Here is a 57,671-nt window from a genome sequence, read left to right as displayed (position 1 = left end):
GTTCGCAGTTTCAGTTGCAAACAAAACACCTGAAAATCCTTTAAGTGTACCTTCTAGTTCTGTATAATCTGTGTCAAGATTCTCTAGAGCTTTCTTGATAAAAGTGTTTTTGTAAACACGATATTCAATGCCCTTCTCAAAACACATTCTTCTGAAAGCGTTTACCTGAGCAACATTGAAACCTGATGCATCTGTGATATAGAAATGCGGAGTTTCTTTAAACTTCTCGGTAAGACTTTCGATTATTGATTTTTTTTCCTCTCTAGTCATAATTAAATACCTTGAATACTCCCCTTATCAATTGCAATACCAGGAGACATTGTGCTAGATAAATGTATACTCTTAAAGTAAGTACCTTTAGAAGAAGCAGGCTTCAACTTAGAGATAGTATTGATAAGTTCTTGTGCGTTTTCAAGAATCTTTTCAGGATCGAAAGACACTTTACCTACACTTGCATGTACGATACCGAATTTATCTACTTTAAAGTCGATTTTACCTCCTTTAACTTCTTTTACTGCCTTACCTACTTCTAGGGTAACAGTACCAGATTTTGGATTAGGCATCAAGCCCCTTGGACCCAATACTCTACCTAATCTACCTACTTTAGCCATTACGTTGGGCATAGTGATGATGACATCAATGTCAGTCCATCCACCCTCGATCTTGGCAATATAGTCATCTAAGCCAACATAGTCAGCTCCAGCTTCCTTAGCTTCTTCTTCTTTGTCAGGAGTACAAAGTACAAGTACTTTTACGTCTTTTCCTGTTCCGTGAGGCAAAGCCACCACACCTCTTACCATCTGATCAGCTTTTCTAGGGTCAACACCCAATCGGATATCAACATCTACAGAAGCGTCAAATTTAGTATTGGTGATTTCTTTGACAATCGAAGAAGCCTCAGTAAGGGAGTACTGCTGGCTTGGGTCGTACTTAGAAAGAGCTTCTTTTTGCTTTTTTGTTAACTTAGCCATTGTTTTATATTTATTCCTCCCAAGGAGCTTTTCCTGAAACTGTGATTCCCATACTTCTTGCCGTACCTGCAACCATTTTCATTGCAGATTCTACCTTAAAGGCATTCAAGTCAGGCATTTTCACCTCAGCAATTTCTTTAACTTGATCCCAGGTAACAGAGCCAACTTTCTTTCTGTTTGGTTCTGGTGAACCACCTTTTAATTTCGCCGCCTCTAACAACATATTTGCTGCTGGAGGAGTTTTTACTACGAAATCAAAAGACTTGTCCGAATAAATCGTAACAAGGACAGGGACAACTTGACCCATTTTGTCCTGAGTTCTAGCATTGAACTGCTTACAGAACTCCATGATGTTCAAACCCTTTGAACCAAGGGCCGGACCAACCGGAGGAGATGGATTTGCCTGGCCACCTTTAACCTGTAATTTCAGATAACCAGTAATTTCCTTAGCCATTTCCTAGTCTTGTTTTTCTACTTGCATAAAGTTTAATTCGACAGGCGTGTTCCGACCGAAAATCTTAACCATAACATTAAGTTTTTTCTTGTCTTCAAACACCTCTTCTATTGTTCCCGAGAAACCACTGAAAGGACCGTCCATTACTTTAACGCTCTCTCCAACTATATATGGCGTATCCAATTTCTCAGCAAATTCATCAATCCCTTCAACCCTACCTAAGATACGGTTGACTTCAGATTGTCGTAATGGTTCAGGAGTTTTGGAAGCTCCTCCTGCATTTGCTCCAAGAAACCCGATAACACCCGGGATACTCGTAATTACGTGATTGGCTTCACCATGGGACAAATCCGCATTAACCAAAACATAGCCAGGAAAGAAGTTTCTTTCTCTGACTCTCTTTTTGCCATTGCGCATTTCATATACTTTTTCAGAAGGTATCAAAACCTCAGGAATAAAATCCTCCAGCTTTTGACGAGCAATTTCATTGTCCAAATAGGATTTGGCCTTTTTTTCTTGCCCAGCCACCACTCTGAGTACATACCATTTATGTTCTGCCATCAGTAATTTTTGATTCTATTAGAATAAATCATAAAACCATTTCATGACGTTCTCGAAGCTCAGGTTAATCAAGCCAATAACTACAGCAAATATTAAAGAGGCAACAAGAACCAACACAGCGTTGCTTTGCAACGAAGAATACTTAGGCCATGTAACCTTATTCTTCATTTCGTCTATCGACTCTACAACAAAGTTTTTTACATTCATGGTTTACAATTTTAATTGCACGGGCAGAGAGATTCGAACTCCCATCAACGGTTTTGGAGACCGCTATTCTGCCATTGAACTATGCCCGTGTGTTTATTTACCTTCCAAAAGGAATGCAAAAGTAGGTATTATTCTATAAAGAAACAAATGCGACTCTGAAAATTTCAGAATCGCATTTGAATTTATATCTTGATATTAATATTAGTCAAGAATTTCAGTTACCTGTCCGGCACCTACAGTTCTACCACCTTCACGGATAGCGAAACGTAGACCTTTCTCAAGTGCAATTGGGTTGATCAAAGTAACCTCCATTGTAACGTTATCACCTGGCATAACCATTTCAACGTTTTCAGGAAGTTTGATCTCTCCAGTTACGTCAGTTGTTCTTAAGTAGAACTGAGGACGATACTTGTTAAAGAATGGAGTGTGACGTCCACCTTCTTCTTTTGAAAGAACGTAAACTTCAGCATTGAAGTGAGCGTGAGGGGTTACAGATCCAGGCTTACAGATAATCATACCTCTCTTGATCTGAGACTTTTCAATACCTCTTAGCAATAGACCAACGTTATCACCAGCTTCACCTCTATCCAAAATCTTACGGAACATCTCAACACCAGTAACGGTAGACTTAAGACCTTCAGCACCCATACCGATGATATCTACAGGGTCACCAGAGTTAATTACACCTCTTTCAATTCTACCAGTAGCTACAGTACCACGACCAGTGATCGAGAATACGTCTTCTACAGGCATCAAGAAATCTTTGTCAACAAGACGCTCAGGAAGTGGAATATAGCTATCAACTGCATCCATCAACTCCATTACTTTCTCTTCCCACTGAGGCTCACCATTAAGTGCACCAAGAGCAGAACCAGAAATAACTGGAATATTGTCTCCGTCGAAGTCATAGAAAGAAAGCAATTCTCTTACTTCCATATCTACAAGCTCAAGAAGCTCAGCATCATCTACTAAGTCAACTTTATTCAAAAATACTACTAGAGCTGGTACACCTACCTGACGAGCAAGAAGGATGTGCTCTCTAGTCTGAGGCATTGGTCCGTCAGTGGCAGCAACTACTAGAATAGCACCGTCCATCTGCGCAGCACCAGTCACCATGTTTTTCACGTAATCGGCGTGACCAGGACAATCTACGTGAGCGTAGTGTCTTGACTCAGTTTGATACTCTACGTGAGAAGTGTTAATGGTGATACCTCTTTCTTTCTCTTCTGGAGCGTTATCGATAGATGAGAAATCTCTTAATTCAGAAAGACCCTTTCTGGCCAATACAGTAGTAATGGCAGCTGTCAAGGTAGTCTTACCATGATCGACGTGACCAATAGTACCGATATTTACGTGCGGTTTGGAACGGTCAAAGGTTGCTTTTGCCATGCGTGAAAATCCTCTGTTTAGTTAATGATATGAATTAGTTAAATTTTTCTAATGTCACTGAGCCAACGACGGGATTTGAACCCGTGACCTCTTCCTTACCAAGGAAGCACTCTACCCCTGAGCTACGTCGGCTGATAACATTTATTATCTATGCCATAAATAGCATAGAGCGGGAGACGAGGCTCGAACCCGCGACCTGCAGCTTGGAAGGCTGCCGCTCTACCAACTGAGCTACTCCCGCTTATTACTCTAATGCTTTTATCTACGCTATCAAACACTTTAAAAGTGCTCTTTGTAATCCTTTCAGTAATAACTGATTGGACCGAATATACATACCAAAATCTTTCTAAAGAATATCAACTCTTGACAATAATTTCAATCGTCGTGTTCCTTTTTGAAGAACTTTTGCTGTATAGTTCCCACAAATTTAGTAAAAACTGTGGAAATATAAAGTGTGGGGGAAACAGGATTCGAACCTGTGAAGACATAAGTCAACGGATTTACAGTCCGTCCCAGTTGGCCGCTTTGGTATTCCCCCTTTTCAATATTTCAAATCCTTAAGACCTTTTCTGAACTCTTTTGTTCTTTTTTGTTTGTCTTAACGGATGGCAAAATTATACCCTTTTCTGAAACATTCAAAATATTGAACAAAAATTACACAAGTTTTTTACACCTTTTTTACTAAGCTTTTCTTTATCAGCAGATTAATTTTCATCTCGGTATGGAGCTAAAAAGTAATCTTCAGCACTTTTAACCTCAGGGTCCCTCTCTTCGGTATAAATCCGCATCACGATTTCCTTGACCCCTTCGTCATCAATGAAACCAAATAAGGCCTGAAATGCAGCCAATCTCATATAGGCATCTTTGTGATTGCTCGCTATTTTTCTGAGATTATCAATGGCCTTTCCACTGCCCTCTTCAGGTAGCTTGGTAAAATAATCCCCATAATACCCGATAAGGTAGTATAGATCCTGACCAGATGTTTTTTCAAATTGCTGATGCAACCACCCCCCCTTACCTGGGATCATCTCACTTGTATAAAAATCAACCAATGGGACAATTGTTCTGATACTCCCCTCTTCCTCGAATAAATAAGCCACTTCTTTCTTATCCAAGTGGGCATCCTCAAGCTCCAGAAAAGCCGATAATGCAGCACCAGTAACATAATAGGAAGAATCTTCCATCCAAAGCAGGTAATTTGTTTCCATATTTGGGGCTTTGTTCTCCGAAAGTGTCTCAATTGCCGAGGCTTTGACACTGTTACTAGAATCATTTGTTGCTAAATCCACTAACTCTTTCAACAAATCTTCAGAAGTGAAATAATCACTAAAACTTCTCATTGTCACTTCCCTTATCGGCCAAAAAGCATCATCTAACCCTCTTTTGATAATAAAGTCAATTTCCTCTTCAGACATCTCCCTCGCTGCTAAGCTGTCAAGTGCTTCATACCTTGAAACCCCTGATTTGGAAAGCTCAAACTGCCTTAACCATTCATTCTTTGTCCTTTTTGTTTTCAATTCAGCCAATGTCTTTTTGAATTCATCAAACATGACCAAATCAACAGGGCTTCCATTCTCTAAAGCAAATTGTTGCGAAACCTGGTTAAGCTCGAATCTTTTACTGAACCTTTTATCACCACTATACCAGCTTACTTCAAATGGAATCCTATACAAAGGCGTTGAAGTCAGATCCTGAATTTGTTTTACACTTAAAAGGATATTTTCTGGCTGGCTGAAATCCCACTCCACTTCCAACTTAGGGTGCCCTGAAGCAAGGAACCATTGATCAAAAAACCAGTTTAAATCTCTTCCGCTAACTTCTTCGAGTGCCAATCTAAGGTCATGCACTTCCACTGACTTAAACGCATGCTCCCTTAAATATAAATTCAACCCTTGAAAAAATGCTTTATCCCCCAAGTAATCCCTAAGCATATGTAAGACCCTTCCTCCTTTTGCATAAGAATGACTATCAAACATATCCTCATCATTCTCATACTCAAAACGAATCAAGTCTACCTGTTTTTCCCCTGCTTCATAAAAGTAAGTTTCCATCTCTCCGATATGATGAAGATCAGCAGCATCTCTTCCTTCAAAATATTCATACCAAAGGTATTCCCCATAATTGGCAAAGGACTCATTGAGCGGTAAGTTTGACCAAGACTCCGTTGTCACATAGTCTCCAAACCAATGATGAAAAAGCTCATGGGCGATGATCCCATCATATTCGCTGTCAATGGCTTCCCGTACATTCATATTAAGCTCTTCCATAAAGATGGATACCGTCGTATTCTCCATGGCCCCTGACACAAAATCTCTTACCACGACCTGATCATACTTTTTCCAAGGATAAGAAACACCTAATAATTCCGAGTAAAACGCAATCATTTCCGGGGCCCTTTTGAAAACCTTCTTTGCTCCTTCAGCATATTGGCTTTCAACATAATACCCTAGCGACAAGTCTCCAGCTTGATCTTCTATTTTTACAAAATCACCAGCAGCAAAGGCCACCAAATAAGGCGCGATAGCTTGACTCATCTCCCAATGATCTGTCCGAGTTCCATCTTGGTTATGCAATTGATCTATTAACTCCCCATTACTAACGGTGGTAAAAGCCTCAGGCACTGTTAACTTGAGATCATGTGTAGCCCGTTCATTGGGCACATCAATGGTCGGAAACCATTTGGAATTATGATTGGTCTCACCTTGCGTCCAAATCTGGGTTGGCTTCATCTCAGAGCTATCTGGATTTATAAAATACAGCCCTTGGTTATCTGTAATGGCCACACTACCTTCACCACTATTCCTGCTAGGGTGAGCAGTGTACTTTATCCCTATTTTAACCGTATCTTCCATACTGTATTCCTTAGGCAAGTAGATTAGCAATTTTTCGCTATTATAACTGATCCCCAATGGTTTTTCATTCCCCTCTTCTACCAATTTTACTTCGTGGATATCAAAATCCTTAGCATCTAGAGCCAATTGGTTTTGATTATAGAAATAGGGCTTGAGTAATAACTTTGCGTCTCCAAAAACCAATTTTCTCTGAAAGTCAAAGCTGATATCCAAGCTCGAATGAAGCAAATCAAATTTCCTTTCTGGGCTTGGACGATAAGCGACTATCTCCTGTTGCTTTTTTTCGGCAATAGAAACCTCTTTGATTATAAACTTTTCAATTTTCACAGAATCCTGAAAAAAATCCGGTGACTGAATGGTACTTTTCTGTGATTGACATGCGAAAAACACCAAAGCCCCTATCATCAGGGCAAAAGAGAATTTAATATTCATAAAGGCCTATTAAAGATTAATTGTATATTTATTGCTAAAATAAATCAAATGTACTCAGTTACCATAAACGAAGATAACTTTAGTATTGAGTCGGATGGAGAGCGCTTTTTGATCAACGGAAATCCTATTGAATGGGATTTGAGCCAGATAGATGATCGACATTTCCATATTATCCGAAACAATAAATCTTACAATATTGAGCTTGTACACTTGGACAAAGTGAAAAAACTATTAACCCTGAAGCTTAACAATAAAGAAGCTCAAGTCTTGGTAAAAGACAAATTTGACCTACTCCTCGAAAAACTTGGCATGAACGGCCAAGCAAACTCCCAAATAACTGCTATCCATGCCCCTATGCCCGGATTGATTCTTGAAATCAAAATCCAAGAAGGGGAAGTTGTAAAGAAAGATCAGCCATTATTGATCTTGGAAGCCATGAAAATGGAGAATATCATCAAGTCTCCAGGAGAAGGAGAAATAAAAAAAATCCTAGTAACTAATGGGGATAGTGTTGAAAAAAATCAAGTTTTGATACAATTTTAGAAACTTAGATTTAATTTTCTTGTCTCAAGAATCTATATTTGTCGAGTTTATCTATTCTATAAAAATATCAAATACAACACGCTGCTAATCGATCGCAAATTATGAAGTACAAAAGAATTCTGCTAAAACTCAGTGGTGAAGCTTTAATGGGAGCAAATGGCTACGGAATTGACTCCAACAAATTGAAGCAATACACCCAGGAGATCAAAAAAGTAAAAGACCTGGGGGTTGAAATCGCCATTGTTATAGGAGGCGGAAATATTTTCAGAGGTGTTCAGGGTGAGAAAGTAGGAATAGACCGTGTGCAGGGTGATTATATGGGAATGCTGGCCACTTTAATCAATGCGATGGCTTTGCAGAGCTCTTTGGAGCAAAACGGGATGTATACCAGATTGATGTCCGGTATAAAAATCGAAAGTGTTTGTGAGCCGTTTATCAGAAGAAGAGCCATCCGACACCTAGAGAAAGGTCGTATTGTGATTTTCGGCGCTGGTATTGGCAACCCTTACTTCACAACAGACTCTACTGCCAGCTTGAGAGCCATTGAAATAGAATCTGAAGTTGTACTCAAAGGAACCCGCGTAGATGGCGTTTACACAGCTGATCCTGAAAAAGATGCCACTGCTGAAAGATATACGAATATTTCCTTTCAGGAAGTGTACGAGAAAAACCTCAATGTCATGGATATGACAGCATTTACGCTTTGTCAGGAAAATAACCTTCCTATCATTGTTTTTGACATGAACAAGGCAGGAAATTTGTACGACTTGATTAAAGGCGAAGAAGTTGGTACTTTAATTACATCTAAATAAGCGATATTAAAAATGGAAGAGATACAGTTAGAACTCGATGAAGCCAAAGAACTTATGCAGAAGTCTGTGGACCACACAGCAGCAGAGTTACTAAAAATCAGAGCGGGTAAAGCCATGCCAAACTTATTGGATGGTATAATGGTCAGCTACTATGGTGCTCCAACACCAATCCAGCAAGTAGCTTCCATCACTACTCCAGATGCCAGAACCCTTAGCATCAAACCTTGGGAAAAAAACCTGATAGGTGAAATCGAAAAAGCTATCATCAACTCTGACTTGGGACTTGCTCCTCAAAACAACGGCGAAATCGTGATTTTGACCATCCCCCCTCTTACCGAGGAAAGAAGAAAATCATTGGTAAAACAAGTCAAAAATGATTGTGAAAACGGTAAGATAAGTGTTAGAAACGTCAGAAAAGAAACCAATGACGCTCTAAAAAAACTTCAGAAAGATGGTGCTCCAGAAGATGAGATCAAAAGAGCTGAAGATGCTGTCCAAAAACTTACTGATCAGTTTTCCAGCAAAATTGATGCACTCTTCGAGAAAAAAGAAGCAGAAATCATGAAAGTCTAATGCTTTCCAAACAAAACCATAAAATAGGCCTGGAAATTTTCAGGCCTATTTACTTTTTAGCCTAAATCAGTCATCCATACTTATATTGATAAAGGTGGCTATGCCGAGACGCACACCGCCTCTCAAGTACTCCCCACCTTCAAAGCCTGCCCCCATTTCGACCCTGAATACCCTGAACAGGTTATCCAAGGAATAGCCTACTTCCCAATAGTGCGGCGAATATTCGGTTTTTAAATAATTAAAAAACACATTTTCCCTAATTCCTGAAAATCTCAACATGGGCAATTGAGTGAACAAAAATTTGCGAAACTGGTAATGCACTATCCCACTGATATAGTTTCCCCTAGTACTGTATTGATAGTAATCCAAAAAGCGATAATTATTGACCGTCCCCATATTGGAGAATATGGTCCGGTTCCCACCAAAGTGTTTAAAGTCCATAAAGTACACTTGACCATCATTAAGGAAAGCACCAGCCTTTATATTAAAGTCCAGTTTCCCACTGACCCCAAATTGAAAATCATGTTTGATTCCCAATTCTAGCTGGTCAAAATCAGCGGCATTTCCCATAAGTCCCGCGTTGGGAATACCTTTCCTATATAAAAAGCTGATCAAAGGAGCCCCTCCATATAAAGGATACTTCTTTCCATTTCTCACGTAATATTTTAACCCTGGACGCCAATTTACGCTCACGTCTGCTATCAATGCTTCATTTGACTCAAAAGAGGATGCCAGAGCTTCTTCATTGTTGGGGATATTTGAAGTGTAAGTTCTTTCCGGCTTGTTATAAAAACTGTAGTTGGACTGATTCTGCAACACCCCTCTATCCTCGTAAGAGAGAGACAAGCTGTAGGTAAATGCATCATGAGGAATATGAGAAAGGTAAATCTTTACGAACTTTTGATTAAAAAGCTTCATATAGTTTTGCCTAAAAAACAATGAATAAAGCGCATTGACCTGTTCACTAATGGGGTTTGAAGCATTGTATTGGTAGATATAATTTCCTCCAGAAATCCCATAAGTAAGCTTGGTTCTGTCCCTACTCCAGGATTTGCTAAAATCAACCATTCCGTAAAGTTTATTGCTGGAAAAGCCATACCGGATTTCAGGTTTTATCCTCCATGAATTTTCTTGCCCACTAATACTGTCTTTGCTTACTTTCCTATAAAAACCGGAAAACCCAAGCTTGAATCCTTCAACTGTGTTGAAAGATATTTTTGTCCAGTTCGTCGAAAACCCAGCAGATCTGCCATTTCCAAAATGATAACGTCCTCCACCAATAATGTCTAAAGGATTAAATTTTCTTTTCGCTTTGTTCGCTATCGAGTCCACGTCACTTTTCTTCGCCGCTTCCACTACAGCAAGACTATCATCTCTTTCATATCCCAAGATTTCCTTTTCAGTAAGTTTAACTGGCCTGATACTATCCCAATAACTTTGATTTCGCTCCTTAGCCAGAGAATCAACACTATAATTTCTCATCGCTACAACTTCCGCATCTTTTCTTTCCTTCAAACTCTCCTTCTCATATTCATTGATCATTTTCCTAAAATCCTTTCTGGACATCTGTTCAGCATCTGCAATTTGCTTCACTGCTGATTCCTTATGGTCAAAACCAGTTATTTGCTCCGGAATATCATCAACCTTTTCATCAAGAATCTCTGTTTCCACAACCAAATCTGGATTTAGTTTGATCTGATAATCACGGGTAGAAGCCAAATATTTATAATTCCCCTCAAAACCAAAAAACTTCCCTCCAAAGGTATAAATATGGGTAAGTGGCATCCAGACATTTTCTTCAACTGGAGCATATTGTTGCGTGACCCCCACATCAAATCCCATGATAGAAGTCTTTAGCTTTAGGCTATGAATGGCCCACAAATCTTCAATAATATATATATGCCCTTCAAAAACCTGTTCTCCCCTTGACCGGGGTGTGACCCTAATTTTATTGATCAAAACTCCATTTTCAAAAAAAGTCCCTTCATGCTTGAACCTATAATAAGCAAAAGCAGATTTAGAAAGCGGAGAAATTACCTCATTGACCTTGTCCGCATAAAAACTAGCTCCAATATAAGGTGCTGGAGAAGTTTGGTTGTTCTCACCATTTGTCCTGATACTGATGACGCGTTCATTGATTTCATTGGGTTGTTTGAATGTAATTTCTGAGACTGATTCAGACGTGTATGCCTCATTCAGCGCTATTCCTTCTTCTTTCAACTTTTTCTTCAAGAAGAAAGGGGCATCAGTCAATTCACCGGTACCCTTTATATAAACCCTCATGCTGTACTCCTCTACCTGAAGTCGATGAAATTTAGCCTTTGAAATCGCTTTGCGCATTACAGTGAGAGCTGGATCTTCTGCACCTCCCTTGATCTCTACTTCCTCTAATGCATACATTTGGGGTTCAAGCTCTATTTTCAACTCTACCCAACCTGAATTGATCTGAACCGTTTTCTGAACCGACTTATAACCTAGGTGTTGTACTATAATATCATAATACCCCGATGCAAGAGGGTATTCAAAATCACCATCTTGATTGGTTGGTATCCCATCATTGATGTTTCGAATAAACACTGAAGCATAGGCAAGAGGATCACCGTCTCTGGATAGAACCCTGCCCCTTATACCTTGAGCTTCGATCAATCCCACAGACATAAAAAAGTGGAAGAAAACTAAAATAATTACTCTAAGTAAATCTTTGGACATGGCTTGATTATTAAACAATTACATCGGTAAAATAGCCATTTCTCTTCAATTCACTCTATCCTTTGACAAGCTTTAACATTCAACTGGTTAGATGGTAAGAACAAAATACATCGCAAAAAAGACATAAAAAAAGCTTCCTAAGAAGCGACAGAAACAAAGAACGGACAGCCATTAGCTGCCAATTCTTTCCATTTATTTAAACCTTACGCATTAAATATAAGCCCCTCTTTTCCCAAATCAAAATTATGCTGTTAGTATTTCCAATTCTAACAACCACCTTATTATACTCATTAATGAAATCGGAAATGATGTTAAACGTATTTTTAACACAAAAAAAAATTTTATTTTAAAAATTGAATATAAAACACATTACAAACCAATAAAAATCGAAAAACGTTAATAACAAGTTAAAAAAAATAATAAACAACCATAAATTCAAAATTTTATTCTTTAAAAACTAAATTTACAGTCAATTTCTGAAAGGATTTTAATAAAATTTAACCTTCAACCGATTCCGATTTCTCTTTTTTCAATATACCAGATTGATATTATAATTTATTTAATCAAAAAGCTTGATTAATTTAAAATATAATAACTAAAAAAACGGAACACATAAAATATAATATTGGATTTCTCAATTCAAACAAGCATTTTTATTATACAGTTAATAATTAACAATTTACATAACCCAATTTAACAAAACCCACATGAAAAAAACTCTACAAAAGTTGAGAGTTCTTTTGCTATGCGCTTTGTTTTTATTTTCAATGCAAACGATAGCACAGGGACAAAGTAGGGAAGTGACAGGTAATGTCATCTCTGCTGAAGATAGCCAACCTTTGCCAGGTGTTTCAGTCCTAGTTCAAGGGACTACTAGAGGAACAGTAACAGACCTGGACGGAAACTTCAAAATCACCCTTAATCAAGGAGAAGATGTTCTAATTTTCTCGTTCATCGGTTTTGAAAGTCAAAATGTGCTTGTTGGAAACCAAACTAATCTTTCTGTCACACTAAATTCAGACGTACAATCACTGGGAGAAGTGGTCGTAGTAGGCTACGGTGAGCAAAAGAAAGAAACAGTAACAGGTGCAGTAGCTTCCGTAAAAGGCTCCGAGCTGGCCAAGTCACCCGCTACTAACATTTCAAACTCCATTGCAGGAAGAATGCCTGGTGTAGTAGCCGTAAACAGAAGCGGTGAGCCTGGTTATGACGGTTCAGGTATTAGAATCCGTGGTTCAAATACCTTGGGTAATAATGACGCACTCATCGTTATTGATGGTATTCCTGCAAGAGCGGGTGGTTTTGAGCGACTTAATCCTAATGATATCGAAAGCATCTCTGTCTTGAAAGATGCTTCCGCTGCCATTTATGGTTCCAGGGCTGCAAACGGTGTTATCCTAGTTACCACCAAAAGAGGTAAAAGTGGTAAGCCAGAATTATCCTACCAATTCAACCAAGGCTGGGCGCAACCTACCGTATTGCCTGACATGGCAGATGCTGCGCAATACACAGAAATGCTTAATGACCTGAGTGTTTATGAACTTCCTGTAAATGAATGGCAAGCGGCAAATGATGCCTATAAAAGTACTGGGGTTTATACAAGACCAAATGGTCAGGAAAGAGCAGCTCCTTTTACTCCTGAGGACATCGCTGCTTACAGGGCTGGAAACGACCCGTGGAACTACCCAAACACAGACTGGTATGGAGAAACACTAAAGACATGGTCTCCTCAAGTAAGACATAACCTCCAACTTAATGGTGGTAGTGAAAATGTTAGATATTTGGCTTCTTTGGGCTACCAAAATCAGGATGCCTATTATAAAAACGCAGCCACAGGGTACAAGCAATATGATCTAAGAATCAACTTAGATGCCAAAATCAATGATTATATCAGCGTAAAATTAGGTGTCCTAGGTCGTGAAGAATATCGTTTTTTCCCTACAAGAAGTGCTGGTGCCATATTCCGTATGCAAGTTCGTGGTAAGCCTCACCAACCAGCTTATTGGCCGAATGGTCTTCCAGGGCCTGATATTGAAAACGGTGAAAACCCAGTAGTGATTACTACGAACGCTACAGGCTACGACAGAGACAAAAGGGATTATTTCCAATCCAATGGTGAAATAACCATTAAAATCCCTGGTGTGGAAGGGCTTAAGTTTGTTGGAACAGCTGCTGTGGATAAACTTTCTAGAGATCAAAAAAGATGGGAAATTCCTTGGACACTTTATGAAAGAGGCAATGGATTTGAAGATGATGGGGTGACCCCTGTATTGGTACCCAGTCAAAGAGGGCCTGCTGAACCACGATTGAGCCAAACTCACTATAACCAGTTAAATATATTATTGGGGGGCGTATTCACTTATGAAAGGACTTTCAATGAAGCCCACACTTTAACTGTTTTGGCAGGAACAAACCGTGAAACAGAAGAAGGAGACAATTTCAATGCCTTTAGAAGATACTTCATTTCTCCTGCCATAGACCAAATGTTTGCTGGTGGTGACTTGGAAAAAGACAATGGTGGAGGGGCCTATGAAAGAGCAAGATTGAATTATTTTGGACGTGTAGCTTATAACTACAAAGAGAAGTACCTAGCAGAGTTCCTTTGGAGATATGATGCTTCATACATCTTCCCTGAAAATACTCGTTACGGTTTCTTCCCTGGCATTATGTTAGGTTGGGTAGCTTCTGAAGAGGACTTCTTTAAAAGCGCACTTCCTGGTTTGGAATTTTTCAAAATCAGAGGTAGCTGGGGACAAATGGGTAACGACCAAATCTACTTTGATGGAGCCCTGCAAGAATACCAATTCCTTTCCACCTATGGATTTAGCAGTTACATCATAGACGGTACTGAGACCAAAACTTTGTTCGAAACCAGAGTACCAAATACAACCATTACCTGGGAGATTGCCAACAATTCAAATATCGGTATTGAAGGACAAATGCTTGACGGTAAAATTTTCTTCGAAATGGATTATTTCTACAACAAGCGTACCAATATCCTTTGGAGAAAAAATGCATCAGTTCCACAAAGCACCGGACTATCACTTCCCGCTGAAAACATAGGTGAAGTGGCCAACTCAGGCTTTGACTTCTTGTTAGGATACCGAGGAAGAGCTGGAGAGTTCAGCTATAGCGCCAGTGTAAACGGCGGATATGCTAAAAACAAGATACTTTTCTGGGATGAAGCCCCTGGAGCGCCAGAGTGGCAAAAATCAACAGGCAAGCCGATGAACACTTTCCTAGTGTACCAATATGATGGTGTGTTCCCCGACCAAGCTTCTATTGACGCTGAAACTTTGGATTATACAGCTATCACCAATGAATTACGCCCAGGAGACATGAAGTATGTCGATTATAATAATGATGGGGCGATTACTCCTGATGACAGGGTTAGAATGGACCAAAATGACATTCCTATGTTCCAAGGAGGTCTTAACCTAACCGCTCAGTATAAAAACTTTGATCTTTCCATTTTGTTCCAGGGTGCATTTGGGGCCCGTCAATATATCAGTGCTGGTGAGTCAGGCAATATCGGTAACTACTTCTTGGATATTTATGAAAATAGATGGACAGTGGATAACCCTAGCTCCGAGCATCCAAGAATTGCCAATAGAAGTGACCAGTACTATTCCAATGGAAACACCTATTGGTTTAGACAAACTGATTATATCCGTTTGAAAAACTTTGAAATAGGTTATACACTGCCGAGGGAAGTCGGAGAAAAAGTAGGCATTAGCAATCTAAGAATATTTGCAAATGGTTTGAACCTGTTTAACATCATGAACAAGTCGGGAATATTAGACCCAGAGTCCAACAGTTCAACCGGTCAGTATTATCCTCAAGCAAGAGTAATCAATACAGGCCTTTCACTCACCTTCTAATTATTTAACCTACAAGAAAGATGATGAATAAACTTAAAAATATAACTTACCTGGTCTTGGTCGGATTATCTGTTTGGACGATGACCAGTTGTAATGACGATTTTGTCAACACAGATCCGCTAGGCGAAGTATCAGAAGGTGCTGTTTGGTCTGATGCTGCACTCGCAGAAGCTGCGGTTACAGATATCTACGCCGGGTTAGGCAATGGTGGATTTGATGAACAAATGTTAGCCTCACTTACAGATGAAGCCATATTTACCCACCCTGGAAGGGGGATTACGACCATCACTGAAGCCAGATCGAACCCTGCAGACATCGGTTGGGTAAATGGTACACTTTCCTGGGGGAACATGTACAGTCGGATTCGTGCTTGTAATGTAGCCATTCAGAACCTGACGGAACCTCAATTCTCCAATGACAACGGCATTGTGGATAGATTGATGGGAGAAGCTAAATTTATGAGGGCATATTATAGCCATCAATTGTTAAGATACTATGGTGCTTTTCCAATTGTGGACAGACCTTATGAATTAGGTGAGGAGACTTATGAAATAGCAAGAAATACTTGGGAAGAATGTGTCAACTTTATCGTTCAAGACTTGGACGATGCCGCCACTCTTCTTGATGGTAAATCCATGGCCTCGGGTAGAACCAATAGAGTGGCAGCATTGGCTTTGAAATCAAGGGTATTGTTGTATGCTGCTAGTGATCTTCACGACATCCCTACTGCATCAGCCCAGTCATCTGTGATTTCCGGTTATGCCAACCAAGAATACCTCGGCTATACTTCTGGAGACAGAACCCAAAGGTGGCAAAGAGCCAAAGATGCTGCTAAAGCTGTTTTGGATAGTGATGATGGAAACATGCTTAACCTTAGTGCACCTGTGTCGCATGAAGAAGGAATCCAAAACTACATGAACAATTCACTTTCCAAAAATGGAGGAGAAAATGAGCTGATCTTTGCAAGGTATTTTATCAATGCAAAGCAGGAAAATGGAGGACGTCAAGGTCTCTTCAATGGACCAAACGGCTACAATAACTGGGCAGGGAACACACCTATCCAACATTTTGTGGATGATTACGAAATGATGGACGGTACTTCATTTGATTGGAACAATCCTGAACATGCTTCAGCACCTTATGAAAATAGGGATGCTCGATTCTATGCTTCTATTCTTTACGATGGCTCTCAATGGAAACCACGCTCAACTGCCAACCAGCCAAGGGATCCACTAGGCCAAATTCAAACCGGTCAATATGAAATCATCTCTGGTGGTCAAACCGTTATTCACTTCGGATTAGATACCAGAAATAGCCCTATAGAAGACTGGAATGGCAGCTATACGGGTTACTACATGAGAAAATTCATCGACCCAGACCCGAACATCGTTGATCAAAATACTTGGCAAGAAATCCCTTGGCCAGTACTAAGATATACAGAAGCTGTCTTGAATTACGTGGAAGCATGTATAGAACTGGGAGAGGAAGATGAAGCAAGAAATTGGCTGAACAAAATCAGATATAGGGTTGGAATGCCTGCCATCAATGATACTGGAGATGCATTAATGGAACGTTACCGAAATGAAAGACGGATAGAAATGGCCTATGAAGAGCAGCGTTATCATGATTGTCGCAGATGGATGATTCCTGATGAAACCCTTGGCAGGAAAGCCAATGGAATCAATATCGTGGGTACACTCAAACCCGGAGAATCCTTGTCCATCTATCGTTATGATCCTAGCATTTATAACTATTCCTACGAGGTAATGCAAATTGATCCAGGTAAAGAAAACAGAACTTGGTTGGATAAAATGTATTTCTTACCAATCCATAGAGATGAAATGAACAGAAATCAGTTACTGGTACAAAATCCGGGATACACGGAATAACCACTTGCCTATTGTTATTTTTTAATAAAGAATCTATACCAACCCTCAAGTGATTGGTGTAGATTCTTTTTATATTTAACAGTAAACCTAAATCATCCAATATGTTAAAATATTACCCAAAAATAACTTTCTTTGTGTTAGTAATCTTCTCTTTCATCAGCTGTCAAACGCAAACTGATGAAGAAAAAGAGCAAGAGATTACCCCACTTTTTTCCCTATTAAGTCCTGAAAAAACCAATATTACTTTTGTAAATAAGCTCACCGAAGGCCTAAACACCAATGTGCTCATGTATGAATACTTCTATAATGGGGGTGGTGTAGCTATTGGTGACCTCAATGGAGATGGATTAGACGACATCTATTTCACGGGTAATATGTCTAGCAATAAGCTTTACCTGAATAAAGGCAACATGGTCTTTGAGGACATTACTTCCGTTTCAGGTGCAACAGGACGCACAGGCCCATGGAAAACAGGAGTGAACATGGCCGACGTAAATGGGGATGGACTTTTGGATATTTACGTTTGTTACTCTGGGAACTTAAGGCCAGAAAAACGAAAAAATCAGCTATTTATTAATGAAGGCAACAACGAAGCGGGCATCCCTCAATTTAGTGAGCAAGCAGAAAAATTCAATATTGCCAGCAGTTCTACCAGCACACAAGGAGCTTTTTTTGACTTTGATAATGATGGCGATCTAGACCTTTTTCTTCTAAATCATAACCACAAGTCCCTTCCTGTTCTTGACGAAGCCAGTACTGCAGAAATCATGAAGACCCAAGATCCAGCCGGGTCACAATTCTTTAGGAATGACAATGGCAAATTCACAGAAATCACCCAAGAAGCTGGCATTCAAAACTCTGCCCTATCTTATGGCCTTGGAATAGGCGCCGCTGACATCAATGGAGATGGCTGGACAGACCTTTACATTTGCAATGACTATACTGCCCCTGACTACCTCTACATCAACAACCAAGATGGCACCTTCTCAGATCAGATAGGCAAAAGTTTAGGACACACTTCCCACTTTTCAATGGGTAATGACATTGCCGATATCAACAATGATGGATTGCTCGACCTTTATACTTTGGATATGCTTCCTGAAGACAATAAACGTCAGAAACTTTTAATGGCTCCCGATAATTATGAAAAATTTGATTTCAAGGTCAATGTTGGCTTTCATTACCAGTACATGAGGAATATGCTACAGGTAAATAATGGAAATGAGACCTTTAGCGAAATCGGGCAACTCTCTGGCATATCCAACACCGACTGGAGTTGGTCTGCTCAATTTGCCGATTTCGATAATGATGGATGGAAAGACCTTTATATCACCAATGGTTACCTCAAGGATTATACTAACATGGACTTCCTGAAATTTATGGGAGACTATGTTCAGAACAATGATGGCAATATCAGAAGACAAAATGTTTTGGATTTGGTCAAACAAATTCCTTCTTCCAGTCTGTACAATTATATGTTCAAGAATAATGGAGACTTAACCTTCGAAAAAATAAGCGAAGACTGGGGGCTAAATTATGCTTCTACTAGTAATGGCGCTGCCTATGCCGATTTGGACAATGACGGGGACCTTGACCTGGTTGTCAATAACATTAACCTAGAAGCATTTGTATTTGAAAACCAAAGCAATAAACAACTCAGCAACAATTATCTAAAAGTCAAGCTGCTAGGAGAAAAACAAAATAAATTTGGTTTAGGAACAAAGATCACTCTTTATAATGGTGATCAAGTATATTTTCAGGAGCAAATGCCGACAAGGGGCTATCAATCCAGCATATCACCTGTTCTTCATTTTGGTTTGGGAAAAGCAGATGTACTTGATTCAATACAAGTGGAATGGCTATCAGGAAAAGTACAAGTGCTAAGAAATGTACAAACAAACCAAACATTGACCATTTCAGCAGCTGATGCATCAGAGAAAGAGTTAAACAAACAACCAAGTCAAAGCTATTTTGTGCACACCACTTCACCAATCAGCTCAAAAACATCAACAAATAAGATCAATGACTTTAAGCGGCAACCTTTAATGGTCAACCCTCTTTCATTCAACAGCCCAATTATGGTCAATGGAGATGTTAATGGAGATGGCTTAGAGGATATTTTTGTTGGCGGAGGGCTTGGAGATGCAGGTACTTTGTTTCTGCAAAACAAAAATGGTGGTTTTGACACAAAAATTACTAATGAATTTCTCGAAGACAAGGATAGCGAAGATACCGACGCCACGTTCATAGATGTTAACGGAGATGGCCATTTGGACTTGTATGTATGTAGTGGTGGCTATGCCAACTTTATGCCTCAAGACAAGAAACTTCAAGACAGAATCTACATTAATGACGGCAAAGGTAACTTGAAAAAGTCGCCAGAATCCTTGCCACAAATGCTTATCAGTTCTTCCTGTGTCACCAGTGCGGACATCAATAACGATGGGGCTGCTGACCTTTTTGTAGGAGGAAGAGTAATTCCAGGAGCTTATCCCGCTATGCCAGAAAGTACTATTTTAATCAATGACGGAAAGGGCAAATTCTCGGATCAAACATCCGCATACTCACCCGGTCTAAAAAATATTGGACTTGTCACTGATGCAGAATGGACAGACCTGGAAAATGATGGTCAACTGGAACTTGTTATCGTAGGAGAATGGATGCCTGTCCATGTTTTTTCATTGACCAACCAACAATTGCAAGAAAGCACCTCTAAATATTTTGACAAAAACTATTCAGGGTGGTGGAACAAACTGTTGGTAGATGATCTCAATGGCGACGGAAAAATGGACTTGGTAATAGGAAATCAAGGTACCAACACCCAAATACATGCCAGCCCAAATGAGCCTACAGAAATAATTTTCAAAGATTTTGATGGTAATGGCTCTATTGATCCTATTCTTTGCTGCTATATCCAAGGCGAAAATTACCCTTATGTAACGCGCGATGAACTTTTGGATCAGATTGCTAAAATGAGAACCAAATTCAACAGCTATAAAGGTTATGCAGATGCCAAAATCAACGACATTTTTACAGAGGATGAGCTGGAAGGAGCAACAACTCTTTCTGCCAACTATCTCAAGACTGCTGTATTTTTAAGTAATAATTCGGGGAAGTTCAAGGAGGCCGATCTCCCCATCCAAGCTCAATCCTCACCTGTTTTGGCCATTTCTAGTACAGACTACAATGGAGATGGTATCAAAGACTTGATCCTTTGCGGCAACATTGAAAAGGCACGCTTAAGGTTTGGGAAATATGATGCCAACTACGGCATTCTCTTGGAGGGGAACGGGCAAGGAGGCTTCCACTATATTCCTCAACAAAAATCAGGTTTTGAACTGAAAGGAGATGTCCGAAGCATTCTCCAAATCAATGACAAATGGCTCTTCGGCATTAACCAAAAAGGCATTGTGGCCTATCGCAGATCGACAAATATTTAATTCAATAAATACCTAACATTATAATGAAGTACCCAGTAAAATTATTCAGTATCCTTATTTTGACAGCTTTTGCATTAAGCTGTCAGGATAAAACCAAAGACCTTCCCGATATTCCTTCAAGTTATATCGGTGAAATCACGATCCAAATGACGGAATTGATGATTCATGATGTCACCAACCCGCCCCTGGCCGCAAGATTCTTTTCCTATGCTTGCCTGACCGGGTATGAAATTGCCTCTCAAAACGACAGCACGCTAGAGGATTTGCATGGTGTTCTCAATCAGTATCCAGATATAAAGAAACCTGAAGGATATCCTGAACAATCTTATCAGCTGAGTGCTATTCTTGGCATGTTGGAAACAGCCAAAAAGATCCAACCATCTGGCACGGAGCTACAAAGTTTTGAAGAAAGTATTTTAGACAGCTGTAGAAGAATGGGCTTCAGTGAGGAAAACATTGAACAATCCTTGGCTTATGCCCAAGACATCAGTAAGGAAATTCTTCAGTATGCTAAAGCTGATGGATATAATCTCATTAGCAATTACCCTCGCTACACGCCCCTTGAAATCCCGGGAAGCTGGTACCCTACCCCTCCAGGCTATTTTGCCCCCGTAGAGCCTTACTTTGACACCGTTCGACCATTTTTTCTTGATTCCGCAGCCCAATTTAAGCCAGAACCTCCTGTAGCTTTTTCAGAAAATAAAGATTCAGAATTTTACAAAATCACCAAGGAAGTTTATGATGTAGACCTCTCTGGCGAAAACAGCGAAATCGCCGCCTTTTGGGACTGTAATCCTTTTGCTCTTCAAGACAATGGCCATTTAATGGTTGGGATGAAAAAGATATCTCCAGGTGCCCACTGGATGGGAATTACCAACATAGCTTGCAACAAAGCGAAACTCTCTTTTTCAGAAGCCTTGGAAATTCATACCATGGTGGCAGTTACCTTAATGGATGGTTTTATAGCTTGTTGGGATGAAAAATACCGTAGCAACCGTATTCGTCCGGAAACAGCCATCAGAAAATACATTGACCCTACTTGGACTCCTTTCTTACAAACACCTCCTTTCCCTGAATATCTAAGCGGCCACAGCACAGTATCAACTGCTGCCTCTGTGGTGCTCACCCATTATTTCGGAGAGGAATTCCCTTATTATGACACGGTTGAGGAGAGGTATGGCCTAAAGGCAAGAAGCTATTCTTCATTTACCCAAGCAGCCAATGAAGCAGCCATAAGCCGTTTGTACGGAGGGATACATTTTATGGATGCCATTACAAGGGGACAAACTCAAGGAAGGGAAGTTGGACATTGGATTCTTAATAAACTAAATAAAAAAGCCTGAATTATGATGTCCCCCAAAAAGTTGGACGGTTTAAGAAAGTTTAAATTTAGTGAAGAAGCTCGGGATTGCACCGGGCTTTTTACTTTTTTAAACAAAAAACTTTTTTCCTTTAATATAATCTTCCACTAAGGGAGGAAGTAAATAGGTTACAGATTTCCCTTCTTCTATTGATTTTCTGATAAATGTAGCCGAAATATCAATCAATGGCGCTTCTACATGCTTGACATTTGGATGATCGTAATCCACAGATTCCCCTGGCCTCGGATAAACATACAACCCATATTGTTCCAATATCTGATCACTATTTTTCCATTTATGAAAGTGGGTCAGATTATCTCCTCCAATAATCAACTTAAAGTCATGTTGTGGATACTTGTCTTTAAGATAGGCTAATGTGTCAACCGTGTAGCTTGGTTTAGGCATGTGGAACTCCACATCCATTGCCCGAAAATGATAGTTTCCTTCTATGGCCAATTCGACCATCCTCAAACGGTCAAACTCATGTAATAGGGCCTTGCGTTGCTTAAAAGGATTTTGGGGAGAAACAATGAACCAAACTTCATCAAGATCAGTACTGTCCTGCATGACATTGGCGATAATCAGGTGCCCAATATGAATGGGATTAAACGAACCGAAAAATAAACCTACTTTCAATTTCCTTTATGCTCAATGAAGTCATTGACTAACTGCTCTGCCTTTTCAAAGGACTTTTTCATATCATCATTGACCAGTGTCACATCAAACTTCTCTTCAAATGACATTTCAAATTTAGCTTTATAAATTCTCCTGGAAAGGCTTTCTTCAGATTCTGTACCTCTATCTTTTAAGCGTTCTGATAAGGTGTCCAATGAAGGAACTTTCACAAACACAGCTAAAGCACGGTCCCCGAAATACTTTTTTAAATTAAGCCCTCCTTTAACATCAACATCAAAGACTACATGCTTACCGCTATCCCAAATTCGCTGGATTTCTTCTTTGAGGGTACCATAAAAATTACCTTCATAAACCTCTTCCCATTCTATAAAGGCATCTTCATCAATTTTCTTCTTGAATTCATCTGGGCTTAAAAAATAATAGTCCTTACCGTGAACTTCGTGCCTACCTCGCTTATCTCTTGTGCAGGCTGATATTGAAAAGCCAAGATCCGAGCGATTGGATAGAAGATGTTTTACAATAGTGGTTTTTCCGGAACCCGATGGAGCCGAAAAGATAAAAGCTTTTCCAAATGACATGGTGGTGATTACTTATTTTACATCCTCTATTTTCTGCCTGATACTTTTGGCCAATTCACTTGGGACTTGTTGTTTGGTACACTTGTTTTTGAGCACTTCTCTTATTGCTTGCTCCAAATGAAAGTGCTCAAAGCATGGTTGGCACTTGGACAGTTTTTCCTTGAGGACATCCTTTGACGCGTCCTTGTCTTCCCCATCTAGAATACTCTCTAAAAGTTGGAAGCATTTGCTCACATCACCACACTTTAGTTTCCTTTCTCCGGATGATTCTATGTTTTTGTCCATGTTATTTATTTTTCGCTCTCAAACTTAATTCACTCTTCATCAGCATTATACCCCATATCCTTTGCATAAGAATGTAATTTCTCCTTCAATAAGTTCCTTGCCCTATGTAATCTTGACCTTACAGTACCAATCGGGATATCCAATATCTTAGCCATTTCTTCGTAAGTAAATCCCTCAAGGTCACACAATATGATCACAGTCCTGAAATCTACTGCCAGACTGTTCAATGCATTGGAAATTTCATCTCCAAGCATATCCTTAACAGTATCCACTCTTAAATCAGAAGTGATATTATAATCAACACTATCTGAGTTATAATAAGTTTCAACCTCTTGGTAATCAACCTTAGAAGGCTGCTTACTTTTCTTTCGATACTCGTTGATAAAGCTGTTCTTCAAAATGCGGAACAACCAAGCCTTGGCATTAGTGCCCTGCTCAAAACTATTGATAAAACGATATGCCTTCAGATAAGTATCCTGAACCAAATCCTTCGCATCGTCTTCATCAAAAGTAAGCCTGAAGGCAAAGTTATACATCGAGTCTATGTGAGGCATAAACTCATTGTCGAATATATTATTCTTCTCTTTATCGGAATATTTTTTCTTTTGTACCTCAGACATAAGTTTCAAAAATAATCATTGACTTAATTTATCACTAATTTTTTGAAAGAATTCACTTGATTTCATTTATTTTGGATTCCAAAAAGCTCGCGATTCCCCTTTCAATAGGTCGAGTTTAACGTAACACAATAATTAATGTTCGCATTCCGCTTAATTTCTTACCTACCGCTGTGGAGTTTATATCTCTTGTCAGACACCTTTTATATCCTCGCCTATTATGTCATCGGATATAGAAAAAAAGTGGTTTGGGAAAACATATCATTTGCCTTCCCTGAAAAAAGTCCTGATGAACGAAAAAAAATCATGCGGGAATTTTACAGGAACCTCACTGATTCTTTCGCTGAAACCATCAAGTTAATGACCATGAAAGAAGAGGAAGTAAAAAAACGTTTTAAAATCATGAATGGAGAACTCTTTTTCCATGAACTAAATCAAAACAAATTATCCCTTGCGCTAGCATCACATTTTTTTAATTGGGAAGGAATCACTTTAGGAGTCAAAGTTTTGAAACTAAACTTTGAAACTGTTTATCTAAAGATCAATAACCCGTTCTTTGATAAGCTGATGAAAAAAATAAGAGGGAGATTTGGAGGCACTCTAGTGGAAAGAAGTCAATTTCAAAGAAACTTTATCAAAAACCGAAATACTCCCCGAGTAATTGGACTAGCTGCGGATCAACGTCCCAATCGTGAGAACCAGAGGAATCAATTTGAATTCATGAATCGTAAAACAGGTTTTTTTGAAGGCGCTGAAATTCTAGCCAAAAAATTTGATCTAACTATTATTTATATTTCTTCAAAAAAAGTAAAGAGAGGTTATTATGAATCAAATTGTATAAAAATAGCTCAACCACCTCACGATAGTAGGCCACATAGTATCACGGAAAAATACATTGAATTGACAGAAAAAAACATCCGGGAGCAACCTGCATTGTATCTTTGGTCACATAACAGATGGAAAAATAGTAAGTGATCCGAACTTACTTCCTTTTTTCCATATATAAACATTAACTTTGAAGTTTACAGGAGGAAGAAGTATGGATTATTTAGAAGGTTTAAATCCCCCACAAAGAGAAGCAGTTGAACACACAGAAGGCCCCTTGATGATCATTGCCGGTGCAGGATCTGGTAAAACAAGGGTGCTCACCTATAGAATAGCACATTTAATCCACGCCAAAGGAATTGATCCTTTTCAAATATTATCACTGACCTTTACCAACAAAGCAGCCAGTGAAATGAGGCATCGTATTGAAAGGCTTATTGGCCTGGAGGCCAGAAATACTTGGATGGGCACTTTTCACTCCATCTTTGCGAAAATCTTACGTGTAGAGTCAGAAAAGCTAGGTTTTCCATCCAATTTCACCATATATGATACAGATGACAGCAAATCGTTGATCAAAAGTATTGTCAAGGAAATGCGACTGGACGACAAGGTTTACAAACCAAATACCGTCTGGTCAAGAATTTCCGGTGCAAAAAACAGGCTAATTTCTTGGGAAAACTACATCAATGACCCCTACATAAAAGCAGATGATGAAGCCGCCATGAAGCCTCGAATGGGCGAGATTTATCGCGCCTATCAAAAACGGCTCTTCAAGTCATCTGCAATGGATTTTGATGACTTGCTATTTAACACCAACGTTTTGTTTCGGGACCATCCTGATGTGCTTAATAAATACCAGCAGCGTTTTCGGTATGTGCTGGTGGACGAGTTTCAGGATACCAACCTTTCCCAATACCTCATTACCAAAAAACTGGCAGCAGTCCATCAAAATATATGTGTGGTGGGAGATGATGCACAAAGTATCTATGCTTTCCGTGGCGCGGATATTCAAAATATTTTGAATTTTGAAAAGGACTACCCTGACTTGGAAGTGGTCAAGCTAGAGCAAAACTACAGGTCCACAAAAAATATAGTCGAGGCAGCCAACTCCATCATCGCTAAGAACAAAGCTCAGCTTAAAAAGAACGTTTGGACTCAAAATGATAATGGGGACCTCATAGAATTGATCAAGGCTGCTTCAGACAATGAAGAAGGGCGAATGGTAGCATCCACCATTTTTGAAGAAAAAAATAATAAAAAGCTTGAAAACAGTGATTTTGCCATCCTTTACAGAACAAATTCACAGTCCAGAGCAATAGAAGAAGCCTTAAGAAAGATGAACATCACTTACAAAATTGTAGGTGGTCTTTCATTTTACCAAAGAAAGGAAATCAAAGACTTGATGGCCTACATGCGCTATGTGGTCAATCAGGATGACGAGGAAGCTTTCAAAAGAATCATTAACTACCCTAAAAGAGGGATTGGAGCGAGCAGTGTAGAAAAAATGATGGTTTCCGCCTACGAACACGACATTCCACTTTGGAAGGTCATCAATAATGCAGGCAGTTTCCTTAGCGGCAGAGCAGCCAATGCTGTGGCTGATTTTTCCACATTGATCAAAAGCTTCAAAATGGAAACCGAAAGAAAGGATGCTTACGAAGCAGCATCTGCCATTGCGAAGCAATCTGGTCTGCTGAGAGAGCTATATGAAGACAAAACCATTGAAGGGCTCAACCGGTATGAAAACGTTCAGGAATTGCTCAATGCCATCAAAGAGTATGTGGACAATCCAGAAAATGAAGACAAAAGCTTAGGGGCTTTCCTCCAAGAAATTGCTTTGCTCACTGACAATGACCGTGATAAGGACGAGGTAGATGCAGTCACGCTGATGACTATCCACTCTTCCAAAGGCTTGGAGTTTAGACAGGTTTTTGTCGTTGGACTTGAAGAAGACCTTTTCCCATCTCAAATGATGATGCAAAGTCGAGAGGACTTGGAAGAAGAAAGAAGACTTTTCTATGTCGCTACTACGAGGGCCATGGAAAAACTATACCTTAGTTATGCCATCACGCGTTATCGATTTGGAAGGCTTTTAAACTGTGAACCAAGTAGGTTCCTAGAAGAAGTGGACCCTAATTGTATCAAGGTCACCAAACGTAAAGGAAGGCAGCTGGGAAGTAGCTCTTTTGGCCAGCAAAACACCAATGGCAGTGAAGGAAAATCAGGTTTTATTGGATTAAAAAGACCTTCAATGAGAGCCAACACTACCGCAAAAGTTCATACGCCAAGCCCTGACTTTAAACCATCCAATACCAACAACCTGATGGAAGGCATGAAAGTGGAACATCCAAAGTTCGGGTATGGAAAAGTTCTGAAGGTTGAGATAGAAGGAATCAACAAAAAAGCCACCATTGGCTTTGACAATTTTGGAGATAAGACTTTATTACTTAGCTTTGCTAAGCTTCGGATTGTGGAGTCCTAAAAAAAACCACTAATGAGTATAGATAAAGTTTTGCCTAACAGCAAAACCATTAACATTATCATAAATCCATCTACCCCATTTAACGACATTTTTTCGTAAATTGAAGCAGTTGTTAACTTAACTGGGGCAAGATATGAAAGAACAAGAAAAGCATAAACACTCAGTAATTTTGAAAGAATACGGAAAAAACATTCAGAAACTGGTGGACTATATCACCAATGTTCCTGACAAAGCCAAGAGGACTGAACAGTCCTATACCTTGGTAGAACTGATGAAGCAACTTAATCCCCAACTTAAAATTGAGAACGACCAAAAGTTATGGGACGACCTTTTCATCATGTCCAATTTCCAGTTGGATGTTGACAGTCCTTTTCCAATGCCGGAAAAGGAAATTTTGGGCAAAAAGCCGCTAACCATTGGATACCCTGAAGGCGAAGTAAAGTTCAAGCACTACGGGAGGAACATTGAAAAGCTCATAGAAAGAGCCATTGAAATCCAAAATGATGAAGAACAAGAAACTGCCATCATCTATATAGGCCAGTTAATGAGAAGCTTCCATTCTACTTGGAACAGGGAAAATTTTGACGATGGTATCATCATTGACGACATCAAAACGCTCTCAAAAGGCAAACTCCATATTGACCTTGAAAAGGTAAAAGAAAATTCCCTCTTCGAAACCAACATGAGAAGAGATTTCAAAACTAACAGTCAACCAGACCAACCATCCAACTCTGGAAGAAGAGGAGGCAAAAGAAGAAACAACGGAGGTAACTACAAAAAACGCAGAAATTAATGTCCTCATTCCGAGTAAAAGGGGGATTAAAATTAAAAGGCGAAATCACCCCTCAAGGCGCTAAAAATGAAGCGCTACAAATTTTATGCGCCGTACTTTTAACAGACCAAGACGTAACAATCAACAAAATCCCTAACATCAGGGATGTCAATAAACTCATTGAATTATTGGCGGATATGGGAGTAAGTGTAGAAAAGATCGCTCCCGAAAGCTACCGATTCAATGCTTCCAAAGTAGACCTCGAGTATTTGGACTCTGACAAATTCCTGACTAAAGCATCTGCTTTAAGAGGTTCAGTTATGATTCTCGGTCCTTTATTGGCAAGATTTGGAAAAGGAAAAATATCCAAACCAGGGGGAGATAAAATTGGACGCAGAAGATTGGACACCCATTTTATTGGTTTTCAAAACTTGGGGGCCAAATTCAACTACGATACCCAAAGAGAAATATACAATATTGACGGAAAGGAACTAAAAGGAGCCTATATGCTCCTTGACGAAGCTTCTGTCACTGGCACAGCCAATATCCTTATGGCCGCTGTATTGGCTAAAGGAAAAACCACCATTTACAATGCCGCATGTGAACCTTACCTACAGCAACTTTGTGACATGCTTAACCGGATGGGAGCAAAAATCACTGGAGTAGGCTCCAACTTATTGAACATAGAGGGAGTTGAGAAGCTGGGTGGGACTGAGCACACCTTACTTCCTGATATGATAGAAATTGGGTCGTTTATCGGTCTTGCAGCCATGACTCAATCCGAAATCACTATCAAGGATGCCCAAATCCATAGATTAGGCATTATCCCTGATACTTTCCGAAGGATGGGCATCAAATTGGAGTTCAGAGGCGATGACATCCATATCCCAGCACAAAAGCATTATGAAATAGAGACATTTATTGATGGCTCCATCCTTACAGTTGCTGACGCAATATGGCCAGGTTTCACTCCAGACTTGCTCAGCATTGTATTGGTAACTGCTACCCAGGCCAAAGGCACGGTATTGGTTCATCAGAAAATGTTTGAAAGCCGGCTTTTCTTTGTAGATAAGCTAATTGATATGGGAGCTCAAATAATCCTTTGCGACCCCCACAGAGCCACGGTTATAGGGCTGGACAGAAAATATCCTCTTAAAGGTATTCGAATGACTTCTCCAGACATTCGAGCTGGGGTATCCCTTTTGATCGCGGCATTGTCTGCAGAAGGGACTTCTGTGATTGACAATGTTGAACAAATAGACAGAGGATATCAATACATAGATCAAAGACTAAATGCTCTAGGTGCTGATATTGTTAGGATTGATTAACATTCTGTCCAATATAAACAAAGGCCGGTTGAAATTTTCACCGGCCTTATCACTTAAAAAATCATCTCCTCGCTAATTTCTTGCTTTCACTCTCTAGTTGAGAGAGGTATTGGTCAAAAGCGTTTACCCTATCACTGGGATAAATACCTTTTGCCTTTTTTAGTTGCTTTAATGCAGTTCCCTGTTGACCTTCATTGAAATGAAGAATAGCATCATTGTAATATTGAAGCCCAGCTAGTTCTTTTAAAGAAATAGAGGAATAGATGGTATTTTCTTCACCAGCCCTATCTGAGAGTCCAGCCAACTCTGATCGATCTCTTTTTGACTGGTTTTGCTTTCTCGGCATAAAAACTGCAATGTAATCCTTTACCTCATCTTGATCTTTTATAAAGCCAGAAAGCGGCTCAGTACTTTCTAAAACATAAGTTTTATCATTATCATGAACCAGAACAAATACATGAAAATCCGTCTCTATTATCTCAAAATCGAAACCATACCTATCAAGTAAAAGTCCTAATACTGCTGAACCACTGACACAATCATATGCCCCTCTTTCCAAGGTCTCGTTGAATGTGCTGTGACGATGATAGTTTTTTAAAACATATTGATGGGACTTATGAAAAACCTCCCCAACAAACCATTCAACAAAATGTTTTTTATCGGCTTTCTTATCCAGCTTTTCAGTCAATTTTTCAAACTGCTTCATATCCACCTCATCCTTTGCGTGCAAGGCTTTTAAAAGATCAATTGGCTGTGCCTGGCTTAACAATAATTCTTTCTCCGCATCACTTTCAAAAACAGACTGGCCTTCAGACCAATCCTGTGACATACCTTGGTATATCACCAAAATCAATGCTATCAGTATAATTAATACCCTTTTCAACCTACCCTCCTTTCTATGTTAATTTTATGTTATTAAATTAACAATTAGTTAACATAGAGTCAAAGCATTGGCTCGTTTTTCAATGTTAAGTTTTTTAACAACTTGTATTACAGTACATTAATAATTTATCAATAGTTAACATTAAGTTATTAAACATTATGTGCATCCGTAATTTTGCACGTACTTGTTTATAGGCATAATATGGTATCGAAAAGTAAGGATGGCCCTTGGTGGGGCAGGTTTTAAGGAAAATGGGCAGGCTGTTAAGAAAATGAGCTAGCTCGCGTCGTGGAACAGCGAGATCCGCTCATTTTTAGGCCGGAACAGTTTTCTTAAAATTAAATTGGGATGAAGGATTCCTATATTAAAGATAAATCGGTATACCCAATTTAAATGCCGCACCACTGGCCTAGTCCCGATAGCTATCGGGATTTGGTCCTTTTCATCAATGGAAAAGGACAGAATCATAAAAGCATAAACCAAAGAAAATATAGCTACGTGCAACATTGCGAATAGTCATATTAAACATTTGATCAATTCAAGACCCCTAACATTTTCTACTATACACAGGTAATTAAAAACATATTTCTTGACTTGCATAAAAATTTATTTTTTAACTATATTCATAAAACTAACAAGTGACATCATTTCATAAATGAACAATCCAAATAATGAAACACTATATCCCAAATGGAGTAATCATAGGACTTTTCAAAATCATAAAATCAAAATGTATATGAACTCTTTTATCAAATTACCCCCCCTAATAATAGGGCTTATGTTACTTAATATCTATCCGTTGATAGCTCAAGAAATGCCTTCTAAAAAGAAAGACTTGGAGGATGCTTATCAGCAACATGTTCAAGAAATTTCATCACTGAAGAATGAAATGACACTATTAAAACAAAGAATTGAAAATCTTGAGTCAGACAAACGAAAGCTGGGTTATGAAAAGGACGGTTTACTACAAGACTTAAATTCATTAGATCATCAAATATTGGAGTTAAAAAAAAGCCAAGACAGTTTGAAAACCGAGCTTAATGAAACAACTAACCAACTTGAGGTAAATTACGGTATTAATCAAAAACTGAAGTCTTTACTTAAAACCCTTACTGAATCGCTAGCTGGTCAAGATTCCTTGACCAAAATGGAAAGTACGCCTTATTTCATAGGCAATTTTATGGGAACCCAGACTGAATCGGTTGTCAAAGACCAAGATGGAAAAGACCTGATCATCAATGGCCAAAAAATCAAAACCCCACCTATTGACCACTCATTCACCTTATTAAGTGAGGGTAAAGTTTTGCTAGAGCAGGTAAATAAAAACGACCAATCTGTCACTGGATTAAGTGGAACATACCTGGTGACCACTGACAATGACCAAGTCTATGAAATTGAATGTACTCTTAAAAACAATGAGAACTTGACATTAGATTACCTCATATACATTGACAAATCCACGGAAGAAATCACCTGTACCTCAGGTAATCAAGCGCCATTTAAATTATTGAAGAATATCCTAATGGAAAACATAGGTGAGGTAATCACTGAGTAAAACTACATAAAATACAAAAGCCAGTCTAAATTAAATTTAGGCTGGCTTTTTAGTATATACTTGTTTACGATTAAACGTAATTATTTAACATAACTGGCATCACCAACATCAAAATATCTTCATTATCTCCCTTATCACTAGGCACGATCAAACCAGCTCTGTTAGGTGCACTAAATTTTAAGGTCACTTGCTTGGCTGAAATGTTATTCAACATCTCTACCAAGAACTTTGCATTGAAACCAATCTCGATATCCTCTCCTTCATGCTCACAAGAAAGTCTTTCATTAGCCTCGTTAGAGAAATCCAGATCTTCAGCAGAAATCTGAAGCTCACTTCCAGTAAGTTTTAACCTTACTTGGTGAGTAGTTTTATTTGCGTAAATGGCAATCCTTTTCAATGAGCTTAAAAACTCTACTCTATCGATGGTCATATCATTGTCGTTGTCCACCGGAATTACATTTTCATAATCAGGGAACCGTTCATCGATCAAACGACAGATCATCTGGATATTACCAAACTTGAAATAAGCATTGGAATTATTGAATTCGACCGTCACAGGAACATTCTCTGCCGGAAGTGTTGACTTCAAAAGGTTAAGTGCCTTTCTAGGAATAATAATACTTGCAGCATCCTGAGCCGCAATATCTACTCTCCTGTATCGGATTAACCGGTGTCCATCAGTGGCTACAAATGTTGTATTAGTTGTGCTCAAATTCACATAAACACCTGTCATCGCAGGACGAAGCTCATCATTACTTGTCGCAAAAATGGTATTGTTGATGGCGCTACTAAGTACTTCAGTTGACATATCCACAGCTGTAGCATTGCTTACTGAAGGAATTTTTGGAAAATCTGTAGCATTCTCACCAGCCAATTTGTATCGACCATTATCAGAGCTGATTTCCACACTGTAGGTATCATGATCGATACTGAAAGTTACCGGCTGCTCTGGAAGATTTTTCAGGGTCTCGATAAGAATCTTTGCTGGAACGGCAATATTTCCATCTTCTTTAGCCTCAACATCTATCTCAGTCATCATGGAGGTCTGTAGGTCGGAAGCCGTAATGGTTAACTTACTTTCCTTTATTTCAAAAAGAAAGTTTTCTAATATCGGCACGACCGGATTGGTAGTCACCACTCCATTGATTCCGGAAAGTTGCTTCAAAAGAGCAGAAGAAGAAACAATAAATTTCATGTGAATATGATTTAGTTATTTAAGGACAAGGCTAAATATGACATTATTTCAATAAACACTCAATTTCAGCACATTGATCCTAGGCTATTATTCCAATTAGTTTTCAACAGGGTAAATTTATAAATAAAATCATAAAAGCAGGTAAGCCTACAGAATTTCTACTCAAAAAAATTGCTCCCAATAAATTCTCTTAAATTTCCTTTAATTTTTGCTTCCAAATTTACGTTTTCTCCAATAAACTTTCACAGACCCTAGCATCATAATCAAAACAATGGGCAAGGCGATATTAATCAACTGCCACTTTAATTTCTCCTCTTCGACAAGCTTTTTGTTCAAAGGCCGAATTTTCAATTCTTTGCTTCTTGTAACCATGATTCCATTGGGATCCAAAAGATACTTCAGCGTATTTTCAAGGAACACTTTATTGGAAACGCTTACATCCGAAAATGGATCTATACCAATAGCTAGTGGCTCCCCTGTCTGGACATTTCTTACTCCCTGTATCCAATCGCCATCTCCGACTACTACTACATTCCCCGATCCTGAGTCGGTGAATTTTCCGTCACCCTTAAATTCTTCAGGCAAAAACCTGTTCTTAAAGTAAGAAGTAAAATTCCCTTCCAACAAATACACAAGAGGCAAATACTTTTGGCTAAATAGAGAAATATCAGGCTCCTGCATCATATCTTTAAAAGCAACGTTTACAGGCTGAGCCAGTGTTCGGCTATAATCTCCACTGAACACCAATGGGGTTTTTCTTACACCTTCTGCTTTAACTGTATCCAAAGAGCTGACAAACCTAAATTTCATCTGATCCAAGCCTTTAGTGATCACATGATCACTCATATTCGTTGCGATCACATAAAACGGCCATGGTAAAGGCGTGATTTGCGGTTGATTACCAAAATCTCCTGCCACAACTGGATAGTAGCCAAAATTCATATCTTGTATAAGGTCTTTATTGATCCTAACACCATACTTAAAAAGTAGCTGATCCAACCCCGTTTCATAAGCTAATGCCACCGTTCCTTCTCCTCCGGCATTTTCCATATCAACAGCCAAAGGATCAATACAAAAGAGCACATTCCCTCCTCTCATCACATATTGATCCATAAGGTAAATTTCTCTCTCCTTGAAATTCGCTTTAGGACCGGCGATAATTATCGCATCAAATACCATAAGGTCATCCACAGTCTTTGCTTGCTCCAAAGGAACTTTGTACACCTCATATTCTGCTGACAATGCCTCGACAATCCCATACCCTTCATCATCCTGTAGCTCTCCATGGTTGGTGATCATGGCTATAGCTTGCTTATCAGCACTGACCAGCTTCTCGATCATGCTGATTAGCTCATATTCCAGGTTTTCAATAGATAGGTTTAAAATCTGTTCTGGAGACATTCCATTTTCTCCTTTCAGCAACAAACCTCCCGTTTCGTACTCTGCATTCCGAATCACTACTCCCGGAAAAATCAAACGGGAAGTTTGGCTTCCATTATTATTGGCAAAAAGATTAGTAGGATTAATCCCAAATTCTGCCAAATACAAAATATATTCTTCCTGCTCATTCTCAACTTTAATTTCCAAAGGGTCAAAATACCTAATGGAAATTTTTTTACTACTGTATGCATTAAAGGTTTCAAGGGTCTCTTCAATATTTTTTTGAAAACGCCTCATTCCTCCCGGCAGGTTTCCTGTTAGCAAAATATCCACCTCTAGGGGCTCTTCCAGATTGGCCAGTACATTTTTAGTAGCTTCATGTAGGGAGAATCTCTTTTCCTCCGTAAGGTCAAGCCTAAAAGACAGCATGCTATTCAGCAAAACAAGCCCTACAATAACAATTAATATAGCTCCAACTGACAGCAGTAACTTCCTCTTTACTACTTGGTCAATATGTTTTCCTCTTTGGCTCATTGCTTTTTAATCATTAATGTGGTGAGGATAATTAAACTGGCAATAAGCCCAAAAAAGAAAAACAGGTCACCAGAAGCAATTACACCCCTACTCATACTTTCATAATGATAATTCAGGCTGAGGTCTTCCAAAAAGATAGCCATGCTGCTCATTTGCATTAAGCTGACCAAAGCTGTAAATCCAAAATACAAGGCAAAACTAATAAATGCACCAATTACAAATGCGGTAATTTGATTATCTGTCAGAGAAGAACTAAAAAGGCCAATAGCTGCAAATACAGCCCCTATCAAAATCATCCCAAAAAAAGAACCAATAAATCCTGCACTGTCTATATTGCCCTTCGGAGCTCCCAATTGGTAAATGCTATAATAGTAAATCAAGGTAGGCAGTAAAGCTAAAACAACCACCAGCACCCCCGCCAAGTACTTTGCCAATACAATCTGATAAGGCTTTAGTGGGGAGGTCATCAGCAACTCCCAAGTACCACTCCTCTTTTCTTCAGCTATCATCCGCATCGTAATAGCTGGAACCATAAAGACAAATACATATGGAGTATAAACAAACAATGCTTCTAAATCAGCAAAGCCATATTGTAAAACACTGGTTTCAGGAAACACCCAAACCAACAAACCCAATGCAACCAAAAAAACAGAAATAATTAAATATCCCGTCAGATTATTAAAAAAGGAATTGACCTCCTTCCACACCAAACTCATCATACCGCAGCACTCGTTAATTGGTGAAAAATAGTTTCAAGATTCCTCTCCTCCTGACGGAGACTTAATAAGGATAGTTGTTTTTCATTTATTACTTCCAGTATATTTTTCCTCAAAGAAGTTGGCTCATTGGTCAACAATTGAATAGAACCTACTGCCAATACCCTCACCTCATTGACACCTTGCAAGCTGGTAAACCAATCAGTCTCCAGGTTTTCCTGTGTCTCGAGATAAATGGATACTTGGCCATTGCTCGACTTAAGGTTCTCCAATGAATCTTGTACCATGACCTTTCCCTGATGAATGATCACTACCCTATCACACATTGCTTCTACTTCTTGCATAATATGGGTACTAAGGATTAAGGTTTTCTCTAAGCTAATAGACTTGATTAATTTACGGATTTCGACCAATTGATTGGGATCTAAACCCGTTGTGGGCTCATCTAGGATAATTACATTTGGATCATGGACCAAAGCTTTTGCCAAGCCCACTCTTTGACGGTAGCCTTTGGAAAGCGCCCCAATCTTTTTATGCTTTTCTGTCTCCAGACCACATGATGCAATTACCTCTTGCACTCTTCTTTTGGCCATAACTCCTTTTACACCATAAATCCCAGCCATAAATGTCAGGAATTCCTTTATATACATCTCCAAGTAAAGAGGGTTGTGTTCAGGTAAGTACCCAATTTGCCTACTCACGTGTTGAGGATGTTCAATCACAGAAATCCCATTAACCAAAACATCTCCATGATCAGGCAGTAGGTAACCTGCTGCAATTTTCATAGTTGTGGACTTCCCCGCTCCATTAGGTCCTAAAAAACCTAAAATCTGACCTGAAGAAGCTGAAAAACTCACACCGTCCAGCGCTTTTTGATCTTTATAGTTTTTGCTGAGCTGTTTTACTTCAAGAGACATACTATTGCTTTCCTTTTGGGCGAAGAGGCCTGCACTCCACATCTGCTACAAAATAATTGTGATGGGTTTCCAAGGTTTGCACCATCGTGGTAGCCACATCTTCTGGGCGCATCATATTTTCATGTGCATTCATTCCTTCGATGTTATCAAAGAAATTGGTTTTTACAGAACCAGGATAGATGGTAGATACTTTTATACCAAATTCTCTCAACTCCATATACAAAGCATGAGAAATCCCTTTGACCGCATGCTTGGTGCCACAGTAACCTGCAAAATTAGCCACTCCATTTAACCCTGCAATAGAGGCTACATTCAAAATATGCCCCTCATCTTGGGCCTTCATATTGGGAACCACCCTTTTGGTGACATAAAATATCCCATGCACGTTCACATCAAACATTGATTTCCAATCCTCACTCGACATTTCATCGATCGCCCCAACCACCCCAAAACCAGCATTATTGATCAAAATCCTTATATCTTCTCCTAATTCCTTAACCGTACTTTTGTAAGCCTCATCGACAGATGCTTCATTAGCAACATCACAGCTAAAAAAATGAAAGTTATCATGGTTCAAATCAGGCCGGTTTCTCCCCCATCCCGCAACGACAACTCCCTTTTCCAATAATTGAAGAACGACCTCCAAACCTATCCCTTTGCTTACTCCTGTTATAACGGCTGTTTGTCCTTTTAAATTCATGTTGATTAGTTTAGGTTGGATACACAATGCAGAAATCTCTCCCAAATTGTGCCTTTTTTTGGAGTAAAAAAACAATTTAAAACTAAAAACTTATTCAATGGGTATTTTAAAGCCTCCAATCTTTTGCTAATTTTAATTACAGCCAACCATGAAAATAATGTTTAAGAACTATTTAATCTTCCTTATAGCCCTCTTCAGTTCGGCAAGTTTTGCGCAAACCACTTTACACAAAGACATAGATGATCGGTCATTAGCCATCAAATCCAAAGTAATCAAGTGGAGAAGGGATATCCATCAAAATCCTGAATTGGGCAACCATGAAACCAGAACGGCAAAGCTAATTGCCGCCCACCTGAGAAGCTTGGGAATCGAAGTCCAGGAACAAGTGGCAGTTACTGGTGTAGTCGGTTTATTGAAAGGTGGCCATGATGGTCCGACAGTAGCATTAAGGGCTGACATGGATGCTTTACCAGTCACTGAGCGTAATGATCTTCCGTTTAAATCGACGAAAACAACGGTCTATAATGGCCAGGAAATCGGTATTATGCATGCCTGTGGACATGACACCCATGTAGCCATATTGATGGGGGTTGCCGAAGTTTTGGCAGGGATGAAAGGCGAAATCCATGGAAATGTGAAATTCATTTTTCAGCCATCGGAAGAAGGTGTTTTTGAAGAAGGCGTGGATTCATGGGGAGCCAAACAAATGGTTGAAGAAGGGGTAATGGAAGGTGTAGATGCCATTTTCGGTTTGCATATCAACTCACAAACTGAAGTAGGAAAAATCAAATACAGATCCGGCCCAGCCATGGCTGCAGTGGACAACCTGAAACTAACCGTGAATGGCCGCCAGGCTCATGGTGCCTACCCCTGGTCATCGGTTGATCCTATTGTCACTTCCGCTCAAATTGTCAATGCTCTTCAAACCATTATCAGTAGAAATGTCAATATCACAGAGAATCCCGCTATAGTCACCATAGGAAGTATTCATGGAGGTGTCCGTCAAAATATCATCCCCGAAAAAGTGGAAATGCTAGGAACAATCAGAACTTACGGTACTAAGCAACAAAGCTTGATCCATAAAAGAATACATGAAATCGCCACCAATACAGGAGAAGCTGCCGGAGCAAATGTGGATGTGGTCATTGATAAAATATATCCGGCTACAATAAATGATTCTGATCTAACTGAAAAAATGGTTCCTACATTGCAACTAGTGGCCGGTGCAGAAAACCTAATTTACCATGACCCTATCACTGGAGCAGAAGACTTTAGCTACTTCCAAATGGAAGCCCCAGGCCTATTTATCTTTTTGGGAGGAATGTCCAAAGGGGAAGATCCTGCAGATGTGGCTGCACACCATACACCTGATTTTTTTATTGATGAATCAGGGCTTTTGCTGGGAGTAAGGGCCCTCAGTTACCTAACTTTAGACTATATGGAAATGAAATGATCCAAGGAAAATAGGCGATCAACGTATTTATCGCCTATTTTTACTTTTATAGAAGCTTAAAATAATTATTGCTCAAAAACTAATGTGGAAGGATTGGCTCCCAGTTCCTTCAATCCACCGTTGACTGCTTTGATAAATCCAGGAGGCCCACATACATAAAAATGTTGGTGCTCAAAATCTCCAATTTTGGATTTTAAATAAGCCTTATCAATCATTCCCTTATCATAAGCTGTATCCTTTTGCTTCGCGATGATATTGATAAATTTATGACCCAATATTGTCTTCAGCTCTTCGTATAGAATGATATCGTCATTGGTTTTATTAGCAAAAATCAACTTGCTAGTACCAACCTTATTCTTTTTGCGAAGCTGCCTTAAAATGGCTATAAAAGGAGTAATACCTGCTCCACCAGCTATAAAGACCCCTTCTCCTTGAAAGGATATTGTTCCCCAAGGATCTCCTATTTCCAACTCATCTCCTACTTCAGCTTCGCCTAACCTTTTGGTCACCCCCTGATGACCTTTATAGGATTTGATGATAAACTCCAAATAATCATCTGACGGTAAACTAGTAAAAGTAAAAGGACGCTTTTCAGCTTCCCACCCTGCTTTTAGCAAACTCACCTCTGTAGCTTGGCCGGGTTGAAAATCATACCCATGAGGCTTCTCCAACTTGTAACGGCTCACATCATGTGTAACCTTTTCTTTCTCTAATATTTTTACTCTGTAAGTTGCCATACTTGAACTTACAAAAAACCAAGTGATTATTATAATCCAAAGCCAATATACTACCTTAAAAAAAGGCAGAAAAAAACCGTTTTATTCACATTTCAGAAACCAAATCTTTTATTATCGCAGTCATTTTTGGTTCAGCAATGGCTGCTGCCGCAATCACTTCTTGGATGGAAATCTTCTTGATCTTACCTGGTGAACATAAATCTGTAATGGCCGACAAGGCAAAAACCGGCAAACCCATTTGCCGCGCAACTATCACTTCTGGCACAGTACTCATCCCCACTGCATCCGCCCCAATAGTCCTCAGGTATCGGTATTCAGCTCTCGTCTCAAGGTTGGGACCTTGAACACCAACATATACTCCTTGATGTATTCTAATTCCTTTTTGATCGGCTACTTTTATAGCTTTATCTATTAGCTCCAATGCATAAGGCTCACTCATATCCGGAAATCTCACTCCAAACCCATCCAAATTTTTACCCCTCAATGGGTTTTCCGGAAATAGGTCAATATGATCATTGATAACCATTACATCACCTATTTCAAATGCTGGATCAAGTCCTCCTGCTGCGTTGGAGACGATTAGCTGCCTGATTCCCAATCGTTTCATTACCCTAACAGGAAAGGTTACTTCTTTCATATGATAACCTTCATAATAATGAAACCTCCCCTTCATCGCCACTACGTTAATTCCAGACAATTTTCCGAAGACCAACTCTCCACTGTGAGTTTCCACCGTAGAAATAGGAAAATGAGGTATTTTGGCATATGGAATCTCTTGATCTATCTTGATATGCTCTATCAATTGTCCTAATCCAGTACCTAAAATTATGCCCACTTGGGGTACATCTTTTACCTGTTGGTTGATATAGCTTACAGCTTCTTCAATTTGTTCAAGATAGGGATTGGGCATGTCTTTTATCATTTTTATTTGGTTATGGATAATCTTCGCTCTTATTTTGAAAGGGATAATAATTTTTCTGAGACTTCTTAAGAAACTTTATGACTTACGATATTGTATATTAAGGAGCAGTTTTGCAAGTATAAGTAGATTCATTCATGATAAAAATAATAGTAGGTACCAATAGAAAAAATGCAGTTTCCAAAACCATAGCCCAGTTATACCAAGATATACTGACGGAAATGGGAGCCCAAAATGAATTAATTGACCTGAGGGAACTGCCCAATGATTTTGTCTTTACAGCCCTTTATGAAAACAATGGCCAAAATGAAGTCTACAACGAGTTGCATGACCGTATTAAGGCAGGAAATAAATTTGTTTTTATCGTACCGGAATACAATGGCTCTTTTCCTGGGATATTAAAATCGTTTATTGATGGCATGACCTATCCCAATACATTTAGGAATAAAAAATGTGCTGTGGTGGGGATTTCATCAGGAATAGGCGGAGGTGGCATCGCATTGAGCCACCTTACCGACATATTCCACTACCTGGGCATGCATGTTCTGGCCAATAAGCCAAAACTTGCCAAAATTGAGGAAAACATGTCTAATAACTTGCTCACCAACAAGTTTTACATAGACCTTTTGAAAACCCAGGCAGAAATGTTGATTAATTTTTAATCAACATTGTCATGTAAAAACCGGTTATTGCCCAGAATCTCATTGTCATCATTTAAATTAAACTTGGACAAATTGGTTTCCGAACTGTGTTGCACATCCTGGAGTTTTACATTTTTCCTTAAATAAGCAGGCTTATCAAGCTTTTCTTTGAACTCCTCGGGAGTTTGATTGGCTGCCCTTAGGTTTTTTAACCTTTCAAAGCGCTCATGTGCGCGTTGCATGGCCTTTTGCTTGATTTGCTCATAGTAATCATTATTGTAAGCTGCACCAGCATTGCTCTCTTCCTCACGTGGCATGCTATTGCGCTGCTCAGCCTTAGGTTCCTCGTCATACAATGGAGTCACTTTTCTTTCTGGAGAAGGACTTGCAGGTACAAACTCAAACTCATCATCTTGTGATGTTGGAGTCGGATAATTATAATCCTCTTCAGTATCCACGTGGCTCTGGCTTGGCATTGGTTTAGCAGATGAAGAATTAGTTTCTTCATAATTGTTACCATTGTTAGATGGTGTAGGCTGCTTGATCGTAAAAGTAAAGGTCTGACCAGAGGATGCAGGACTATCCTCTTCTACTTTGGTTGTTTTACCTGAATCCAAATCAATTACTTTTTTCGAATTTTCTTCTTTTTCCTGCTCTATTTTCTTGGCTTTGTCAGCTTCATCTTTTGTCAGAGCACCAGTCTGAAAACCTGTTGCAATCACAGTAACTCGGATTGCCTTTTTCAAATCAGGGTCGATACCTTGACCAAAGATTACTTCCGCATCATCTCCTGCACGTTCCTGAATGTATTCCGTGATTTCACTCAATTCATCCATAGAAAGCTCCTCTTCTTCACCTGACATGATGGACAATAGGATCTTCTCAGCGCCCTTAATATCCACATTGTTTAACAATGGTGAAGCTATAGCTTTCTCTGCAGCCTTGATCGCTCTGCCTTCCATCTCTTCAGTAGCAGAACCCATCACGGCAGCTCCGGCATCTTTCATCACGGTCTTCACATCTTCAAAGTCGACGTTCACATCCTGATGAACAGTGATGATTTCCGCAATTGACTTTGCCGCTGTACTCAGCACATTATCCGCTTTTCCAAAAGCAGAACGGATAGGCAAGTTGCCATAAACCTCTCTCAACTTGTCATTGAGAATGACCAAGACGGTATCGCAGTTGGCTCTTAATTCTTCAATACCTCTTTGGGCTGCTCCGGTTTTTTTACGGCCTTCAAAAATAAACGGTGCAGTGACAATACCCACTGTAAGTATGTCCATATCCTTGGCAATCTTGGCAATCACTGGGGCCGCACCCGTCCCGGTGCCACCACCCATACCGGCAGTGATAAATACCATCTTGGTATTATCAGAAAGTAACTCCCTGATTTCTTCTTTGCTTTCCAAAGCAGCATTCCTTCCCTTTTCAGGATTGGCTCCAGCTCCCAAACCTTCTGTAAGGTGAGCTCCAATCTGAAGCTTCAAAGGAACCGGACTGCTCTTCAATGCCTGCGAGTCTGTGTTAACTACAACAAACTCCACATCTTTTATTCCTTGGCTAAACATGTGGTTCACCGCATTGGAACCACCTCCTCCCACACCTATCACCTTGATGATAGACTTGTGATTTTTAGGAATATCAAATTTGTAATCTTTCATGATATCTGACATTTTTTCCTCAATTTTTGGTGAATTGTTATTTCTAAATCTTTCTAAATCTCTGTTTCACTGATCAGTAGTTGCCCTCATCTCCGATATCATCCGTGATGAAGTCTTTCAGTCTTCTTCTGATGCTACCAAAAATGTCCTTGCCGGGCATCTCCATTCTGTTTCGGTCATTCTTTGCCTCTACTGGCACGGACTGACGCTGACGGTAATAGTCCTCCCTGTCATCCAAAGCTTTGAAGCCAGCTAACACTAAACCAACAGTGGTTGCATACATAGGACTTTTCACTTCTTCAATCTTTGATTTGCCCAAGTGCTCATTAGGGTAACCAATTCGTGTATCCAGCCCCGTCATATACTCAAACAATTGGCCTACACCTTGCAGCTGGGAGCCACCGCCTGTTAGGACAATGCCTCCTGCTAGTTTCTTATAAAGGCCGCTGGCTACAATTTCTGACTGCACCATTTCGATGATTTCTTCCATTCTTGCTTCAACGATGTAAGCCAAGTTTCTGATAGAAATTTCTTTTGGAGGCCTGTTTCTTAGGCCAGGAATAGAAACAATCTCATTAGGATTTGCTTCTTCAGCGATGGCTCTACCAAATTTGGTTTTTAGCAATTCCGCTTGGTTTTGCATTACCATGCAACCTTCTTTGATATCAGCTGTGATGATATTTCCGCCAAATGGAATCACTGCCGTGTGGCGAATGATGTTATCGTAGAATATAGCTATATCCGTAGTACCCCCACCGATGTCCACCAAGCATACGCCTGCTTCTTTGTCCAAATCGCTAAGGACTGAAAGCGAACTGGCCAATGGCTCAAGAATCAAATCCTTGGACTGAAGATCTGCTCTTTTTACGCATCTGTTGATATTATTGATAGCTGTGGTCTGTGCAGTGATGATATGGAAATCTGCCTCTAAACGGGCTCCTGACATGCCCACTGGATCTTTGATACCATCTTCATAATCTACCGTATAATCTTGTGGCATTACGTGAATAATCGTGTTTCCAGGAGGCACGACAATGTTCTCCATATCATTGGATAATCTGCGTACGTCCTCAATGGTGATTTCATCATCTTTGGTATTTCGGATGATCACTCCATGGTGAACTGAGCTTCGGATGTGTTGCCCGGCAATCCCAACGATCACTTCCCTAATATCAACCTCGGCCATATCTGAAGCTTCATTTACCGCTTTTTGGATAGCATTTACGGTTTTGTCAATATTGGTAACGATGCCCCGGATTACTCCGTCAGACACTGCTTTGCCCATGCCGAGCACCTCCAGTTTTCCGAACTCATTTTTGCGCCCTATGATGGCACAAATTTTTGTGGTTCCAATGTCCAGTCCTACGATTAATTTGTCAGTTTCCATAGCTATATCAATTATTCACAAATGATTTGATCCTTAAATTTCACATTTACCCGTGTGTAGGCATCCCAACCTTTTTGGGGTATGATCTCTTTATAAAAGAGACTTAGTTTTTCAAACTTTGATGCAATGTCCTCTGGCTTTCCAAACTCTATTTCTTGTCTGCCCACTTGCTGGTGCATCGTAATATTTCCTTTTCTATCTACCTCCAAAGAAGCTATCTGAGCGCTCCAGAAATCACTTTTGTCAATGAAGTAAATCAGATCCAATAAGCCTTGATAATCACTGGTAAGATCCTTAGCAGCTAACAGTTCATCTGCTAATGCTCCATTAATGATCAAAACCCTTGAAGTATAATGGGCGGAAGTAGGTAAAATAAAACCTTCGGATGATATATATCCATCGGCTGCCAAAGGCCTACTGATCCTGGCAATCGGCCGATATTGATCCACCGTCACCATCACATCTCCCTTAAGATCAGTATATACCTCTGCATTCTTCACAAAAGGGTGTCCTTCTACTTTTTCTTCCAACTTCCTTAAATCAATGTTTTCCAACCTCTTCCCATCTGATAGGCTTGGAAATTCTTTCAAGAGCATAGAGGAAATCTCATCCTCCTCTACAAAATAAACATCACTAATCCCCTTTACTTTCACAGATAGGCTGTGGTAACTCCTTTCAGCTCCTTTTTTTTCTACGAAGCCAATGAAGACCACCAACACCAGTAAAAGTGCCGTGAATACAAATGATTGCTTTATTTTTAAGTTTCTCAATCCCATTGCTCTATCAGATCATTTATTGGATCAACAAGTCTATCAATATCTCCTGCTCCTAAAGTCACTAAAACTTCAGGCCGCTTTTGGTCTAAAAACCCCAGCAAATCATTCTTACTTTGCAGTGATTTTTCAGATGAAGTAATTCCATCCAATAACATCGCTGCATTCACCCCCTCAATCGGCAACTCCCTTGCTGGATAGATATCCAAAAGGATTACTTCATCCGCCAAAGAAAGAGCTTCAGAAAAACCTTCCGCAAAATCTCTAGTCCTGGTGAATAAATGAGGCTGAAAAATCGCTGTCAGTTTCTTATTGGGGTACATGGCTTTCACCGAACCCAAAAATGCCCTGATCTCTTCAGGATGATGGGCATAATCATCGATATACACTCCCTTCAAATCCTGCCTTTTGATTTCAAATCTTCTTTTGACTCCTCTAAAACTTTCAAGCCCCTTTCTGATCTCTTCCTCAGCTATGCCAAAATGCAAAGCGATGGACACTGCTGATAAGGCATTTTCAACATTATGAAAACCTGGAACCCTCAAAATCAACCCTTCAATCGACTTCTCTTCGCTGACATAATCAAACTCAAAAGAGGCTATTCCGGCCTTGACATTTTCTGCCCTGATCTCTCCTTCTCCCAACCCATATTGACGCACGGTCAAACTGCCAAAATCATTCCTATTTAGCTTTTTCAGGGCATTTTTTTGAATAAATAAAACACCGTCTTTAGGCAATAAATCAATGTACTTTTCAAAGTTGACGGTAAGTTCCTGAGCATCACCGTAGATATCCAAATGATCAGCATCCACACTTGTCACCACAGCAACATTGGGATGCAATCTCAAGAAAGATCGATCAAACTCGTCCGCCTCTACAACTACGATTGGCTTCTCCTCATTTTCCTCATCATGTAGAATCAAATTGCTCTCATAATTTTGGGTAAGCCCTCCCAAAAATGCAGCAATGTTCTTCCCTGCGCTCTTCAACATATGGGCCACCATAGAGGAAGTGGTTGTCTTACCATGCGTCCCTGCTACTCCGACCGTGTACATGGATGACGTAATCATCCCCAAAACTTCAGATCTCTTCTTAAGGTTAAAGTGTTTATCCTGAAAGAAATTCAACTGCACATTATCTTTGGGAATGGCTGGTGTCCAAACGATCAACACATTTTCCTTATCGTGTTTAACAGATTCAGGAATGGTATTCAATGAGTCTTCATAAGTGACTTGCATCCCTTCCTCTTCCAACTTTTTAGTCAATGGGGAAGGTGTTCGGTCGTACCCACATACAGGAATTCCCACATGATTAAACCACCTGGCAATGGCACTCATCCCGATACCACCAATTCCTAAGAAATAAACGCTATGTAACTTATCCCACTTCATTTGATCAAAGCTTCCAATTCTTCTACAATCTCACGGGCAGCATTAGGCTTGCCCATCTTTTTTATATTTTTTCCTAAGCGATCCTGCAGATCAGTATCACTCATCAATTCATCCACTTTCTTGGCCAAACCTTCCACCGCTTCACTATCCTTTAACATCAAGGCTGCCTCCTGGTTGACACAAGCCATGGCATTTTTGGTCTGATGATCCTCAGCCACATTGGGGGAAGGAACAAAAATCACCGGCTTTCCGACCAAGCTCAATTCAGAAACTGACAGTGCTCCAGCCCTGGAAATCACCATATCTGCCGCAGCATAGGCCAAATCCATTTCTTTGATAAACTCCAGAGCTTGTATAAACTTCAACCCTGAGTTTTCTACCTTATCAGCCATTTCCTCGAAGTAAAACCTCCCTGTTTGCCAAAGCAATTGATATCCTTTCTCCTCAAAATATTCCATTGAAGCCAAGACAGCTTGGTTGATGGTTCTTGCACCTAAGCTCCCTCCCAAAACCAATATCACAGGTTTATCATCATCAAGCCCAAAATGCTTCAATGCAGCTTCCTTTTTATCCGATAAGTTCAAAATGTCCTTGCGAACAGGGTTACCCGTAAAATGGATCCTATTTTCAGGAAAGAACTTTTCCATCCCGTCATAGGCAACGCAAAAAGCCTTAGCCTTCTTCGCCAATAATTTATTGGTCAATCCCGCATAGGAATTTTGCTCCTGGATCAAAGTCGGAATGGCCTTTCTTTGCGCTACATACAATAAAGGACCACTTGCATATCCTCCCACTCCAACCACAGCATGTGGTTGAAAACGTTTGATCAGTTTTCTTGCCTTATTGATACTGTCCCAAAGTTTAAAAGGAAAGCTTAGGTTTTCTAAGGTCAGCCTTCTTTGCAAACCAGCCACTGGTAAACCTTCTATCGCATACCCAGCCTCCGGTACTTTCTGCATTTCCATTTTGCCTTCTGCTCCCACAAAAAGAATCTCGCTCTCTGGATGCTTTTCCATCCAGGCATGAGCAATCGCAATGGCCGGATAAATATGTCCTCCGGTTCCACCACCGCTGATCATGATTCGATATGTGTTCTTCTCTTTAATCACAACTTATACTATTGAGCCATTTGCATGGTATTTTTTCTAATAGCATTGGTATCACCTGCAAAACCATCTTCATGGTCTCCGCGGCTTACACTAAGGATAATTCCTAAGGAAATCCCGGTAAACAACAAGGAAGTGCCTCCCATACTCAGCAGAGGCAATGGCTGACCAGTAATTGGACCTAAACCCACCGCAACGGCCATATTTACCAAGGCTTGAATCACCAGTGCAAAGCTCAAACCAGCGGACAGTAAGCCTCCAAAGGGTCGATTTGAAATGGCTACAATCCTCATCCCACGATACAATAGCGCGAGATAGAGAAACAATACTACGCCTCCTCCAATCATACCATATTCCTCAATGATAATGGCATAGATGAAATCAGAATACGGATGGGGAAGTGAATTTCTTTGTTCACTGTTTCCAGGTCCCTTACCCGCAATCCCTCCAGTGGCAATTGCCATATATGACTGTTGTGCCTGATAAGGAATATCCTCATCAGACATAAAGTTTTCTATCCTTGAAAAGAAGGTTCCTCCTCTTTGACCTAAGAAAATCGCTGAGGTCAGCGCCAAAAAACCTATTAAACAAACGGCAATCAAGAACTTCACTGGCACCCTACCGATAAACATCAGCAATAAACAAGTGCTCAACAACATTACAGCTGTGGACATATTGGCCAAACCAATCAGCATACAGATCATCCCAATCCAGATCATCACTGGAATAAATGTTCTCTTGAAGTCCTGAATGTTTTTCTGCCGCTTAGCCAACATCCCTGCCACTGCTGCTATCAAAGCCAACTTGGCCAGATCTGATGGTTGAAAAGCCTGATTGATGATCGGAATGGTCAGCCATCTATTGGCATCGTTGACATTGGAACCAAACAAATAGGTAATGGCCAATAAAGGCACTGAGACCCAAAGAGCCATCAAACTGATCTTAGAATAATACTTATAAGGCAATCTGTGTGCTCCCCACATCACGACCAAACTCAAAAGCACCAACATGGAATGCTTAATCAAGTAAGCCTCGGTATTTCCTCCCATTCTACGGTAGGCCAAAGTACCTGTGGCAGAATACACCACAAGAATACTAATGATGGAAAGCACCATCACGATTCCCCAAATCATGGGATCACCCTTCAAGTTTTTATCGATCCAAGCTTTGACCTTAACCATACTTTTATGACTTCATTTTTATTACTGCTTCTCTAAATTGATCTCCCCTGTCTTCATAGTTTTTGAATAAATCAAAACTCGCACAGGCCGGTGACAATAAAACCACATCACCCATCTCTCCTTTTTCAAGTCCCCATTTTACAGCTTCTGTGACCTTCTGTGTTTCCAAGATCTCTGGAATCACACCTTCAAAAGCTGCTTTCAGCTTTTCATTATTCTTTCCCAAACAGATCAAGGTTTTAACATGCCCTCTCACTTTTGGGATTGTGACTTCATAGTCATTTCCTTTATCCACTCCACCTGCTATCCAGATCAAAGGCTCCTTGTAAGCTGACAATGCATAAATTGTGGCATCTACATTGGTTCCTTTGCTGTCATTTACAAAAACTACCCCGTTTATTTCTCCCACTTTCTCCATCCTATGCGGAGCGTTCTTAAAGTCTGCCAGGCCTGTCTTGACCGCCTCCTCATTAGCTCCAGCCAATAGGGCTGCATTGACAGCACACATGACATTGAGCATATTATGATCTCCTTTCAAAGCCATCTCACTTTCAGGAATGGCCAACATATGATCATTAAAGTTGACCTTCACCTCACTCCCATTGAAAAAGCTGCCATCTTTTACAATCTTTTCCAAAGACACTTCATGAACTTTAGGCTGAATCACCAACTCATTTAATCCTTTCCAGATATTTTGATCTTCACGAAAGTAGATAAAGTCATCATCTCCATCCATTTGTTTCAGCAAGTTCAGTTTCGAGTGGATGTAGTTTTCCAACTTGTACTCATACCGATCCAAATGATCTGGTGTAATGTTCGTTAGCACAGCAATCTTTGGCTTCAGGGTCTTGAACCCATCGATCTGAAAACTGCTTACTTCCAGCACCCACCAGTCATGATCCTCACCTACCAGTTGGCTAGCCCAGCTCTTCCCTACATTTCCTCCCATACCTACATCCAAACCACTCTTCTTCATCAAATGATAGGTCAGTAGCGTAGTAGTGGTCTTACCATTCGTTCCAGTAATGGCAATCACCTTTCCTTTGGTGAACCCATAGGCAAATTCCAGTTCATCTATCACCGGAATTCCTTGCTCGATGGCTGCTGAAACTATCACATTGGTAAAAGGAATCCCTGGACTTTTGATGATCTCGCCTTGACCTAAAATTCGTTCCTGAGTATGCTGGCCTTCTTCATAAGAAATACCAGCTTCGTCAAGCGTATTCTTCCTATTTTCACTGATTTTGCCTCCGTCTGAGACAAAAACATCATAGCCGTTTTTCTTGGCCAACAATGCTGCGCCTACACCACTCTCTCCTGCTCCCAATATGGCTATTCCCTTCATACCTTATCGCAATTTTAACGTGGCCAATGTGATGATTGCTAACAAGATTCCTACAATCCAAAAACGTGTCACGATCTTTGATTCGGGAATTCCACCCTTTTGATAGTGGTGATGCAGAGGGGACATCCTAAAGATTCTTCTGCCCTCTCCGTATTTCTTTTTGGTATACTTGAAATAGCTCACCTGCATGATGACAGACAGGTTTTCTATCACAAAAATCCCACAAAGCACCGGGATCAAAAGCTCCTTGCGCAAAGTCAGACACAGCACAGCTATTACACCTCCCAACATCAAGCTTCCGGTATCTCCCATGAAAACCTGCGCTGGGTATGAGTTGTACCATAAAAAGCCAACGCAAGCTCCCAAAAAGGCAGCACAGAAAATCACCAGCTCACCAGAATTGGGAATAAACATGACATTGAGATACTGCGAGAAAATGGCATTACCACTGATATAGGCAAAAATGGCTATTGCCAAACCTATAATAGCGGAAGTCCCTGCTGCCAAGCCATCAATTCCATCGGTTATATTGGCCCCGTTTGATACCGCAGTGATGATAAAAATCACCAACAAAATATATAAGTAAGGGGTAAAATCCTCTCCAAGGAAACCAAGGAAATTCTCATAATTAAGTTCATTCTTCTTGGTAAAAGGAATGGTGGTCTTCATGACCTTTACATCTTTGAAAGCTGGGGTCTCTACAACTCCTTCCTCTATGGATACCGGGTTTTGAAATTCTCTCACCACCACATCTTCATGGAAATAAAGGGTAGCTCCAACGATAATTCCAATTCCCACTTGTCCAATTATTTTGAACTTCCCTGCAAGGCCTTCTTTGTTCTTCCTGAAAACCTTAATGAAATCATCCAGAAAGCCAATTCCTCCCAACCATACTACAGTCACCAACAATAAAATGATATAGACATTATAAACATCTGCAAACAACAAAGTGGGAATGATAATGGCCGCAATCATCATCAACCCGCCCATGGTTGGCGTTCCTTTTTTTTCTGATTGGCCTTCCAAGCCTAGGTCTCTTACTGTCTCTCCAATCTGCATTTTTCTGATCCAATTGATCATACTTTTGCCAAAAGTGATGGCAATGATCAATGACAGCATAGCAGCCATACCCGCTCGGAAGGAAATGTACCTGAAGACACCTGCCCCAGGGAAATCAAACGCGCTGTCGATATAGTCAAAAAGATGGTAAAGCATTTATTTGTTTGTATGTATCAGTTGCATTAATTCTTTTACTGTTTGGAAATCATCAAAAGGGTGTTTCACTCCCTTGATCTCCTGGTAAGTTTCATGTCCCTTACCTGCAATAAGGATAATATCCCCTTTCTCGGCCATGACACATGCCGTTTTGATCGCCTCCCTTCGGTCAGCAATAACGAGGGTCTTTTTGAAAGCCACCGGATTTACCCCTGCCTCCATGTCCTTCAGGATATCCATTGGCTCTTCATCCCTAGGATTGTCAGAAGTCAAAACCACCTTTTCGCTCATCTCTGTAGCGATCTTCGCCATGACAGGACGCTTGGCCTTATCCCTATTTCCTCCACAACCCACTACGGTAATGACTTTTTCACCACCAGTCCTTACTCCTTGAATCGTTTTAAGTACGTTTTCCAAAGCATCAGGAGTGTGCGCATAATCTACAATAGCTGTGATTCCCTCCACTACTAACTGGTCAAACCTTCCATTTGCCCCTTTGATTTTGGAGAGCTGCATCAATACTTCATCTTCTTCTTCTCCCAGTAGTACGGCTGAACCTAAAACACTGGTAATATTATAAGCATTGAATTCTCCTATCAATCGAAACCAAGCCTGCTTGCCATTGATATCCAACTCCAACCCTTGAAGAGTATTGCTGATCACCTTGGCTTTAAAGTCGGTAGGATATTTCAATCCATAAGTATGCTTATTGGCTTTGGTGTTTTGCATCATCACCATCCCGCGCTTATCATCAGCATTAACCAAAGCAAAGGCATCCTTAGGTAACTCATCAAAGAGTTTTTTCTTGGCCTTAATGTAATCATCAAAAGTCCCATGATAATCCAAATGGTCATGGGAAATATTGGTAAATACAGCCCCTGCCAAAGTCAATCCGGCCATTCTCTCCTGAACGATCGCATGCGAACTGGCTTCCATAAAGCAATGGGTACAGCCTTTTTCTACCATCCCCGCCATAAGCTGGTTGATAGCGACACTGTCAGGTGTGGTATGAGTAGAAGGAATAATTGCATCATTAATCTTATTCTCTACTGTACTCAACATACCCGTGACATATCCCAACTCCATGAAAAGCTTATGCAATAAGGTCACACAAGTAGTTTTTCCATTGGTTCCTGTAACTGCCACAACCTTCAATTTGCTAGAAGGATTACCATAGTAATTAGAAGCCATTACCCCCAAAGCCTTCGCTGAGTCAACCACTTGTACAAAGGTGATTTCCTTGTTCAGCTCCCCTGGAAGGGCTTCACAAACTATACTCTTAGCTCCTTTTTGGATGGCCTGAGCAATAAACTCATGTCCATCCACCTGAGTGCCAGCCACCGCCACAAACACCGACCCTTCACCGACTTTTCGGCTGTCGAAGACAATATCTTTCACCTCCACTTCCATATCACCGGTAGTAGATGTCAAAGAGACTTTGTACAATATGTCCTTTAATGTCTTCATCAACTTAATTCAATTCTTATGGTACCTCCTTTTGGCACATTTGATCCGGCCTGGATGGACTGTCTTTTCACCCTTCCTTCACCGGAATAACTCACTCGTAACCCTTTATTTTCCAAGACATATAGCGCATCCCTTAAAGTCATTCCAGACACATCTGGCACCAAAGGAGAATCTACTTTGTTTGGTCTCCAATTAATGGACCTGTTTACCACCGCGGACTTTACCCAACGTTCTGCTCCATCATAGTGATTCGATATGCCGAACTTGTTACAGATCATTTGAAGTTCGTCTGCCATACCGGCCTGAATGTAAGGAAACACGACTTGTGACAACTGCGGAGCAGGAGGTACTGGCTTGGCTTCATCTCTATTCAGTTTCAAATCCTGAGCATATATCTTATCCGCTATTTCTTTGAAAACCGGCGCTGACACATCACCTCCATATGCATTGAACCCTTTGGGACTATCGATCACGATAATCATACTATACTTGGGTTCATCAGCAGGAAAATATCCCGCAAAGGACGTATAATACTTCTTGGTATACCTGCCATTCACCAACTTTTGAGCCGTGCCAGTTTTTCCCGCGATTTTGTATTCGCTATTACTTATATTTTTTGCCGTTCCGTTTTCCACTACACCCTCCAGTAAAGATTGTAGCTGTTTGATCGTTGATTCTGACGCAATACTCCTTCTCAATATTTCAGTATCATATTCTTCTTCCACATGATTACCTTTCTGTATGCGCTGCACGATCATTGGCTTTACCACCTTACCACCATTGGCTACAGCATTATATAAAGTCAAAGTTTGGATAGGGGCCACCTTTAACTCATAGCCGATAGACATCCAAGGCAAAGTGGTTCCATACCAATTTTTCTTGTCTTTGGGATCCTTGAAATAGGGAATTCCTTCCCCTTTGATCTGAAAGCCTAGAGGCTTATCCAACCCCACTTCTTCCACATAGCTCAGGTACTTCGCTGGATCGACCCCAAAATGCTCGTCTACCAATCGTGAAATAGCCACATTGGAAGATTTTTCAAAAGCCTGTCGAATGGTCAATTTTCCATAGCCACCATATTTGGCATCCCTCATGGTCTGGTTATAGAATTTGTATACACCATCACCCGTATCCACAGTATCTTTCAGGTTCACTTTTCCTTCTTCCAACAAGGCCAGCATGGAAAGCAACTTAAAAGTTGACCCTGGTTCTGTCAACCCTTGTTCACCTACCGCATAGTTATAATACTCACCATATCCTGAACCATTGTCCTTTTTCTCCAAATTGGCTATTGCCTTGATATGCCCAGTCTCTACTTCCATCACCACCACACAACCATACTCAGCATCCTTGTTCATTAATTGTCTCAAAAGTGCTGACTCCGCCACATCCTGAATATTGATATCAATAGTGGTCACAATATCATACCCATCCTCAGGTCGGATATCCTCTGCATCATGAACAGGCTTCCACGTTCCTCCTGCAATTTTCTGGAACAATGCCTCTCCGTTCTTTCCTTCCAGATAACCATTGAAACTGTACTCAATTCCAGCCCCATACCTGTCTTCATTCAAAAACCCAACGGTCCTTCCTGCTAGATTTTTAAAAGGCCTATATCTTTTTTCTACCTTTTCGAAAATGACTCCACCACCCATTCTACCATTACGGAAAATGGGCCAGGATGACATCATTTGTTTTTCTTGATAGCCAATTTGTTTTCTATTAAGCACCAAATACCTTCTGCCATCTATCCGGGCATCATTAATAATTCTTTTGTAGGAAGCCGCAGACTTGTCTTTGTAAAAAGCAGAAAGATTCCTGGCCAACGAGTCAATACCAGACCGGTACAATTCTTCATCCGCTATACCTGGATCAAGAACCACCCTGTAAAAGGGCAGACTCGTAGCCAATAAGCTTCCGTCGCTGCTGTAAATGTTACCCCGGGTAGCACTGACTTTCCTGTATTGGAGGTTAATATCCTGCGCTTTCTGCCTCCATTTATCCCCATCCACAAACTGAACATGGGCTATCCTGTACAAGATAGCCCCCGCAAAAATCACCATGACCAAAAAGGCCAGCCTTACCCTCAGTAATATGGATTTCTTAATGTTCATTTATCTCTAATAATCTTTATCGGAGGTTCTTCTATTTCGTAAATGTTTAACACCTTTATTTTCTTTGCCACTTCGGATTGTTTGCTGCTGAACATATATTCAGCTTCCAGAGTAGTGACATCAGCCCTGAGATCTTCCACCTCCTGCTGAAGCTTCTCTATTTCCCTAATAGTACTCTCAGCTTTGTGATTGCTCCAGATATACACCAAGGCCAAAAAAGCAGCATAAAAGAATGGAGGCACCAATCTAACAGGGATTCCCTCTCCCAACCAATCACTAATTTTCAGTTTTTGGTCGATAAACGAAAAGAGATTTTTTCCATTGCCAGCATTACCTGAATTCCGGCTTTCATTGCTTCCTCTTTTTATTTTTTTCTTAAAAGTATTTCCTTCCATGATTATACTTTTTTAGCGATTCTTAACTTGGCACTTCTGGCCCTATTATTTAAAGCAACTTCTTCTGGGTTTGCCTGGATAGCCTTACGACTGACTGGCTCCAAAGGACGTATTAGGTTACCATAGAAATCCTTTTCAACTTCTCCCTGAAGCTTGCCTTTATTGATAAAGTTTTTCACCATCCTGTCTTCAAGGGAATGGTAACTCATTACCACCAACCTGCCACCAGGTTTCAAAACCTCTACAGTTTGGTGCAACATTTCTTCCAAGGCCCCCATTTCATCATTCACTTCGATCCTTAGGGCCTGAAAAACCTGAGCAAAATATTTAAACTCCCTTCCTCGGGGAGCCATCTTTTGAAGCAGTTGCTTAAACTGCTCTATTGTTTCAAACTCTCTAACGGCCCGATCAGAGACCACCGCCTGCGCTAAGGTTTTGGCATTTTTGACCTCTCCATAGATGCCAAAAATTTTATGCAGCGCACTTTCCTCATAAGTATTGAGAACTTTCTTGGCAGACAGGCCAGCCAACTGATTCATCCGCATATCCAAATCACCATCAAAACGGGTAGAAAAACCTCTTGTAGGCTCATCTATCTGATGGGAAGAAATTCCTAGATCTGCTAATATCCCATGTACTTTATTGACCCCATACAGCCTAAGGTACCTTTTAAGATCCCTGAAGTTAGCTTGAACAAAGGTGAAATTTGGATGTTCCAGCGCATTGGCCGCAGCATCCTCATCCTGATCAAATCCATATAAGTGACCTTCCGGCCCCAAATGCTTCAGAATTTCCTTGGAGTGACCACCTCCCCCAAACGTTAAATCCACATATACGCCATCTGGACGTATAGCCAGCCCGTCAATGCATTGGGACAGCATTACGGGGATATGGTATTCAGCAGCACTCATTTCTTGGAATCAGATAAATATTCTCTGGCCTGTTCAGCAAAAACTTCAGAATCCCCAATCAAGAAGTCATCATACTTCTGAGGATTCCAAATCTCGATGGTCTTACCCATACCCACTACCACTACTTCCTTGGTAATCTCAGCAAAATGCAATAACGGCTTTGGAATCGAGAACCTCCCAGTAGTATCCAACTCCACTTCAGTATTTCCACGATAAAAGCTTCTTTTAAAATTCCGCTGTTTTGGATCAAAATCATCCAATGCCGATACTTTCGCGTCCAATTTCCGATACTCGCTCATGGGATAAAGCACCAAGCAGGGATCAAAACCTCTCCGCATTACCAACTCATTCCCATAGGTTTCCGGTAATGCCGCCTTTAGCTTGGCAGGCAAAACCAGACGTCCTTTGGCGTCAAGCTTGCAGTAATATTCACTAGAGAAATTGCCCATGTTTTTCTTAACGAGTCCCGTTCAAATACAAAAGTAATAAAAGCATCCACACAATCCACCACCTTTCCCCACTTTTTCCCACTACTTTATAAAAGTATCCAAAACTTTGATTTTTCCCAATATTTTAATAAAAAATATCCTAGCTACACACTGGTTCCCACTTACTTACGGGCCAAAAAGTTCATTTCAGATAAAGCACTAAAAAAGCTTTAGAGGACAAATAAAGCCAATTTTCAGCTAAAAAAGGCTATTTTTAAAGTAAAACAGCCCTGTTAAAACTTCCCAGTGGGGGAAATTCCCATGCATTCCCAAGATTTGATTTTTTTATGATTTTCTTGAAAAAAAATTCGCAACTGGATTGCGAAAAGATGTAATTTTTGATAAAAAATCCAAAAAACTATTTTGTTTTATACACAAAAATTAGCTGATACTACACAAATAAACTACCTACTTTTTCCTCAGAATTGTATATTTCACCAAATTTTCCAAAGATGTTTTGTACTCTGAATCTGGTAAACCAGACAGTATATCAAGCGCTTCCTGAAAGAATTTATTCATAATTTCTTCGGCGTAATCCAAGCCACCAGAAGCCTTCACAAATTCGATAACTTGATTGACAGCCTTTTTATTTTCGTTTTTATTTCGGATGAGATAAATGATTTTCTTTTTCTCAGTCCAACTGGCATGATTCAAAGCATAAATGAGCGGCAAGGTCATCTTTTTCTCTTTGATATCTATTCCTACAGGCTTGCCTACTTCATCCTCTCCATAGTCAAAAAGGTCATCCTTAATCTGAAATGCCATCCCTACCTTCTCTCCAAAATCACGCATTTTCTCTACTACCAACTCATCCCCTCCAGCGGTAAGGGCTCCAACAGCACAGCAAGAAGCAATTAAACTGGCCGTCTTCTGACGAATGATGGTATAATATATATCCTCAGTAATATCCAGATTACGGGCTTTGGCAATTTGGAGCAATTCTCCCTCACTCATTTCCCGAACCGCATTGGAAACGATTTTCAATAAGTCGAAATCTCCATTATCCA

48 protein-coding genes and 4 tRNA genes (2 of these 52 cut by a window edge) are annotated in these 57,671 nt (G+C 40.1%); 14 read left to right on the top strand and 38 right to left on the bottom strand.

Features of this window, described 5'->3' with window-relative positions; all coding sequences use genetic code 11:
- From rplJ to IFO69_RS15915, 11 genes are all read right to left on the bottom strand, one after another.
- Positions 1-270 carry the 5' portion of a 50S ribosomal protein L10 gene (rplJ, locus tag IFO69_RS15965; RefSeq protein WP_192011131.1) on the bottom strand. It extends 267 nt beyond the left edge of the window, so 270 of the gene's 537 nt are visible here — the first part of the coding sequence; it begins with the start codon at positions 268-270; its stop codon lies beyond the left edge, outside the window.
- Positions 271-272: 2 nt separating this feature from the next.
- Positions 273-971 carry a 50S ribosomal protein L1 gene (rplA, locus tag IFO69_RS15960; protein WP_192011130.1) on the bottom strand — a complete coding sequence of 233 codons (699 nt, stop codon included), beginning with the start codon at positions 969-971 and terminating at the stop codon, positions 273-275.
- 10 nt (positions 972-981) lie between these two features.
- A complete protein-coding gene (gene rplK / locus IFO69_RS15955; RefSeq protein ID WP_192011129.1) occupies positions 982-1,425 on the bottom strand; it encodes a 50S ribosomal protein L11 in 444 nt (147 codons plus the stop codon).
- A 3-nt stretch (positions 1,426-1,428) separates the two neighbouring features.
- Positions 1,429-1,986: a transcription termination/antitermination protein NusG gene (gene nusG / locus IFO69_RS15950; RefSeq protein ID WP_186754470.1), complete on the bottom strand. Its 558-nt coding sequence runs from the start codon at positions 1,984-1,986 to the stop codon at positions 1,429-1,431.
- An 18-nt stretch (positions 1,987-2,004) separates the two neighbouring features.
- A complete protein-coding gene (secE, locus tag IFO69_RS15945; RefSeq protein WP_192011128.1) occupies positions 2,005-2,193 on the bottom strand; it encodes a preprotein translocase subunit SecE in 189 nt (62 codons plus the stop codon).
- An 18-nt stretch (positions 2,194-2,211) separates the two neighbouring features.
- A tRNA-Trp gene (locus tag IFO69_RS15940) sits at positions 2,212-2,282 on the bottom strand.
- Positions 2,283-2,394: 112 nt separating this feature from the next.
- The gene (gene tuf, locus IFO69_RS15935) at positions 2,395-3,582 is read right to left on the bottom strand and encodes an elongation factor Tu (RefSeq protein ID WP_192011127.1); all 1,188 of its coding nucleotides are present in this window, start codon (positions 3,580-3,582) and stop codon (positions 2,395-2,397) included.
- 60 nt (positions 3,583-3,642) lie between these two features.
- Positions 3,643-3,714: transfer RNA gene (locus tag IFO69_RS15930), tRNA-Thr, on the bottom strand.
- A 36-nt stretch (positions 3,715-3,750) separates the two neighbouring features.
- Positions 3,751-3,823: transfer RNA gene (locus IFO69_RS15925), tRNA-Gly, on the bottom strand.
- Positions 3,824-4,037: 214 nt separating this feature from the next.
- A tRNA-Tyr gene (locus IFO69_RS15920) sits at positions 4,038-4,120 on the bottom strand.
- Between the two features lie 166 nt (positions 4,121-4,286).
- Positions 4,287-6,866: a M1 family metallopeptidase gene (locus IFO69_RS15915; RefSeq protein WP_192011126.1), complete on the bottom strand. Its 2,580-nt coding sequence runs from the start codon at positions 6,864-6,866 to the stop codon at positions 4,287-4,289.
- A 48-nt stretch (positions 6,867-6,914) separates the two neighbouring features.
- On the opposite strand from IFO69_RS15915, the gene IFO69_RS15910 reads away from it, so the two are divergent.
- From IFO69_RS15910 to frr, 3 genes are all read left to right on the top strand, one after another.
- Positions 6,915-7,409: an acetyl-CoA carboxylase biotin carboxyl carrier protein subunit gene (locus IFO69_RS15910; protein ID WP_192011125.1), complete on the top strand. Its 495-nt coding sequence runs from the start codon at positions 6,915-6,917 to the stop codon at positions 7,407-7,409.
- 101 nt (positions 7,410-7,510) lie between these two features.
- Complete coding sequence (gene pyrH, locus IFO69_RS15905; RefSeq protein WP_192011124.1) at positions 7,511-8,221, top strand: UMP kinase; 711 nt, start codon at positions 7,511-7,513, stop codon at positions 8,219-8,221.
- A gap of 12 nt (positions 8,222-8,233) precedes the next feature.
- Positions 8,234-8,794: a ribosome recycling factor gene (frr, locus tag IFO69_RS15900; RefSeq protein WP_192011123.1), complete on the top strand. Its 561-nt coding sequence runs from the start codon at positions 8,234-8,236 to the stop codon at positions 8,792-8,794.
- Between the two features lie 66 nt (positions 8,795-8,860).
- Here frr and IFO69_RS15895 read toward each other — a convergent pair whose 3' ends face one another.
- Positions 8,861-11,503, bottom strand: coding sequence for a DUF5686 and carboxypeptidase regulatory-like domain-containing protein (locus IFO69_RS15895; protein WP_192011122.1), 2,643 nt, complete (start codon positions 11,501-11,503; stop codon positions 8,861-8,863).
- A gap of 707 nt (positions 11,504-12,210) precedes the next feature.
- Here IFO69_RS15895 and IFO69_RS15890 point away from each other — a divergent pair.
- The 4 genes from IFO69_RS15890 to IFO69_RS15875 all read left to right on the top strand — a co-directional run bounded on the left by IFO69_RS15890 (position 12,211) and on the right by IFO69_RS15875 (position 22,056).
- Positions 12,211-15,384, top strand: coding sequence for a SusC/RagA family TonB-linked outer membrane protein (locus IFO69_RS15890; protein ID WP_192011121.1), 3,174 nt, complete (start codon positions 12,211-12,213; stop codon positions 15,382-15,384).
- Between the two features lie 23 nt (positions 15,385-15,407).
- On the top strand, positions 15,408-17,273 hold the full coding sequence (locus IFO69_RS15885; protein WP_192011306.1) for a RagB/SusD family nutrient uptake outer membrane protein: 1,866 nt from the start codon (positions 15,408-15,410) through the stop codon (positions 17,271-17,273).
- A 101-nt stretch (positions 17,274-17,374) separates the two neighbouring features.
- A complete protein-coding gene (locus IFO69_RS15880) occupies positions 17,375-20,713 on the top strand; it encodes a VCBS repeat-containing protein (protein WP_192011120.1) in 3,339 nt (1,112 codons plus the stop codon).
- A gap of 23 nt (positions 20,714-20,736) precedes the next feature.
- Entirely contained in the window at positions 20,737-22,056 is a 1,320-nt protein-coding gene (locus IFO69_RS15875; RefSeq protein ID WP_192011119.1) for a vanadium-dependent haloperoxidase, read from the top strand.
- Between the two features lie 87 nt (positions 22,057-22,143).
- On the opposite strand, the gene nadD is transcribed toward IFO69_RS15875, so the two are convergent.
- The 4 genes from nadD to IFO69_RS15855 are packed head-to-tail and all read right to left on the bottom strand — an operon-like array spanning position 22,144 to position 24,193.
- Positions 22,144-22,710, bottom strand: coding sequence for a nicotinate (nicotinamide) nucleotide adenylyltransferase (nadD, locus tag IFO69_RS15870; RefSeq protein ID WP_192011118.1), 567 nt, complete (start codon positions 22,708-22,710; stop codon positions 22,144-22,146).
- Positions 22,707-23,288 carry a guanylate kinase gene (gmk, locus tag IFO69_RS15865; protein ID WP_192011117.1) on the bottom strand — a complete coding sequence of 194 codons (582 nt, stop codon included), beginning with the start codon at positions 23,286-23,288 and terminating at the stop codon, positions 22,707-22,709. Before gmk ends, nadD begins: the two co-directional genes overlap by 4 nt.
- A 12-nt stretch (positions 23,289-23,300) precedes the next feature.
- A complete protein-coding gene (locus tag IFO69_RS15860) occupies positions 23,301-23,573 on the bottom strand; it encodes an anti-sigma factor (protein ID WP_192011116.1) in 273 nt (90 codons plus the stop codon).
- A 29-nt stretch (positions 23,574-23,602) separates the two neighbouring features.
- Positions 23,603-24,193 carry a sigma-70 family RNA polymerase sigma factor gene (locus IFO69_RS15855; protein WP_192011115.1) on the bottom strand — a complete coding sequence of 197 codons (591 nt, stop codon included), beginning with the start codon at positions 24,191-24,193 and terminating at the stop codon, positions 23,603-23,605.
- Positions 24,194-24,328: 135 nt separating this feature from the next.
- Between IFO69_RS15855 and IFO69_RS15850 the strand changes: the two genes are divergently transcribed.
- The 4 genes from IFO69_RS15850 to murA all read left to right on the top strand — a co-directional run bounded on the left by IFO69_RS15850 (position 24,329) and on the right by murA (position 29,597).
- Positions 24,329-25,165 (top strand): lysophospholipid acyltransferase family protein, encoded by an 837-nt coding sequence (locus IFO69_RS15850; protein ID WP_192011114.1) that lies wholly within the window; start codon positions 24,329-24,331, stop codon positions 25,163-25,165.
- Positions 25,166-25,229: 64 nt separating this feature from the next.
- On the top strand, positions 25,230-27,497 hold the full coding sequence (locus IFO69_RS15845) for an ATP-dependent helicase (protein WP_192011305.1): 2,268 nt from the start codon (positions 25,230-25,232) through the stop codon (positions 27,495-27,497).
- Positions 27,498-27,630: 133 nt separating this feature from the next.
- The gene (locus tag IFO69_RS15840) at positions 27,631-28,290 is read left to right on the top strand and encodes a DUF4290 domain-containing protein (protein ID WP_192011113.1); all 660 of its coding nucleotides are present in this window, start codon (positions 27,631-27,633) and stop codon (positions 28,288-28,290) included.
- Entirely contained in the window at positions 28,290-29,597 is a 1,308-nt protein-coding gene (gene murA, locus IFO69_RS15835; protein ID WP_192011112.1) for a UDP-N-acetylglucosamine 1-carboxyvinyltransferase, read from the top strand. Before IFO69_RS15840 ends, murA begins: the two co-directional genes overlap by 1 nt.
- Positions 29,598-29,658: 61 nt before the next feature.
- Here the strand turns inward: murA and IFO69_RS15830 are convergent, their stop codons facing one another.
- Positions 29,659-30,480: a hypothetical protein gene (locus tag IFO69_RS15830; protein ID WP_192011111.1), complete on the bottom strand. Its 822-nt coding sequence runs from the start codon at positions 30,478-30,480 to the stop codon at positions 29,659-29,661.
- A gap of 778 nt (positions 30,481-31,258) precedes the next feature.
- On the opposite strand from IFO69_RS15830, the gene IFO69_RS15825 reads away from it, so the two are divergent.
- Positions 31,259-32,035, top strand: a complete 777-nt coding sequence (locus IFO69_RS15825) for a coiled-coil domain-containing protein (RefSeq protein WP_192011110.1) — start codon at positions 31,259-31,261, stop codon at positions 32,033-32,035.
- Positions 32,036-32,105: 70 nt separating this feature from the next.
- Here IFO69_RS15825 and dnaN read toward each other — a convergent pair whose 3' ends face one another.
- The 5 genes from dnaN to IFO69_RS15800 all read right to left on the bottom strand — a co-directional run bounded on the left by dnaN (position 32,106) and on the right by IFO69_RS15800 (position 37,477).
- A complete protein-coding gene (dnaN, locus tag IFO69_RS15820) occupies positions 32,106-33,230 on the bottom strand; it encodes a DNA polymerase III subunit beta (RefSeq protein WP_192011109.1) in 1,125 nt (374 codons plus the stop codon).
- 201 nt (positions 33,231-33,431) lie between these two features.
- Positions 33,432-35,144: a gliding motility-associated ABC transporter substrate-binding protein GldG gene (gldG, locus tag IFO69_RS15815; RefSeq protein WP_192011108.1), complete on the bottom strand. Its 1,713-nt coding sequence runs from the start codon at positions 35,142-35,144 to the stop codon at positions 33,432-33,434.
- Complete coding sequence (gldF, locus tag IFO69_RS15810) at positions 35,141-35,863, bottom strand: gliding motility-associated ABC transporter permease subunit GldF (RefSeq protein WP_192011107.1); 723 nt, start codon at positions 35,861-35,863, stop codon at positions 35,141-35,143. Before gldF ends, gldG begins: the two co-directional genes overlap by 4 nt.
- Positions 35,860-36,777: a gliding motility-associated ABC transporter ATP-binding subunit GldA gene (gldA, locus tag IFO69_RS15805; RefSeq protein WP_192011106.1), complete on the bottom strand. Its 918-nt coding sequence runs from the start codon at positions 36,775-36,777 to the stop codon at positions 35,860-35,862. The genes gldF and gldA overlap by 4 nt, the downstream gene beginning before the upstream one ends.
- A 1-nt stretch (position 36,778) precedes the next feature.
- Positions 36,779-37,477 (bottom strand): SDR family oxidoreductase, encoded by a 699-nt coding sequence (locus IFO69_RS15800; RefSeq protein WP_192011105.1) that lies wholly within the window; start codon positions 37,475-37,477, stop codon positions 36,779-36,781.
- Positions 37,478-37,634: 157 nt separating this feature from the next.
- Between IFO69_RS15800 and IFO69_RS15795 the strand changes: the two genes are divergently transcribed.
- Entirely contained in the window at positions 37,635-38,930 is a 1,296-nt protein-coding gene (locus IFO69_RS15795) for an amidohydrolase (protein WP_225444178.1), read from the top strand.
- 65 nt (positions 38,931-38,995) lie between these two features.
- On the opposite strand, the gene IFO69_RS15790 is transcribed toward IFO69_RS15795, so the two are convergent.
- Together IFO69_RS15790 and IFO69_RS15785 are read right to left on the bottom strand one after the other, a co-directional pair.
- Entirely contained in the window at positions 38,996-39,667 is a 672-nt protein-coding gene (locus IFO69_RS15790) for an FAD-binding oxidoreductase (protein ID WP_192011103.1), read from the bottom strand.
- Positions 39,668-39,752: 85 nt separating this feature from the next.
- Positions 39,753-40,589, bottom strand: coding sequence for a purine-nucleoside phosphorylase (locus IFO69_RS15785; RefSeq protein WP_192011102.1), 837 nt, complete (start codon positions 40,587-40,589; stop codon positions 39,753-39,755).
- A 134-nt stretch (positions 40,590-40,723) separates the two neighbouring features.
- Between IFO69_RS15785 and IFO69_RS15780 the strand changes: the two genes are divergently transcribed.
- Complete coding sequence (locus IFO69_RS15780) at positions 40,724-41,248, top strand: NADPH-dependent FMN reductase (RefSeq protein WP_192011101.1); 525 nt, start codon at positions 40,724-40,726, stop codon at positions 41,246-41,248.
- On the opposite strand, the gene ftsZ is transcribed toward IFO69_RS15780, so the two are convergent.
- The 14 genes from ftsZ to IFO69_RS15710 form a co-directional block, all read right to left on the bottom strand.
- Positions 41,245-42,891, bottom strand: coding sequence for a cell division protein FtsZ (ftsZ, locus tag IFO69_RS15775; RefSeq protein WP_192011100.1), 1,647 nt, complete (start codon positions 42,889-42,891; stop codon positions 41,245-41,247). The genes IFO69_RS15780 and ftsZ overlap by 4 nt on opposite strands.
- A gap of 73 nt (positions 42,892-42,964) precedes the next feature.
- The gene (ftsA, locus tag IFO69_RS15770) at positions 42,965-44,278 is read right to left on the bottom strand and encodes a cell division protein FtsA (RefSeq protein ID WP_192011099.1); all 1,314 of its coding nucleotides are present in this window, start codon (positions 44,276-44,278) and stop codon (positions 42,965-42,967) included.
- A gap of 11 nt (positions 44,279-44,289) precedes the next feature.
- Positions 44,290-45,054 carry a cell division protein FtsQ/DivIB gene (locus tag IFO69_RS15765; RefSeq protein ID WP_192011098.1) on the bottom strand — a complete coding sequence of 255 codons (765 nt, stop codon included), beginning with the start codon at positions 45,052-45,054 and terminating at the stop codon, positions 44,290-44,292.
- Positions 45,045-46,442: a UDP-N-acetylmuramate--L-alanine ligase gene (murC, locus tag IFO69_RS15760; protein ID WP_192011097.1), complete on the bottom strand. Its 1,398-nt coding sequence runs from the start codon at positions 46,440-46,442 to the stop codon at positions 45,045-45,047. The genes IFO69_RS15765 and murC overlap by 10 nt, the downstream gene beginning before the upstream one ends.
- Positions 46,439-47,521, bottom strand: coding sequence for an undecaprenyldiphospho-muramoylpentapeptide beta-N-acetylglucosaminyltransferase (gene murG, locus IFO69_RS15755; protein ID WP_225444177.1), 1,083 nt, complete (start codon positions 47,519-47,521; stop codon positions 46,439-46,441). Before murG ends, murC begins: the two co-directional genes overlap by 4 nt.
- A 38-nt stretch (positions 47,522-47,559) precedes the next feature.
- Positions 47,560-48,729: an FtsW/RodA/SpoVE family cell cycle protein gene (locus IFO69_RS15750; protein WP_192011095.1), complete on the bottom strand. Its 1,170-nt coding sequence runs from the start codon at positions 48,727-48,729 to the stop codon at positions 47,560-47,562.
- Between the two features lie 4 nt (positions 48,730-48,733).
- Positions 48,734-50,074 (bottom strand): UDP-N-acetylmuramoyl-L-alanine--D-glutamate ligase, encoded by a 1,341-nt coding sequence (murD, locus tag IFO69_RS15745; protein WP_192011094.1) that lies wholly within the window; start codon positions 50,072-50,074, stop codon positions 48,734-48,736.
- Between the two features lie 3 nt (positions 50,075-50,077).
- Complete coding sequence (mraY, locus tag IFO69_RS15740) at positions 50,078-51,289, bottom strand: phospho-N-acetylmuramoyl-pentapeptide-transferase (protein ID WP_192011093.1); 1,212 nt, start codon at positions 51,287-51,289, stop codon at positions 50,078-50,080.
- Positions 51,290-52,756 (bottom strand): UDP-N-acetylmuramoyl-L-alanyl-D-glutamate--2,6-diaminopimelate ligase, encoded by a 1,467-nt coding sequence (locus IFO69_RS15735; protein ID WP_192011092.1) that lies wholly within the window; start codon positions 52,754-52,756, stop codon positions 51,290-51,292. It abuts the gene before it with no gap.
- Positions 52,756-54,870, bottom strand: a complete 2,115-nt coding sequence (locus IFO69_RS15730) for a penicillin-binding protein (protein WP_192011091.1) — start codon at positions 54,868-54,870, stop codon at positions 52,756-52,758. The genes IFO69_RS15735 and IFO69_RS15730 overlap by 1 nt, the downstream gene beginning before the upstream one ends.
- Complete coding sequence (locus tag IFO69_RS15725; protein ID WP_192011090.1) at positions 54,867-55,265, bottom strand: FtsL-like putative cell division protein; 399 nt, start codon at positions 55,263-55,265, stop codon at positions 54,867-54,869. Before IFO69_RS15725 ends, IFO69_RS15730 begins: the two co-directional genes overlap by 4 nt.
- A 2-nt stretch (positions 55,266-55,267) precedes the next feature.
- A complete protein-coding gene (gene rsmH, locus IFO69_RS15720; RefSeq protein ID WP_192011089.1) occupies positions 55,268-56,176 on the bottom strand; it encodes a 16S rRNA (cytosine(1402)-N(4))-methyltransferase RsmH in 909 nt (302 codons plus the stop codon).
- Positions 56,173-56,625 carry a division/cell wall cluster transcriptional repressor MraZ gene (gene mraZ, locus IFO69_RS15715; protein ID WP_192011088.1) on the bottom strand — a complete coding sequence of 151 codons (453 nt, stop codon included), beginning with the start codon at positions 56,623-56,625 and terminating at the stop codon, positions 56,173-56,175. The genes rsmH and mraZ overlap by 4 nt, the downstream gene beginning before the upstream one ends.
- A gap of 447 nt (positions 56,626-57,072) precedes the next feature.
- Positions 57,073-57,671, bottom strand: the 3' portion of a protein-coding gene (locus tag IFO69_RS15710; RefSeq protein ID WP_192011087.1) for a polyprenyl synthetase family protein. The gene runs 376 nt beyond the window's last position; 599 of the gene's 975 nt are visible here — the last part of the coding sequence; the start codon falls outside the window, past its right edge — the gene reads right to left on this strand; it ends in the stop codon at positions 57,073-57,075.

The organism is Echinicola arenosa (genome assembly GCF_014841125.1).
Lineage (GTDB): Bacteria > Bacteroidota > Bacteroidia > Cytophagales > Cyclobacteriaceae > Echinicola > Echinicola arenosa.
The sequence above is the reverse complement of the archived record's forward strand: the minus strand, read 5'-3'. Positions and strand labels throughout refer to the sequence as shown.

Bases quoted from the DNA above. Each gene is read 5' to 3' on its own strand.
- rplA (WP_192011130.1), bottom strand. From the start codon at position 971: ATGGCTAAGTTAACAAAAAAGCAAAAAGAAGCTCTTTCTAAGTACGAC.
- rplK (WP_192011129.1), bottom strand. From the start codon at position 1,425: ATGGCTAAGGAAATTACTGGTTATCTGAAATTACAGGTTAAAGGTGGC.
- nusG (WP_186754470.1), bottom strand. From the start codon at position 1,986: ATGGCAGAACATAAATGGTATGTACTCAGAGTGGTGGCTGGGCAAGAA.
- secE (WP_192011128.1), bottom strand. From the start codon at position 2,193: ATGAATGTAAAAAACTTTGTTGTAGAGTCGATAGACGAAATGAAGAAT.
- tuf (WP_192011127.1), bottom strand. From the start codon at position 3,582: ATGGCAAAAGCAACCTTTGACCGTTCCAAACCGCACGTAAATATCGGT.
- IFO69_RS15915 (WP_192011126.1), bottom strand. From the start codon at position 6,866: ATGAATATTAAATTCTCTTTTGCCCTGATGATAGGGGCTTTGGTGTTT.
- IFO69_RS15910 (WP_192011125.1), top strand. From the start codon at position 6,915: ATGTACTCAGTTACCATAAACGAAGATAACTTTAGTATTGAGTCGGAT.
- pyrH (WP_192011124.1), top strand. From the start codon at position 7,511: ATGAAGTACAAAAGAATTCTGCTAAAACTCAGTGGTGAAGCTTTAATG.
- frr (WP_192011123.1), top strand. From the start codon at position 8,234: ATGGAAGAGATACAGTTAGAACTCGATGAAGCCAAAGAACTTATGCAG.
- IFO69_RS15895 (WP_192011122.1), bottom strand. From the start codon at position 11,503: ATGTCCAAAGATTTACTTAGAGTAATTATTTTAGTTTTCTTCCACTTT.
- IFO69_RS15890 (WP_192011121.1), top strand. From the start codon at position 12,211: ATGAAAAAAACTCTACAAAAGTTGAGAGTTCTTTTGCTATGCGCTTTG.
- IFO69_RS15885 (WP_192011306.1), top strand. From the start codon at position 15,408: ATGAATAAACTTAAAAATATAACTTACCTGGTCTTGGTCGGATTATCT.
- IFO69_RS15880 (WP_192011120.1), top strand. From the start codon at position 17,375: ATGTTAAAATATTACCCAAAAATAACTTTCTTTGTGTTAGTAATCTTC.
- IFO69_RS15875 (WP_192011119.1), top strand. From the start codon at position 20,737: ATGAAGTACCCAGTAAAATTATTCAGTATCCTTATTTTGACAGCTTTT.
- gmk (WP_192011117.1), bottom strand. From the start codon at position 23,288: ATGTCATTTGGAAAAGCTTTTATCTTTTCGGCTCCATCGGGTTCCGGA.
- IFO69_RS15860 (WP_192011116.1), bottom strand. From the start codon at position 23,573: ATGGACAAAAACATAGAATCATCCGGAGAAAGGAAACTAAAGTGTGGT.
- IFO69_RS15855 (WP_192011115.1), bottom strand. From the start codon at position 24,193: ATGTCTGAGGTACAAAAGAAAAAATATTCCGATAAAGAGAAGAATAAT.
- IFO69_RS15850 (WP_192011114.1), top strand. From the start codon at position 24,329: ATGTTCGCATTCCGCTTAATTTCTTACCTACCGCTGTGGAGTTTATAT.
- IFO69_RS15845 (WP_192011305.1), top strand. From the start codon at position 25,230: ATGGATTATTTAGAAGGTTTAAATCCCCCACAAAGAGAAGCAGTTGAA.
- IFO69_RS15840 (WP_192011113.1), top strand. From the start codon at position 27,631: ATGAAAGAACAAGAAAAGCATAAACACTCAGTAATTTTGAAAGAATAC.
- murA (WP_192011112.1), top strand. From the start codon at position 28,290: ATGTCCTCATTCCGAGTAAAAGGGGGATTAAAATTAAAAGGCGAAATC.
- IFO69_RS15825 (WP_192011110.1), top strand. From the start codon at position 31,259: ATGTTACTTAATATCTATCCGTTGATAGCTCAAGAAATGCCTTCTAAA.
- dnaN (WP_192011109.1), bottom strand. From the start codon at position 33,230: ATGAAATTTATTGTTTCTTCTTCTGCTCTTTTGAAGCAACTTTCCGGA.
- gldG (WP_192011108.1), bottom strand. From the start codon at position 35,144: ATGAGCCAAAGAGGAAAACATATTGACCAAGTAGTAAAGAGGAAGTTA.
- gldF (WP_192011107.1), bottom strand. From the start codon at position 35,863: ATGATGAGTTTGGTGTGGAAGGAGGTCAATTCCTTTTTTAATAATCTG.
- gldA (WP_192011106.1), bottom strand. From the start codon at position 36,777: ATGTCTCTTGAAGTAAAACAGCTCAGCAAAAACTATAAAGATCAAAAA.
- IFO69_RS15800 (WP_192011105.1), bottom strand. From the start codon at position 37,477: ATGAATTTAAAAGGACAAACAGCCGTTATAACAGGAGTAAGCAAAGGG.
- IFO69_RS15795 (WP_225444178.1), top strand. From the start codon at position 37,635: ATGTTTAAGAACTATTTAATCTTCCTTATAGCCCTCTTCAGTTCGGCA.
- IFO69_RS15790 (WP_192011103.1), bottom strand. From the start codon at position 39,667: ATGGCAACTTACAGAGTAAAAATATTAGAGAAAGAAAAGGTTACACAT.
- IFO69_RS15785 (WP_192011102.1), bottom strand. From the start codon at position 40,589: ATGATAAAAGACATGCCCAATCCCTATCTTGAACAAATTGAAGAAGCT.
- IFO69_RS15780 (WP_192011101.1), top strand. From the start codon at position 40,724: ATGATAAAAATAATAGTAGGTACCAATAGAAAAAATGCAGTTTCCAAA.
- ftsZ (WP_192011100.1), bottom strand. From the start codon at position 42,891: ATGAAAGATTACAAATTTGATATTCCTAAAAATCACAAGTCTATCATC.
- ftsA (WP_192011099.1), bottom strand. From the start codon at position 44,278: ATGGAAACTGACAAATTAATCGTAGGACTGGACATTGGAACCACAAAA.
- IFO69_RS15765 (WP_192011098.1), bottom strand. From the start codon at position 45,054: ATGGGATTGAGAAACTTAAAAATAAAGCAATCATTTGTATTCACGGCA.
- murC (WP_192011097.1), bottom strand. From the start codon at position 46,442: ATGAAGTGGGATAAGTTACATAGCGTTTATTTCTTAGGAATTGGTGGT.
- murG (WP_225444177.1), bottom strand. From the start codon at position 47,521: ATGATCAGCGGTGGTGGAACCGGAGGACATATTTATCCGGCCATTGCG.
- IFO69_RS15750 (WP_192011095.1), bottom strand. From the start codon at position 48,729: ATGGTTAAGGTCAAAGCTTGGATCGATAAAAACTTGAAGGGTGATCCC.
- murD (WP_192011094.1), bottom strand. From the start codon at position 50,074: ATGAAGGGAATAGCCATATTGGGAGCAGGAGAGAGTGGTGTAGGCGCA.
- mraY (WP_192011093.1), bottom strand. From the start codon at position 51,289: ATGCTTTACCATCTTTTTGACTATATCGACAGCGCGTTTGATTTCCCT.
- IFO69_RS15735 (WP_192011092.1), bottom strand. From the start codon at position 52,756: ATGAAGACATTAAAGGACATATTGTACAAAGTCTCTTTGACATCTACT.
- IFO69_RS15730 (WP_192011091.1), bottom strand. From the start codon at position 54,870: ATGAACATTAAGAAATCCATATTACTGAGGGTAAGGCTGGCCTTTTTG.
- IFO69_RS15725 (WP_192011090.1), bottom strand. From the start codon at position 55,265: ATGGAAGGAAATACTTTTAAGAAAAAAATAAAAAGAGGAAGCAATGAA.
- rsmH (WP_192011089.1), bottom strand. From the start codon at position 56,176: ATGAGTGCTGCTGAATACCATATCCCCGTAATGCTGTCCCAATGCATT.
- mraZ (WP_192011088.1), bottom strand. From the start codon at position 56,625: ATGGGCAATTTCTCTAGTGAATATTACTGCAAGCTTGACGCCAAAGGA.